This window comes from Halomonas aestuarii (assembly GCF_001886615.1).
Classification (GTDB): domain Bacteria; phylum Pseudomonadota; class Gammaproteobacteria; order Pseudomonadales; family Halomonadaceae; genus Halomonas; species Halomonas aestuarii.
The window spans coordinates 1,748,428-1,802,899 of the sequence record NZ_CP018139.1; the positions used below are offsets into that span (position 1 = coordinate 1,748,428).

Sequence of the window (54,472 nt, forward strand, 5' to 3'; positions counted from 1 at the left end):
TGGAGGGGCCGCCGGCCGGCCGTCGCGAGTTCATGGACTGGGGCGTGTTTCACGTGAAACACGATTTCCTCGATGCCTGGCGACGCTTCCGGCGCGCGCTGAAACATCGGAATGCGCTTCTCAGGCATGGTAGAATATCAGATGCTTCTCTGGATGCCTGGGAACAGGAGCTGGTGCTCTGGGGAGGGCACCTGGACGGCATGCGGCGGGAATGGATCGACAGCTTCCTGCCCGTGTTCGAGGACACCCTGGGGGAATTGATCTCGCTTCCCGGGTTGGCCCTGCGCTACTCGCGAGGCTGGGACCGCAAGCGCGAGCTGGGCGAGGTCCTTCGCCAGGCGCGCGACACCGACCACCAGATGGGCTTTACCCAGCAGGGACCCCAGCGCGCCGAGCTGGGTATCCGTCTCGGCAAGCGGCCGGCGGTGGAGGTGCTCTCCCGCGGCCAGCAGAAGCTGGTAGTGAGCGCCCTGAAGCTGGCGCAGGGGCGCCTTCTCGAACAGCTGACCGGCCGGGCCTGCATCTACCTGATCGATGACCTGCCTGCCGAGCTGGACAGCGAGCATCGGCGTGTGTTCTGCAGGTGGCTGGAACGCATGCAATGCCAGGTATTCATCACCAGCGTCGACCCCGATGCCCTGGCGGGCCTCTGGCAGGCGGACACCCGGGTGGCGATGTTTCACGTGGAACATTCCGAATCAGGCCAGGGGCAGGTGCTGCCAATGGACAGACAGACTTCATGACGGAGTAGTCAATGAGCGAACAGGCTTACGACTCATCGAGCATCAAGGTCCTCAAGGGCCTGGATGCCGTACGCAAGCGGCCGGGGATGTACATCGGCGATACCGATGACGGAACAGGCCTGCACCACATGGTGTTCGAGCTGGTGGACAACTCCATCGATGAAGCCCTGGCCGGACACTGCAGCGAGATCCGGGTGATTATTCACCCCGATGAGTCGATCACCGTCACCGACAATGGCCGGGGCGTGCCCACCGATATTCATGAAGGAGAGGGGGTATCGGCGGCCGAGGTGATCATGACGGTGCTCCACGCCGGCGGCAAGTTCGATGACAACTCCTACAAGGTGTCCGGTGGCCTGCACGGTGTGGGGGTCTCGGTGGTCAACGCGCTGTCCGAGGAGCTCAAGCTGACCATCTGGAGAGCCGGCCAGGTGTTCGAGCAGCTCTACCATCATGGCGTGCCGGATTCCCCGCTCGCGGTGGTCGGCAAGACGGAGCAGAGTGGTACCCGCGTTCACTTCCGGCCTTCCTCCGAGACCTTCCACAACATCGAATTCCACTACGATATTCTCGCCAAGCGATTGAGAGAGCTTTCCTTTCTCAATTCCGGCGTGGCTATCCGCCTGATGGATGAGCGCAGCGGCAAGGAGGAACTGTTCCACTACGAGGGCGGCCTCAAGGCCTTCGTGAACCACCTGAACACCAACAAGACGGTGCTCAACCCGGTGTTCCACTTCAATGCCGAGCGTGAGGATGGCGTCGGCGTGGAAGTGGCGATGCAGTGGAACGATACCTTCGCCGAGAACATCTTCTGCTACACCAACAACATCCCGCAGCGGGATGGTGGCACCCACCTGGCGGGCTTCCGCGCCGCGCTCACCCGCTCGCTGAACCACTACATCGAGGCCGAGGGCCTGCTCAAGAAGGCCAAGGTCAACACCTCCGGCGACGATGCCCGCGAGGGGCTGACCGCGATCATCTCGGTCAAGGTGCCGGACCCCAAGTTCTCGGCCCAGACCAAGGACAAGCTGGTCTCCTCTGAGGTCAAGACGGCGGTGGAGCAGGAGATGGGGCGCCTGTTCTCGGAGTACCTGATCGAGAAGCCCAATGAGGCCAAGGCCATCGTCAACAAGATGCTTGACGCGGCTCGGGCCCGCGAGGCCGCACGCAAGGCGCGTGACATGACTCGCCGGAAGGGGGCCCTCGACATCGCCGGCCTTCCGGGCAAGCTCGCCGACTGTCAGGAGAAGGATCCGAGCCTCTCCGAGCTGTTCCTGGTCGAGGGTGACTCGGCCGGCGGCAGCGCCAAGCAGGGGCGAGACCGTCGTACCCAGGCCATCCTGCCGCTGAAGGGCAAGATCCTCAACGTGGAGAAGGCGCGCTTCGACAAGATGCTGTCGTCCGCCGAGGTCGGCACCCTGATCACGGCCCTGGGCTGCGGCATCGGTCGGGAGGAGTTCAACCCCGACAAGCTGCGCTATCACTCGATCATCATCATGACCGATGCGGACGTGGACGGGTCGCACATTCGCACGCTGCTGTTGACCTTCTTCTTCCGCCAGATGTCCCAGCTCATCGAGCGGGGGAACGTCTTCATCGCCCAGCCGCCGCTCTACAAGATCAAGCGCGGCAAGCAGGAGCTCTACCTGAAGGACGAGCAGGCGATGATCGACTATCTGACGACGACGGCGCTCGACGGGGCTCGGCTGCATGTCAATGCCGATGCCCCCGGCATCGCCGGGGCCCAGCTCGAGGATCTCGTCAACCAGTATCGCGACGTGATGAAGCGCATCGACCGCCTGTCACGGGTCTATCCCGATGTGGTGTTGCGCAAGATCGTTCATGCCGCCCATCTCGATGGCGAGCAGAGCCTGAGCGATCGGGTCACCATGCAGAACTGGATCGACTACCTACAGAAGGAGATGGATGCCCTGGTCTCCTACGAGGGCGGGCCGCGCTACACCTTCCGCCTCGAGCAGGATGGCGAGCGTGGCTTCTTCCTGCCGGCGGTGTCGCTTACCGCCCATGGCGTCACCACCGACTATGTCTGGGGTGTCGAGTTCTTCACCAGTGCCGATTACCGGGCCATGGCAAGTCTGGGGGAAACCCTGGATGGCCTGCTGGAGGAGGGGGGCTACGTGGCCCGTGGCGAGCGAAAGCGGACCGTGGCTAGCTTCTATGATGCCCTGGCATGGCTGATGGCGGAGGCCCAGCGCGGCCTCTCCATCCAGCGCTACAAGGGGCTGGGCGAGATGAACCCGGATCAGCTCTGGGAGACCACCATGGATCCCGAGACGCGCCGCATGCTGAGGGTCACCATCGAGGATGCGGTGGCGGCCGACATGATGTTCAATACGCTGATGGGCGACGAGGTGGAGCCGCGGCGTGACTTCATCGAGCGCAACGCCCTTGTGGCGAACCTGGACATCTGACATCGCCCGGATGTTCCACGTGGAACACCGACAGCAAACGACGAGGCCGGCTACTTGAAAGCCGGCCTCGTCGCGTTTGGGGGATGCGTCCAGCCGCCTCCTGCATCCATCACCGACCAGGGACTTGCTCCGTGGACAGCAGCCAGTCCACGAAGGTGGCCAGGTCATCGAAGACCCTGGCCTGGTCCAGGCCCTCTCCCTTTTCCTCCGTGCGATGCCCCTTGCCGGTCCTGACCAGAACCGGATGGCATCCCATGGGTTGGCCGGCCTGAAGGTCCCGCAGGCTGTCGCCGACCATCCAGCTGCCGGCCAGGGTCTCCAGGCCCAGGGCCTGCCGGATCTGCTCTAGAAGCCCCGTCAGCGGCTTGCGGCAGTCACAGCCGTCATTCGGACCGTGGGGGCAGTAGGCGATATGGGCGATCTCGCCGCCGGCCTGTTGCACCAGGTGGCGGAGTCGGCGATGCATGGCGTCCAGCACCGCCTCACTGTAGTAGCCGCGGGCGATGCCGGACTGGTTGGTGGCGACGGCCACGGTCCATCCCGCGCGGCTCAGCCTGGCGATGGCCTCGATGGCGCCCGGGTAGGGCACCCATTCGTCCAGGGACTTCACGTACGCATCGGAGTCATGGTTGATGACCCCGTCACGGTCGAGAATGACGAGCTTTGAGGGTTGCGGCATCGGTCGGACCCGTTGGTCAGCAGAAGGGGAGGGCTGGCAGGAGTGTTTCACGTGGAACATCGCCTGCCAAGGGGGCGGTGATCCCAGCGTGGACTGTGGGATATGAACGTGGCCTGACATCGAGCGCGACGCCCGGGATGTTCCACGTGAAACATCCCGGACATGAAACGGGCATGAAAAAGGCCGACGATCGCTCGTCGGCCTCGTTCACGTCTCTTCGAGGGCGAAGGTCTCGCTACTACTGCTGTAGCAGGGCGATGTCCGCCACCTCGAGGAAAAGAGCCTGCAGACCAGCCAGCAGCGCCAGCCGGTTGCGACGCACGGCCGGATCCTCGGCCATGACCATCACCTGGTCGAAGAAGTGGTCCACCGGCTCGCGAAGGGTCGCCAGGGCATCCAGGGCCTGGCTGTAGCGCGCCTCGGCGAACAGCGGCATCACCCGGTCACGGCACGCTTCTATTGCCTCGTAGAGCGCCTTCTCGGCGGGCTCCTGCAACCGGTCCGCATCCACCCGGATGTCGACGTCGTGCGCCTGCTTGGCGAGGATGTTGGAGACACGCTTGTTGGCGGCGGCCAGGGCAGCGGCTTCTTCCCGGCGAGCGAACCCCTGTACGGCACGCAGCCGGCGGGCGAAGTCGAGCGGCTCGGTCACCGGCCGGGCGCGCACGGCGAGGTAGACCTCGGTGCCGATCCCCTCGTCACGTGCCCAGGCGCGGAAGCGATCGAGCATGTAGGTCAGGACCTCATCGACCAGCCCCTCGGCATAGGGAAGCTCCTGATGCTGGGCGGCGGCAAGCTCCAGCAGCTCACGGAGGTCGAGGTCCAGCTCCCCCTTGACCAGGATGTTGATCACGCCGATGGCCGCACGGCGCAGGGCGAAGGGATCCTTGGTGCCGCTGGGGCGCTGGCCGATGCCGAAGATGCCGGCCAGGGTGTCGAGGCGGTCGGCGAGGGCCAGCGCCAGGCCGGTCCGGCTCTGCGGGATCGCATCGGTGGCGAAGCGGGGGAGGTACTGTTCCTCGAGGGCCTGGGCCACCTCGCCGGGCTCACCGTCGTTGGCGGCATAGTAGCGCCCCATGATGCCCTGGAGCTCGGGGAACTCGAGCACCATCTCGGTGACCAGGTCGCACTTGGCGAGCTCCGCGGCCCGCCGGGCGTCGTGCACGTCGCCATCGATCCTGCCGGCAATGAAGGCGGCCACGGCGGCGTTGCGGTGCGCCTTGTCGGCCAGGCTGCCCAGCTGCTTCTGGAACACCACGCCGGCCAGCTCCGGGGCACGGTCGCCCAGGGACCGCCTGCGGTCGGTGTCGTAGAAGAAGGCGGCGTCGGCCAGGCGAGGGCGGATCACCCGCTCGTTGCCCTGGATCACCTGCTCGGGATCGGCGCTGTCGATGTTGGAGATGGTGATGAACAGGGGCTTGAGTCGGCCCTCCTCATCCAGCAGGTGGAAGTACTTCTGGTTGGCCTTCATCGACGAGATCAGGCACTCGGGGGGCACCTCGAGGAAGCGCTCGTCGAAGCTGCCTGTCAGGGCCACCGGCCACTCCACCAGGCCGCTGACCTCGACGAGCAGGTCCTCGTCGATCACCGCATTGGCCTCCTGGACCTCGGCCTCGGCCAGCACCTGCTCGCGGATCCGCTCGCGGCGCTTGTCACGGTCGGCCAGCACCCAGGCGCCCTCCAGGGCCGCGAGGTAATCCTCGGCATGGGCCAGCTCGATGGGCTCGGGCGCATGGAAACGATGGCCGCGGGTGGTGCGACCGGCCTCAAGGCCCAGGGCGCCGGCCTCGACCACCTGGTTCCCGTAGAGCATCACCAGCCAGTGGACGGGGCGGGAGAACTCGACGCGCGAGGCCCCCCAGCGCATGTTCTTGGGCACCGGCAGGGCGCCGATGGCCTGCTCGACGATGCCGGGCAGCAGGGTGGTTGTGGCCTCTCCCTGCTGCTGCTCGCGATAGCCCAGCCAGGTGCCCTTGTCGGTCTCCAGGTGGATCAGCTGGTCGACGGCGACACCGCAGGAGCGCGCGAAGCCCTCTGCGGCCCGGGTCGGCTGGCCGTCCTTGAAGGCGGCGGCCAGGGCCGGGCCACGGCGCTCGACCTCGCGGTCGGGCTGCTTGTCGGCCAGTTCCCGGATCTGCACGGCCAGGCGACGGGGGGTGGCGTAGGCGAGCACCTCCCCGGCGTCGATGTCGGCCTCGGTCAGGCCACGGCGGATGCCCTCGGCCAGCGCGTCGGACAGCTCATCGATGGCGCCCGGCGGCAGTTCCTCGACACCCAGTTCGACCAGTAGGGTATTGGCAGCCATCAGACATCTCCCTGTTCGGCAAGCGGCTCGTCGGCCAGTAGTTCACGGCGCAGGGCCTCGGGAGCCAGCGGGAAGCCGGCGGCCTTGCGCGATTGGTAGTAGGCCTGGGCCACGTCACGGGCCATGGTGCGCACGCGCAGGATATAGCGCTGGCGTTCGGTGACCGAGATGGCGTGACGGGCATCCAGCAGGTTGAAGGTGTGGGACGCCTTGAGGACCTGCTCGTAGGCGGGCAGCGGCAGGCTGGCATCCAGCAGCTTGGTACACTCGCGCTCCTGGTGATCGAAGGAGGCGAAGAGGAAGTCGACGTCGGCATGCTCGAAGTTGTAGGCCGACTGTTCGCGCTCGTTCTGCAGGTAGACGTCGCCATAGGTCACCTTCGACCCGTCCGGTGCCACCGTCCATACCAGGTCATAGACGCTGTCTACGTCCTGCAGGTACATGGCGATGCGCTCGAGGCCGTAGGTCAGCTCGCCGGTGACCGGGTAGCACTCCAGGCCGCCGGCCTGCTGGAAGTAGGTGAACTGGGTCACCTCCATGCCGTTGAGCCAGACCTCCCAGCCGAGCCCCCAGGCGCCCAGGGTCGGGGACTCCCAGTTGTCCTCGACGAAACGGATATCATGGACCAGCGGGTCGAGCCCCAGGCGCTTCAGGGATCCCAGGTAGAGCTCCTGAAGCTCGGCGGGGGAGGGCTTCATCACCACCTGGAACTGGTAGTAGTGCTGCAGGCGGTTGGGGTTCTCGCCGTAGCGGCCATCGGTGGGGCGGCGGGAGGGCTGCACGTAGGCAGCGTTCCAGGTCTCGGGCCCGATGGAGCGCAGGAAGGTAGCGGTATGGAAGGTGCCGGCACCGACCTCCATGTCCAGGGGCTGGAGGATCACGCAGCCCTGTTCGGCCCAGTACTGCTGCAGGGCGAGGATCAGGCCCTGGAAGGTTGTCACGTCTGGCGTCGACTGTGTCATTGGAAGCACCGTTGGCCATGAATTCACGAGCCGTCAAGTATACAATCACAGGCACATCGGTTATAGGCGCAGGCCCGGAGACGAGAGGATTCCCATGATCGTAGTAACAGGCGGGGCCGGCTTCATCGGCTCGAATCTGGTCAAGGCGCTCAATGCCCGTGGCCGCGAAGATGTCCTGGTGGTCGATGACCTCAGCGACGGCACCAAGTTCGTCAATCTCGCCGACTGCACGCTGGGCGACTACCTGGACAAGGATGACTTCCTGGCCCGGGTGAAGGCGGCGATGGCCGGTGAGGCGTCGGACCTGCCCCCCATCGAGGCGATCTTCCACGAGGGGGCCTGCTCGGACACCACCGAGTGGGACGGTCGCTTCATGCTGGAGAACAACTTCGAGTACTCCAAGGTGCTGCTGCACTTCTGCCAGCGCGAGGGCATTCCCTTCATCTATGCCTCCTCGGCGGCTACCTACGGCGGCAGCGAGGTGTTCTACGAGGCCCCGGAACACGAGAAGCCCCTCAACGTCTACGGCTACTCCAAGCTGCTGTTCGACCAGTACGTGCGGGCCCGCCACGACCAGTTCGACAGCCAGGTAGTGGGGTTCCGCTACTTCAACGTCTACGGCCCGCGGGAGCAGCACAAGGGCAAGATGGCCAGCGTCGCCTACCACAACCACACCCAGATCCGTGACGGCCACAACCTCCGCCTGTTCGGCGCCTGGGATGGCTACGAGGCCGGCATGCAGAGCCGCGACTTCGTCTACGTGGGGGACGTGGTGGACGTGAACCTGTGGTTCCTCGACCACCCCGAGGCCTCCGGCATCTTCAACCTGGGCACCGGCCGGGCCGAGCCCTTCAAGGCCATCGGCGAGGCGGTCATCGACCACTACGGTCGCGGCGAGATCGAGTACATCGACTTTCCCGACGAGCTCAAGGGGCGCTACCAGAGCTATACGCGCGCCGACATCTCCCGCCTGCGCGAGGCCGGCTACGATCGCGAGTTCCGCACCGTGGCAGAGGGGGTGAGCGCCTACCTGGAGTGGCTGAATGGCTGAAGCCGGACGGCAGGCCGTCGGGGAAGGGGAGCGCATCCTGGTGGTGGGCCCCTCCTGGGTCGGCGACATGGTCATGGCCCAGAGCCTGTTCAAAACGCTCAAGGCACGCCGGCCGGGCTGCCGCATCGGCGTCGTGGCGCCGACCTGGTCCCGGCCGATCCTCGAGCGCATGGAGGAGGTCGACGAGGTGGCGGGGCTCGAGGTGGGTCACGGCCAGTTCGGCCTGGCCAGCCGGCGGCAGCTGGCCCGCTCCCTGCGGGGGCGCTTCGACCGAGCCATCGTGCTGCCGCGTTCCTGGAAATCGGCCCTGGTGCCCTTCCTGGCGCGCATCCCCCGGCGGACCGGCTTCACCGGCGAGCAGCGCTACGGGCTGCTCAACGATCGCCGCGTCCTCGACAAGGCGACGCTGGACCAGACCGTCAAGCGCTTCGTCGCGCTGGGCCTGCCCCGGGAGGAGGCCGACGCCGGCGACTTCGCCCTTCCCCGTCCCGCCCTGCGCCTGGATATCGACAACCTCATCGAGCAGCGGATCGCGCTGGGGCTGTCGTCCCGCCCGGCCATCGGCATGATGCCGGGGGCCGAGTACGGCCCCGCCAAGCAGTGGCCCCTCGTGTATTTCCACGAGCTGGCCAGGGCCCTGGTGGGCGAGGGGTTCGAGGTCCGGGTGCTGGGCGGGCCCAAGGACGTCGACGCCGGCGAGGTGATCGTCGAGGGGTTGCCCCATGCCCACAACCTGTGCGGCAGGACCCGGCTGGCGGACGCCGTCGACCTGCTGGGCGACTGCCGGCAGGTAGTGACCAATGACTCCGGGTTGATGCACGTGGCCGCGGCGGTGGGGACCCGGATACAGGCCCTCTACGGCTCGTCGTCACCGGCCTACACGCCGCCCCTGACGAACCTGGCCGAGATCCACTATCTTGCCCTGGACTGCTCGCCCTGCTTCCAGCGCACCTGCCCGCTCGGCCACACCAACTGCCTGAAACAGCTCGCGCCCGAGCGGGTCCTTCAGGCGGTGCTGGCGACGACGGCCTAGGGCAGCTCATCGAGGGTCTCGACGGGCATCTCCCCGGGAGACTCGAGGATCTGCTCGACGACCGACTCGCCTGCAGCCAGGCCCTCCGGGGGCTGCGGGGGCTCCAGTCCCTTCCACAGGCGCTCCTGGAGGGCCGTCTCCTCCCTCAGGCGGGTGTTCAGGGTCTCCAGCCCGTGCGCTTCGACCAGCGTCGGCTCGCCCGAGAGCAGCGACACGCCGAGCCCGGCCCGGTGCCAGTCGATGACGAACCCCATGGCCTCGAGCATGGTGGGAAGCACATCCATGGTCGAGGCCTCTACCCTGACCCGGCGCGGCTCGATCTCCTCGCCCAGCAGCATGAAGGTGTTCTCCCGCCGTTCGGCGACCAGGCTCTCCCAGGCGGAGACGCGCATGGTGAGGTGGTCGCTGGCGACCACCACCAGGGTGTTGTCCAGGAGCCCCTCGTCCCGGAGTCGCTCCACCAGGCGGCGGACCAGCCAGGCGGAGCACTCGACCGAGTAGAGGATATCGGTGCCGTCGTACTCGCCCTGGCGCTCCCGGCAGGCGCGCGCCGGATAGCCGTGGGGGGCATGGCCGGAGATGCTGAGGTTGACCAGCCCCCAGGGCCCGCCTTGCCGCTCCAGCCGGCGAATCTCCTCGACCGTGAGGTCATAGAGGGTATCGTCGTACAGGCCCCAGCTGTTGACGTAGTCGGGCTCCTCGAGGCGCGGCTCCAGCTCCTCCCGCCCCATCACCCGGTCGAAGCCATGATCGCGGTAGAACACGCCCTTGCCGGCGAAGCTGGTGCTGGCCCCGCCCATGAAGGAGAGGGCGTAGCCCCGTTCGGCGAGCAGGTCCCCCAGGCAGTCAACGCCCGGCACGACCTTACCGAGCGGCTCGAACTGGCTGTCGTGAAGCAGGCCCGCCGGCATCAGCGGCGTGCCGCACTGGCTGGCGATCATGCCGGCCATGGTCCAGCCGGTGTTGTCGAGCTGGCGTACCCCCTCGAAGACCATGGCCTGCTCGCCCAGGGTCGCCAGGGGCGCATAGGCATCGCCGAAGCGCTCCCGGTCGGCGTAGGTGTGCTCGAGGCTCTCGAGATAGAGCAGCAGCAGGTTGGGCGGCGAGGCGGGGGCATCGAGGATGACCGGCGCCACGTACTGACGGTCCAGCCAGGCCCCGTCATCGGTGACGATGGCGGCACCCCGCTGCCCGAGGCCATAGAGCATGGGGTTGCCGGCCAGCAGCACCATGGCCAGCAGGCGCTCCGCGGGTCGCCAGCGATGGTCGACCCGCACCAGCCAGGTGAAGGCGACGAGCAGCAGGAGCATGGCCAGGGTATGGAGAAGGGCGGAGATGATCCGCTCGCCGCCCCCGTGTTCCGAGATGCCGGCCTGAAGATGGAAGAACACCGCCCCGAGGTCGACCTCCCCGAAGCTGGCGACCAGGTAGACATACAGGCCCCACAGGACCAGGGGAACGAGCGACCATGGCCAGACCCGTGCCACCGGCCGGGGGCGAGCGGGCGCCCCCCAGCGCTGCCAGCGTGCGAGGACCAGCCAGCCGACGGTGACAAGGGGCAGGGCCCAGGTGGGCAGTCGGGTCACCATGGCCAGGGCATAGCCCAGCCACAGCCCGATGACGAGCAGGGCCCACCAGCGGGGATGACGAAGTCGCACTGCCGCGTCAGGCATGGTCCGAGGAGGCGTTGGCCCGTTCGTTCTCGTGGAGTTCGTTCAACTTCGCATACTTCATGTAGGCATGGAATGCCGTCGTGATGGCCACCGTCATGCCATCCGTGCCCTGTAACAGGCCGCCCTTGAGGATCAGCTTCCTGATCATGGCGCTGGCGGCATGCAGGGTGGGGCGCCAGGGCGAGGGGCCCTTACCCCGCTCCTTCATGGCCCAGGCATCACGGCTCGAGAGCTGGTCGATGCGGGTGATCCAGTGGGACAGGTCCCGGTAGGTGAAGTGCCGGATGTGGCTGCCCGTGTCCACGGTGGCGGGGGCCTGCACGGAGGAGTGGGCCTTCTTCGGCAGGTAGCCGGACGTGGTCCGGTTGTAGAGCCGCGTGACCGGGTCGGGGTAGAAGCCGGCCGCCTTGATCCAGTGGTGCCCGGCAAAGTTCCGGCGGTTGAAGCGATACGCCTTGTCGGGGTCGTCCAGGGCGAGGGAGCGGATCGCGGCGACCGCGTCCTCGTCGAGCCGCTCGTCGGCGTCCAGGGCCAGGATCCAGTCGTGGCGTGCCCGGGGGACGGCGAAGGCCTTCTGGGGCCCGTCACCGAGATAGGGCTGGTGGATGACGGTGGCGCCCAGGGATTCGGCGATGGCCACGGTATCGTCCCGGCTGCCCGAGTCCACGACGATGACCTCGTCGCAGACCGGCCGCAGCGAGGCGATGCAGTCGGCGATGTTCTCCGCCTCGTCGAGGGTGATGATGATTCCGGTGATGGGCGTCATGGCGTCGTCTCGCGGGTCGGGAGGGGCGGCAGGCGCTCGGCGATCAGGCTCGCCGCGGCGTCCAGATCGATGCTCGACATGTCGCGCTCGCCCGCGCCCTCCGGGGGGCAGAAGGCGAGGCGATGGGCCGGCGCATTGCAGGTCTGCCAGCGCAGAGGGGTGGCGGAGCGGCGTGAGGGATAGAAGCCCGCCGTCGGCCGGTCCAGGGCGCCGGCGATGTGCAGCGGGCCGGTGGAGCCGGCGATGAACAGGTCGGCGGCCGAGAGGCTCAGGGCGAAGTCGTCGATGCCGCCACGGGCCGGCATCCGGTAGGCGGTGAGCGACGCCTCGGCCAGCCGGTCGCGGAGCCGGTCGGCCGCCGCTTCCTCCCCCGGCCCCGCGGTCAGCACCCAGCTCGGCCGGGTACCGGCGGCCAGGTGTGACTCGACGGCGCCCACCAGGCGCGCGTACTGGTCGAGGGAGAGGTTGACCGCCGAGCCGCCGCTGCCCGGGTGCAGGAAGACCCAGGGCGTCGAGGCCTCCAGGCCGAGCTCGTCGATCAGGCGCGCCCGCTGGGCGTCACGGGTGCCTGCCGGCAGCGGCCAGTAGGGCGGCTCGGGGGGAGCCGGCGGCGTGAGGGCGAGCTCGTCCAGCAGGGCCTCGGCCAGCTCCAGGTTGTAGCGGTATTCGGGTTTCTCGGAGCGCGACCTGCGCTGGGTCACCCGGCGGTTGTAGAATACCTGGGCCCACTTGGTGGCCGGCGCCAGGCGCAGCGGTATGCCGGCCCGCCATCCCAGCCAGCCGATGCGCGGGGTGGAGAAGAGGGTCAGCAGCGCGTCGAAGCGGCCCGCGCGCAGGTTGGTCAGCAAGGCGTGCCGTCCCTCGCGGCCGGCCGCCTCGCCCGGGTCGAGCAGCACCTCGTCGATCCACGGGCATTGCCTGGCCAGCGGCGCGGTATAGGCCGGCACCAGCACGCTCACATGGGGGGCCGGGTCGGCCGCCTTGAGGCAGGCCAGCGCCGGCCAGGCCAGCATGAAGTCGCCGAGCTTGTCATTGCGCACCACCAGCAGGCGAGGGCGGTCGCTGTCCCTGGCAGGGGAAAGTGTCATCATCCGGGCTCCCGGGCCCCGCAACCGCAATGAAGGAGACCTTCGTGTCCCGAAAGGTCATGCATATCTGCCTCTCGAACGGCTGGGGCGGACTGGAAATGTATCCGTCACGCATTATACCCGAGCTGAGGCGACAGGGGTGGGAGGCCCATGGCCTGGCCCTGGCCGGTTCCCGGGTGGCCGAGAGCCTCGAGGCGGCCGGCATCACGCCGTTGACCGTCGCCTCGCGAGGCCGGGCGCTGCTGGGGCTGGGTCGGTTGCTGGCCTACCTGAAGGCGAACGAGATCCGCGTGCTGCATTGCCACAAGTCCAGCGACCTGCGGCTGGGCGCCCTGCTGGTGACCCTGCGGCCGTCGCTGAGGCTCTTCTTCACCGACCACATGGGCGTCACCCGACCCAAGAAGGATCCCTATCACCGCTGGGCCTATGGCCGCGTCACCCGGGTGTTCTCCATCAGCGAGGCGACCCGCGCGCGCAACGTGGCGGCCTTCCCCCTGCCGGCGGAACGCATCCAGCGCCTCTACCTGGGCATCGACCCGGCGCCCTACGCCCCGCGCTTCTCCCACGACGAACGGGCCGCGATGCGCGAGGCCCTCGGCCTTTCCGAGGGCGCCGTGGCGATCGGCCTGGCGGGGCGACTGACCCCGGGCAAGGGGCAGCGAGGCTGGGTCGAGGCGCTGGCCTGGCTGGCCGAGCATCGGCCGGAACTGGCCTGGCACGGGGTGCTGGTCGGGGGGCTGAGCGCCGCCGAGGGCAGCAACGAGGCCTTCGTGGAGGAACTGCGCGCCCGGATCCACGCGCTGGGCCTGGAGGGCCGGATCGGCTTCGCCGGCTTCCGTCGCGACCTGCCGCGACTGTTCGAGGCGCTGGACATCGTCTGCGTGCCCTCACGCAACGAGGCCTTCGGGCTCACGGTGATCGAGGCCATGGCCGCCGGCAAGGCGGTGGTGGGCAGCGACAGCGGGGCCATTCCCGAACTGGTCGACGCCGAGACGGGACGCCTCGCCACGCCGGACGACCCGGCGGCCTGGGGCGAGGCCCTGGCCGAGCTGGCGGGCGACGAGGCGCTGAGGCGGCGGCTGGGGGAGGCGGCACGCCGGCGCGTGCAGGCGCACTTCACCCTGGAGCGCCATGTGGAAGGCCTGGTGGCAGTCTACGCCGACGCCCTGTCGTAACCGCGGCGGATGGCCGCCATGGCGCCGGCGGCGTCGAACTTCTCGAGCGAGCGCTGCAGGCGCGCGAGATTGGCCTCCTGCCACCGGCCGGGCCGCCTCAGTCGGCAGCGGTCCAGGTCGATCAGCCAGACCTCGCCCTTCGGGTCGACCAGCAGGTTGCGGGCGTTGAGGTCGACATGGTCGAGGCCGGCGTCATGGAAGCGGCGCACGGTGGCGCCGACCCGGTCGAGCAGGGCGTCATCGGCCTGCTGTCGCACGAGGAGATCGGCCAGGGCACGGGCGCCGGGAATCCGCACGGTGATCAGGGCCGCCTCGTAGGTGAGGCCATGGCGCGTCACCCCGGCCGCCACCGGGCGGGGCACCGGCAGGCCGCGGTCGTGCAGGTGGGCGGTCAGGCGACACTCGCGGAAGGCCCGGGTCCGTTCCAGGCCGGTCCAGAGGTAGCGGGCGTCGCTCGCCCGGGCGATCAGTCCCCCGCGGCGATAGGGGCGCAGGACCCACTCGGCGCCCTCACCGGCATCCAGGAAGAGGCTGGCGCCGCGGCCCGGGGCCTCGCCGGTGACCCGGCCGGCCTCACGCCAGCGGTCGGGCTCGAAGCAGTCAGGCGTGATGGGCGCAGCGGTTTGTGGCGGCCGGCCGGCGTCACATAAACTGTCCGCATCATATAGAATGCAAGTCTTTCCCGCTCGATACGTTGCCAACCGCATGAAGCATCCTCTGCCCGACCGGCCCCAGCACATCTGCGTACTGCGCCTCTCCGCCCTGGGTGATGTCTGTAACCTGGTGCCTACGGTGCGTGCCCTGCAGCGCCAGTGGCCCGAGGCGCGGATCACCTGGATCGTCGGCAAGGGCGAGCACAGTCTACTGGCGGGCCTCTCCGGGGTCGAGTTCGTCGTCTACGACAAGTCGACCGGGCTTGCCGGCATGCGGGCCCTGTGGCGCGAGCTTTCGGATACCCGATTCGACCTGCTGCTGCACATGCAGCAGGCCCTGCGCGCCAGCGTCCTCTCCCTCGGGCTCAAGGCCGACCTGCGAGTGGGCTACGACAAGGCCCGCGCCAAGGATGCCCAGCACTGGTTCACCCAGCGGCAGCTGGCGCCCCATCCGCACGCCCACGTGCTCGACTCCTACCTCGACTTCGCGCGCCTGCTGGGCGTCGAGGATCTCTCCCTGACCTGGGATCTGCCGGTGCCCGAGGCCGCCGTCGAGGAGGCGCGCGGCATCACCGGGGAGGCGCCCTACCTGCTGATCAGCCCCTGCGCCAACCCCCGGCTGCGCAACTTCCGCAACTGGTCCGCGGAGGGCTATGCGGCGGTGATCGAGCATGCCTGGCGCCAGCACGGCCTGACGACGGTGCTGACCGGCGGCGGCAGCACCCAGGAGCGCGAGCTCGGCGAGCGCATCCGGGCCCTCTGTCCCCCCGAGGTGGTCACCGACGTCATCGGCGACACCTCGCTCAAGGGGCTGCTGGCCCTGATCCGGGACGCCCGCGCGGTGATCGCCCCGGATTCGGGGCCGGTGCACATGGCCAATGCCCTGGGGGCCCCGGTGGTGGGGCTCTACGCCACGACCAATCCCGACCGGGCGGGCCCCTACCTGTGGCGGGCGTTCGTGGTCGACCGCTACCCGGACGCCGTGCGCACCTATCTGCACAAGTCACCCGCGGACCTTCCCTGGGGCCAGCGGGTCCGCCATCCCGATGCCATGTCGCTGATTCGTGCCGAGGACGTGATCGACCGCCTCGAGGCACTGCTGGCCCAATCCGAGTCCCCCATCGAGACGGAGTCCCCCGATGAAGCTTGACCTGACCGCCCTGGAGCACTCCCGCCTGCTGGTGGTGGGCGACGTGATGCTCGACCGCTACTGGCACGGGGGCACCTCGCGTATCTCGCCGGAGGCCCCAGTGCCGGTGGTCAGGGTCGACGAGTCCGAGGACCGCCCCGGTGGCGCCGCCAACGTGGCCCTCAACATCTCCTCCCTCGGGGCCCATGCCGCCCTGGCCGGCCTGGTGGGGGACGACGACAACGCTGACCGGCTGGTGTCCCGGCTCGAGGATGCCGGAGTGAACACTCGCTTCGCGCGTAGCCCCGGAATTCCCACCATCACCAAGCTGCGGGTGATGAGCCGCAACCAGCAGCTGATCCGTCTAGACTTCGAGGAGGGCCTCGGCGACGTCGATACCTCGGGGCTGCTGGCCCAGGTCGAGGCGGCCCTGCCCGACTGCGACCTGGTGATCCTGTCCGACTACGGCAAGGGGACCCTGAACCGGGTCGAGGAGCTGATCCAGCTGATCCGGGGTGCCGGCAAGCGGGTGCTGGTGGACCCCAAGGGCAGCGACTTCCGGCGGTACCGCGGGGCCAGCGTGATCACCCCCAACCTGGGCGAGTTCGAGGCGGTCATGGGCCACTGCCGGGACGACGCCGAGCTCGCCGCCCGCGGCGAGGCGATGCGCGCCGAGCTCGAGCTCGAGGCCCTGCTGATCACTCGCAGCGAGAAGGGCATGACGCTGATCCGCGAGGGTCATGATCCCCTGCACCTGCCCACCCGGGCCCGCGAGGTCTATGACGTCACCGGTGCCGGCGACACCGTGATCGGCGTGCTGGGCCTGGCCCTCGCCGCCGGGCACGGTTTCCCCGAGGCGATGACCCTGGCCAACCTGGCCGCCGGCCTGGTGGTGGCCAAGCCAGGCACCGCGACACTGTCCATCGCCGAGCTCTATACCGCCCTGCACGGCGACAAGCTGGCCGAGTTCGGGGTCATCGAGGAGGCCCCGCTGATCGAGGCGGTGCGCGCCGCCCAGGCCCGCGGTGAGCGGGTGGTGATGACCAACGGCTGCTTCGACATCCTGCATGCCGGCCATGTCGCCTACCTGGAGCAGGCCCGCCGTCTCGGCGACCGCCTGGTGGTGGCCGTCAACGACGACGCCTCCATCGGCCGCCTCAAGGGCCCCAAGCGCCCCATCAACCCCCTGGTGCGGCGCATGCAGGTGCTGGCTGGCCTGGGCGCCGTCGACTGGGTGGTGCCCTTCGGCGAGAACACCCCCCAGCGCCTGATCGAGGCCGTGCTGCCCGACGTGCTGGTCAAGGGCGGTGACTACCGGCCCGAGGATATCGCCGGCGGCGAGGCCGTGCGCCAGGCGGGGGGCGAGGTGAAGGTGCTGGGCTTCGAGGACGGCGTCTCCACGACTGCGATGATCTCCACCATCCTCGACCGCGAGACCTGATGGCGGTCTCGCCCCCCTGGGCCCGCCGAGCCTATTCGGCGGCCCTCTATCTCCTTGCCCCGCTGGTCTGGTCGAGGGTCTGGCGCGAGCAGCTCCCCGGACGCGATCGCCGTGAGCGGCTGGGCCTCATCCCTCGCTCCCGCGAGGAGGAGCGGGTCATCTGGCTGCACTGCGCCTCGGTGGGCGAGGTGCAGGCCGCCCGGCCGCTGATCGCGGCGCTCGTTGAACGCTGGCCTGGCCATCGCCTGGTCGTCACCACCATGACCGCCACCGGGGCCCAGCGGGTGCTGGCGTTGTCAAAGACCCCAGGTGAAGAAAGGACTGCAGGCGAAGTGAGCCATCACTTCGTGCCGCTGGATTTCCCCGGCGCCGCGCGCCGCTTCGTCACCCGCCTGCGCCCGGCCCTGGCGATCTTCTTCGAGACCGAGCTGTGGCCCAACCTGCTGGCCGCCTGCGACCGGGCCGAGGTGCCGGTGGGGGTGGTCAACGGCCGGCTCTCGCCCCGGGCCTTCCGGGGGTACCGCCGCCTGGGTCCCCTGATGAAGGATGCCCTGGGGCATGTGACCTGGCTGGCGGCCAAGTCCCCGGACGATGCCCGGCGGTTCCATGACCTGGGCATGCCCGCCGAACGGAGCGAGGTGGTGGGGAGCCTGAAGTTCGACCTCGCCGTCAACGACGAGGCCCGGGCGGTGAGTGAGCGCATGCGTGACCGGCTGGGGCGACGGCCCGTCTGGGTGGCCGGCTCCACCCACCCGGGCGAGGATGAGCGGCTGCTGGACGCCCATGCGCGCCTGAGACGGAGCCTGCCCGAGGCCCTGCTGGTGCTGGTGCCGCGCCATCCCCGGCGCTTCGAGGCCGTGGCGGAGCTGTGCCGCCAGGCGGGCCTCGCCGTGGCTCGCCGTTCCCGCGACGAGTGGCCTCGGGACGCGACCGCCGTCTACCTCGGGGACACCATGGGCGAGCTGCTGGCGCTCTATGGCGCGGCGGACCTGGCCTTCGTGGGTGGCAGCCTGGTGCCCATCGGCGGCCATAACCTGCTGGAGCCAGCGGCGATGGGCGTGCCGGTGCTCACCGGCCCGGAGCTGGCCAACTTCAGCGACGTGGCCGAGGTGATGCGCGAGGCAGGCGCCCTGACGGAGGTGGCCGATGCCGAGGCGCTGGCCGACACCCTGGTGCGACTCTTCGATGACGCGCCGGCGCGTCGGCGTCTGGCCGAGGCCGGACGCGCCGTGGTGACCGCCAACCGGGGGGCCCTCGAGCGGACCCTGGCGGGCCTGGAGAGGCTCCTGAAGCCGGAGTGAAAGCTTACTTCGCGGCGAGTGTCAGGCCGGCAGCAGCCGTTCCACGCCCCGGTCGGTGCCGAGCAGCAGCAGGTCCGCGCCCCGGGCGGCGAAGAGCCCGTTGGTGACCACGCCGACGATCGCATTGAGGCGCGCCTCCATGGCGACCGGGTCCTCGATCATGAACTCGAAGCAGTCCAGGATCTGGTTGCCGTTGTCGGTGACCACGCCCTGGCGATAGACCGGATCGGCCCCCAGCTTGACCAGTTCCCGGGCCACGTAGGAACGCGCCATGGGAATCACCTCGACCGGCAGCGGGAAGTCGCCCAGCGTGGCGACCTTCTTCGAGCCGTCGGCGATGCAGATGAAGCGTTCGGCGCAGGCCGCCACGATCTTCTCGCGGGTCAGGGCCGCGCCACCGCCCTTGATCATGTGCAGGTGCGCATTCACCTCGTCCGCGCCATCGACATAGACGGGCACCGTCCCCACCTCGTTGAGCTCGTAGAGATCGATGCCGTGGCCACGCAGGCGCTCGGCGCTGGCCTCGGAGCTGGCCACGGCACCGCGGAAGTCGCCGCGCAGCTCGGCCAGCCGGTCGATGAAACGGTCCGCGGTGGAGCCGGTGCCGACGCCGATGACGATATCGTTCCCGAGGTGCGGGCGGATCTCGTCGATGGCGGCGGCGGCCACGGCGTCCTTGAGTTCGTCCTGGGTCATGTCGTGCTCGCTGTCTGGTGGGTGGCGAATGCGGCGCCATTATAGGCCATGGCGCCGATGGATGCTGGACGCCACGGCCGCCGGAATGCTACCAATAAGGGTTCCTCGCGGCGCCGTTCACGGTGCCCCTCGCGTCACTTCTGGGATATCAGGATGCTCGAAGCTACCGTCAAGAAGATTCTCCAGGCCCGGGTCTACGAGGCCGCCCGGGAAACCCCCATCTCGCCGGCCCCCTTCCTTTCCCGTCGTTTCAACAACCAGATCCTGATCAAGCGCGAGGACCTGCAGCCGGTCTACTCCTTCAAGATACGTGGCGCCTACAACAAGATGGCCCAGCTCGACGATGAGCAGAAGGCCAAGGGCGTGATCGCCGCCTCCGCGGGCAACCATGCCCAGGGCCTGGCCATGGCGGCGAAGCTGATGGGTGTCAAGGCGGTGATCGTCATGCCGCGCATCACCCCGGAGATCAAGGTCCAGGCGGTGCGGGCCCGGGGCGCGAAGGTGGTGCTCAAGGGCGATGCCTTCGCCGAGGCGGCGGCGCATGCCCAGGAGCTGATCGCCGAGCACGGCTACACCTATATCCCGCCCTTCGACGACATCGACGTCATCGCGGGGCAAGGCACCATCGCCGTGGAGATCCTGCGCCAGCATGGGGGCGAGATCGACGCCATCTTCGTGCCGGTCGGCGGCGGCGGCCTCATCGCCGGCATGGCCGCCTACATCAAGTACCTGCGGCCCGAGATCAAGGTGATCGGCGTGGAATCCGAGGACAGCGCCTGCCTCAAGGCGGCGCTGGCGGCCGACGAGCGCGTGGTGCTGGACCAGGTCGGGGTGTTCGCCGAGGGCGTGGCCGTGGCGCAGATTGGCGAAATCCCCTTCTCGATCCTTCGCGACCTGATCGATGACGTCATCACCGTCAACACCGACGAGATGTGCGCCGCGGTGAAGGACATCTTCGAGGATACTCGGGCGGTCGCCGAGACCTCGGGGGCGCTGTCGCTGGCCGGCCTGAAGAAGTACATCCAGCAGACCGGTGCCGAGAACCAGACGCTGGTCTGCATCAACTCCGGGGCGAACACCAACTTCGATCGCCTGCAGCACATCGCCGAACGTACCGAGCTGGGCGAGCAGCGCGAGGCGATCCTCGCCGTGACGATCCCCGAGCGACCCGGCAGCTTCAAGAAGTTCTGTCGCACCATCGGCAAGCGCATGGTCACCGAGTTCAACTATCGCTACGCGGACCCCGAGAATGCCCACATCTTCGTCGGGGTCCAGGTGAAGCCCGGCGGCGAGGATCGCCAGGCGGTGATCGACCGACTGCGCGACGCCGGCTACCCGGTGGAGGACCTCACCGACAACGAGCTCGCCAAGCTGCACATCCGCCACCTGGGCGGTGGCCGGCCGCGGGAGCACTTCGACGAGGAGGTCTACCGCTTCGAGTTCCCGGAGCGCCCCGGCGCGCTGATGAACTTCCTCACCCACCTGCCCCATGACTGGAACATCTCGCTCTTCCACTATCGTAACCACGGGGCCGCCTATGGCCGGGTGCTGGTCGGCATGCAGGTGCCCAACGACGACCGCACCCACGTCGAGGAGTACTTCGACGCCATCGGCTATCGCTTCTGGAAGGAGAGCGACAATCCGGCGTATCGGCTCTTCATGGCCTGACGCCCGGCGAGCCCGGCGCATGCGAGTGAGCGCTGACTATCCGTGTAGCCGGGGTCGCCAGAGTGTTGAGAAATGTAACGCTCGAAGTATGCTGGTTGTCATACGCAGGCACGAGCCCTATAGTCATGGCATTGTCACGGACGCCGTGGCGACACCATAACAACGTCCTCGACGGACCCTCGAGGTCCTGTCATCAAGGGAGTCCACCACAATGAAGCGCAAGCCTGATCTGGTCATGGCCCTGGTGCTGGTCTTCTGCATCGGGGTCGTGGCGACCGGCTATGCCCAGGCGCTGGCGGGGGCTGAGGCCTCCCGATGACGGCGGGGGATCACCCTGCCGGTCGATGCCTGACGACGACGGCCGATGCTTCTGCATCGGCCGTCGTCGTATGCGGGCACCTAGGTGCTCAGGGACGAATCAGTCGAGCATCGCTGGCGATGACATCCAGGGGCACGTCCCAGGGGGCCGCCGGCAGCGCTGCGACCCGCTGACAGTCATGGGCCAGGCCGATCAGCCGGGGTCTCGGCCCGGGCCGTCGGGTGAAGGCCAGGGTGCGGTCGTAGAACCCGCCGCCCATGCCCATGCGCTGGCCGTGATCATCGAAGCCCACCAGGGGCAGCAGGATCAGGTCCAGGGCCCAGGCCGGCGTTCGCCGCGCACGGTGTGCCCCATGACGGGTCTCGGGTTCGGGGATGCCGAAACGGTTGGTCACCATGGGTGTGCCGGTGTGGTAGTGCACGAACCACAGCTGGTTGCGGGAGAGCGGCTTCAGGACCGGCAGGTGCACGCGGCTGCCGCGGTGCTCGAGCCACTGCATCAGGGGGGTGGGGTCGATCTCGCCGTCGTTGGGCAGGTAGAGGGCCACGCGACGGGCGCGCTGGAGCTCGGGAAGACGGCGAAGCCGTCGGCAGAGTCGCTCGGACGCCTGCTGGCGCTGTCGGGGCGTGAGCTCGCGTCGGCAGCGACGCAGTTCGCGTCTCAGCCGGCGACGGTCATCGTCGGTCGGGGGTGGTGCGGCGGTATCCTGCATGAGCGTCATGTCGGATGAGGGTTCCCCAGAGTGCCGCTGTCGTTCTGGCCCTTGAACCCAGTGGTTCAAGGTGGGTGGCCGCAGCCGAACCGTCAGGCTTTCCGACGCACGGACATGCACACGGGTTCGGCTAGCATTTGGCCCCCTGGGTACTGCGCATAGGCTCGAGGGACGATAACGACTGGCAAACACCCCAGGGAACCCCTACATCCTATCAGAGGCGCCGGCGGGGCCAAAGGGATGATTACCCGCCGGCGCCGCGCGTGGGGACGTCGTCCAGCGCCTTCTCGAGGCGGGCCGTGAGCGCGTTGAGGTTCGCCTCGCCGGCGCGCTGGTCATCGAGGGCCTCGAGCAGCTCATGGGCGATGTTGAGCGCGGCCATGATGGCGATCTTCTCGCGGTCGATCACCCGGCCCCGGGAGTGGATGCCCTGCATGGCGCGGTCCAGGTAGCGGGCGGCGCGCTCGAGCTTGTCCTGCTCCTCCGGGGGGCAGGCAATGGAGTAGCTGCGCTCCAGGAGGGTGATCTCGGTGGTCGGCCGTGTAGGCTCGGTCATGGCAGGCTCCGGCAAGGGCCAGTGGCAGGGGGGTGCACACCAGATGCGCGTCACGAGGGGCCGATGCGTTAACATCAAGGCCTCTAGATGAATGCCAGTCACTATAAGAGAGCCGTTTGCGGGCGGTCAACGCGCCCGGCGGCCCCACCAACGGATCTTGCCATGTCACTGATCAACGAGCGCCAGGACTTCTCGACCATCGCCGACACCTTCCTGCTCCACGGCAGCATGCAGTCGCCGGCCTTCCTCGACGGTCGTCTTTGCGCCTCCCTCGCCCTGCACGACATCACCGCCGAGGCCTGGCTGGAGGAGGTCTGCCTGAGCCTCGGGGTCGAACAGCCCCGCGACGAGTCCAGTGCCGAACGGCTGCTGGGCTGGCGGCGGCAGACCCTCGACGCCCTCTCGGCGGCTGAGCTCAACTTCGAGCCGCTGCTGCCCGACGAGCTGTTCTCCCTCGCCGAGCGGGCCCAGGGCCTGCAGGAGTGGACCCTGGGCTTCCTCGAGGTGGTGGCCGATGCCGGGGACGAGCCGCGTCGAGCCTGGTCGGCGGCCCTGCGCGAGGCCCTGGAGGACCTCGAGGGCCTGACCTCCATCGAGACCGACCTCGAGGACAGCCCCGAGAACGAGAACGACCTCTTCGCGCTCACCGAGCATGCCCGCATGGCCGCCATGCTGCTCTACACCGAGCAGCACCCCGGCAAGCCCCAGGTCGAGCAGGTCGACGAGCCGACGCACCACTGACCCGGTCCTCCCATCCCCCTACCCAGGAGCCGTGATGCACCCCGTGATCCTGCCCCGCCCCGCCCCGATCACCAATGACGAGTACCGCGCCCGCCGTCGGGCCCTGATGGCGCGACTGCCCGACGGCTGCGCCGTGCTGCTGCCGGGGGCTTCGCTGGTCACCCGCTCCCGGGACAGCGAGTTCCCCTTCCGACAGGACAGCGACTTCCACTACCTGACCGGCTATCCCGAACCGGATGCGCTGCTGCTGCTGCTGCCCGGCCGCGAGGACGGCGAGAGCGTGCTGTTCTGCCAGGATCGCGACCCGGAGCTGGAGGCCTGGACGGGCCTGCGCCTGGGCGCCGAGGGCGCCGTGCGCGAACACGGCATCGACCAGGCCTTCGAGAATGCCGAGCGCGACGCGCGGCTGGCCGAGCTGCTGGATGGCCGCGAGGTGCTCTACCTCCCCCTGGACGATGCCGGCGCCCTGGCGCTCGCCGAGGAGGTGCGCGGCGAGCTGGCCTCGCGTGCGCGCCGCGGCGCGGTGGCCCCGACGGGTTTCGCCGATGTCGCCGGGCTGATCCACGAGAAGCGCCTGGTCAAGAGCGAGGCGGAGCTTACGCTGATGCGCCATGCCGGGGCGATCTCCGCCCGGGCCCATGTGCGCGCCATGCGGGCCTCCCGCCCCGGCCTGGTGGAGCGTCAGCTCCAGGCCGAGCTCGAGCACGAGTTCCGCTGGCAGGGCGGCAGCGGCCCGGCCTATGCCAGCATCGTCGGTGGCGGCATCAATGCCTGTGTGCTGCACTACATCGAGAATCACGCCCCCCTTCGGGACGGGGAGCTGGTGCTGATCGATGCCGGCGCCGAGTTCGACCTCTATGCCGGCGACATCACGCGCACCTTCCCGGTGAACGGTCGCTTCACCGAGGCCCAGCGGGCCCTCTACGAGGTGGTGCTGGCCGCCCAGGAGCGGGCCGTCGAGTCGGTCCGCCCCGGCGTCACCCTGGCGGCGATCCACGAAGGCGTGGTGCATGACCTCACCGCCGGTCTCGTTGCCCTGGGGCTCCTGGAGGGCGACGTCCAGGCACGCATCGACGACGGCAGCTACAAGCGCTTCTACCTGCACTCGACCTCCCACTGGCTGGGCCTCGACGTGCACGACGTGGGGGGGTACCGCCGCGAGGGCGAGCCTCGCACCCTGGTGCCCGGCATGGTGCTCACCGTGGAGCCCGGGCTCTACGTGCCCGCCGACGACGATCTCCCCGAGGCCTTCCGGGGCATCGGCATCCGCATCGAGGACGACGTGGCCGTCACTCCCGAGGGACACGAGGTGCTGACCTCGGCCGTGCCCAAGCGGGTGGCCGATATCGAGGCCCTGATGGTCACCGGGTGACCAGGGCGAGGAAGGCGCCCGATGCCTTTATGTAATGTACGTTACGAAACTTCAGGACGGTGACCATGACCTCGACGCGGCAAGAGCGGGTGGATATCGCCATCATCGGCGGCGGCCTGGTGGGGGCCAGCCTGGGCTGCGCCCTGGCCTCCCAGGTCGAGCGGACGGGCCTCAAGGTCGCGGTGATCGAGGCGGCGCCGCTGGACCGGCAGCTGGCCGAGCCCTGGCAGCCCAGCTTCGATGCCCGGGCCAGCGCCATCGCCAGCGGGTCGGCGCGACACTTCGAGACCCTCGGCGTCTGGGACGCGATGGCCGAGATGGCGTCGCCGATCCGCACCATCCATGTCAGCGAGCGGGGTCGCCTGGGCGTGACCCGGATGCGCGCCGCGGAGCTCGGCGTCGAGGCGCTGGGCCACGTGATCCCGAATGCCTGGATGGGTCGGGTCCTGCACGGCCGCCTGGGCGAGCTGCCGCTCGCCTGGCACTGCCCGGCGACGGTGGAGGCGATCGAGCCCCGGGCCGAGGGGTACCGACTGGGGCTGTCCGACGGCAGCGCGCTCGAGGCCGGCCTGACGGTGCTGGCCGACGGCGGTCGTTCGGGGCTCAAGGAGCGCCTGGGGATCGAGAGCCGCGAGCGGCCCTACGACCAGGTGGCGCTGATCGCCAGCGTGGAGGTCAGCCGCCCCCACGGTGGGGTGGCCTATGAGCGCTTCACCCCCGAGGGCCCCATCGCCCTGTTGCCCCTCCCGGGCCAGGCCATGGAGCTGGTGTGGACCCATGAGCGCGGCCAGGAGGGTCGGCGCCTGTCGCTTTCCGATGGTGACTTCCTGGCCGAGCTTCAGCATGCCTTCGGCGACCGCGTCGGGCACTTTCGCCGGGTCGGCCGCCGACATGCCTACCCGCTCTCGCTGATCACGGCCCGGGAGACCGTGCGACCGGGCCTGGCCGTCCTCGGCAATGCGGCCCACTCGCTGCATCCCGTGGCCGGACAGGGGTTCAATCTGGCACTGCGCGGGGTCATGGACCTGGTGGCGGCCATCGAGGCCGGCAGTGAGCTGGGCGAGGCACCGGGGAGCCCCGCCGTGCTGCAGGACTTCGAGGGACGCCGCGACGGTGACCGTGATGACGTCATCCGCTTCAGCGACGGCCTGATCCGGCTTTTCGGCCTCGACCATCCGGTGCTCTCCCATGCCCGGGCGGCGGGTCTCGTCGGCCTGAACCTGGTGGGTCCGCTGCGCCGCACCCTGGCGCGTCGGGCCATGGGACTGGAAAGATAGTGGCAGGAACGATAGGGACGGGAATCCGGGAGCCTGACGGACAGGGCGGGAGTCACAAGGGGCGACGCGTGGGCATCCACAGGGTGAACGGACAGCATGGCCATCGGGGCCATCACGAGGAGCAGACGCTATGAGCGAAGAACAGGGACGCGTGCCGACGCCGTTCGAGGTGATCGTCGTCGGTGGCGGCATGGTGGGCAGCGCCCTGGCCTGCCTGCTGGGTCGGGCAGGGCTATCGGTGGCCCTGCTGGATGCCCGCAAGGCCCCGCTCGACGCCGACGCCGTGGGGCAGGGGCGGCCCTCGATGCGCGTCAGCGCCCTGACCCCGGTCTCCCGGCAGCTGCTGGAGGGGCTGGGCGCCTGGCAGGGGATGGCCGCCCGCCGGGTCAGCCCCTACCGCTTCATGCAGGTATGGGACGGCGAGGGCAGCGGGGAGGTGAACTTCTCGGCGGACCAGGCCGGGGTGCCGCTGCTGGGACATATCGTCGAGAACGACGTGACCCTGGCCGCCCTGGAGGCGAGCCTGGCCGACCTGCCGACGGTCACGGTCCGGCTCGGCGCCCGGGTGGCCGGCCTCGACGATGGGCGAACGGTCGTGCTGGAGAATGGCGACCGTCTCCAGGCCCCCCTGGTAGTGGCCGCCGACGGTGCCAGGTCGGCGCTGCGCGAGAAGGCCGGCATCGCGGTCAGCGAGCGCGACACGGGCCAGGTGGCGGTGGTCACCACGGTGCGGACGCGCCTCGGGCATGGCGGCGTGGCGCGCCAGGTCTTCCTGGCGACGGGGCCGCTGGCCTTCCTGCCGCTGAACATCGAGGGCGACGACGGCCATTGCTCCATCGTGTGGTCCACGACGCCGGCCGAGGCCGAGCGCCTGACGGCCCTGACCGCGGACGATCTCGGCCGGGCGCTGGGCGCGGCCATCGAGCATCGCCTGGGGGAGGTGACGGTGGTCGACCGGGCCCTGGCGGTGCCGCTGATCCAGCGTCACGCCGAGCACTACGTGCGGCCGGGCTTCGCCCTGGTGGGGGATGCGGCGCACAGCATCCACCCGCTGGCGGGCCAGGGGGTGAACCTGGGACTGATGGATGCCGCGGTGCTGGCCGAGGAGGTGGTCGAGGGGCGCCGCCGGGGGCTGTCGCCCGGCGACGAGCACGTGCTGGCGCGCTACGCCCGTCGTCGCCGCGGCGACAACGCGGCCATGCTGGCGCTGATGGACGGCTTCCGGTTGCTGTTCGGGGCACGCCATCCGGCCCTGACGCTGGCGCGCAACCTGGGACTCTCCGGGGTGGACCGGCTCGGGCCGGTCAAGCGGCTGCTGATGCAGCAGGCGACCGGCCATCGCGGCCGCCTGCCGGCCTCCTGTCGGCCGGTCAGCCGCCGCGACGCTGGCTGAGCACGTTGAGGGCCTTGAGCAGGTTGAGGGCCTCGCCCAGCTGGTAGTCCTCGCGCAGCCGCTGGCTCACCTCGCTGGTGGCGCGCTGGGCGTCCGGGGCGCGCAGGTGGCCGGCCAGGTCCGATTCCCGCACGTCCAGGTTGCTGCTCTCGGCCACCTCGAGGCGGCCGCGGATCACCTCCACGTCCGGGGCAATGCCCTGGGCCTGGATCGAGCGGCCATCGGGCGTGAAGTAGAGCGCCGTGGTCAGCTTGAGCCCCTCTCCGTTGCCCAGCGGCATGATCTGCTGCACCGAGCCCTTGCCGAAGCTCTGGGTGCCCATCACCACTCCGCGGCGCTGGTCCTGAAGGGCGCCGGCGACGATCTCCGCCGCCGAGGCGCTGCCGCCGTTGATCAGCACCACCAGGGGAACGTCGGGGGCCGCGGTCTCGCGACCGGCGGAGAAGCGCATCTCGCTGTCCGGCAGGCGGCCCTCGGTGTAGACGATCAGCCCGCTGTCGAGGAAGGCGTCGGCCACGTCCACCGAGGCCTGCAGCACCCCGCCTGGGTTGTTGCGCAGGTCGAGGACCAGGCCGTCGAGGGGTCCGTCGTCCTCCAGTTGTCGGATGGCGTCGACCACCTGCTGGCCGGTGCGGTTCTGGAACTGACTGACCCGCAGGTAGCCATAGCCGGGTTCCAGCAGTTCGCTCTTCACGCTCCGGGTGCGGATGACCTCACGGGTCAGGGTGACCTCCCTCGGGGCATTCTCGCCCTGGCGAAGGATGGTCAGGCGGATCTGGGTACCGGGTTCGCCCCGCATCAGGTTGACCGCCTCCTGCAGCGAGAGTCGGTCGGTGGGGGTGTCGTCGATGCGCAGGATCCGGTCGCGGGACTGCAGGCCGGCCCGGAAGGCCGGGGTGTCGTCGATGGGCGTGATCACCGTCAGCTGGCCGTCTTCCATGCCCACCTCGATGCCCACGCCGCCGAACTCGCCCTGGGTGGATTCGCGCAGGCTCTCGAACTCCTCGCTGTCCAGGTAGGTGGAGTGGGGATCGAGTTCGCTGAGCATCCCGCGCATGGCATTGCGCAGCAGTTCCTTGTCCTCGACCTCCTCCACGTAGGCGCGCTTGATGCGCTCGAACACCTCGGCGAAGGCCTGGATCTCGGCCACCGGCAGGGCATCGTCCTGGCTCGACGCGTCCTGGGCGGCGACGGGAAGGGGGGCGATGGCCAGCAGGGCGGTCGGCAGCAGCACCGACACCAGGCGGTGCATCACGGTGGGCCGTGCGGCGGGACGTAGGGGCATGCAGACTCTCGCGGTTCCGGTGAGGGCAGCCCAGCATAGCTCGCGGCCCGGCATCTATGGAATAGCCGGCCTCACGGCCGGCCGGCGATCCAGCTCCGCGGGTCGATGGGCTCGCCGTTCCGGCGCACCTCGAAGTAGAGGCCCGGCTGGCCCTGGCCGCCGCTGGCTCCCACCGCGCCCAGCGTCTCGCCGCGGGAGATCTCGGCTCCGACGCCGGTGGTGAAGCGCTGCAGGTGGGCATGTAGGGTCATCACCTGGTCGCCGTGGTCGACGATCAGCAGGTTGCCGAAGCCGCGCATCCAGTCGGCGAAGACCACCCGGCCCGGATGCACGGCCGTGACGGGGGTGCCCTCGGCGGCGCGGATCAGCAGGCCGTTGAGGTGGACGCCCTCGCCGTTGTGGAAGGAAGAGACGATGCGCCCCTGGACCGGCCAGGGCAGGTCCCCCCGGGTCTGCTCGATGGCGGTGGAGGGGGGCGGGCGCTCGAGGCGTGCCAGCCGTTCCTGCACCTCGCGCAGGGTCCGTTCGGCATGGGCGCGGTCCTGGGCGAGGGTCGCCAGCCGCGCCTCCTCGCTGGCGAAGCGCTCGTCCAGCTCGGCCACCAGCGAGGCGCGGCGTTGGATCTGGTCGGCCAGGTCGGCGCTGCGCTCGGCCAGCTCCTCCGCCACGGCCGCCAGTCGCTCGCCGCGCTGCTCCAGGGCCCGGCGCGTGTCCGCGAGCTCCGCATCCAGGCGCTTCAGGGCGTCGAGCCGCTCGTGGCGCGCGCGCGCCAGGCGGTTGAGGTAGTGCTGCAGGCGGTCGAGCCGGGACGGGTCGTCCTGGTTGAGCAGCAGCTTGAGCTGGGGGGTGAGGCCCAGGCGGTACAAGGCGTCGAGCTGGACCTTCAGCGCCTCGACCTGCTCGCGTCGCTCGTCGGCGAGCGCCTCGCGCCGCGCCTCGAGGTCCGCGATCTCGTCATTCAGGTCGCGGCGCTCGGCCTGGAGGGCGTCGAGGCGGCGGTGGGTCTCGGCCAGGGCGGTCTCCACCTCGCGCAGGGCGTCGCTGGCCTCGTCACGGGCCTCCCGGGTGGTGGAGAGTCGCCCGGAGGCGGCGCGGATCTCCTCGCCGAGGGCGTCGAGGCGCGCCTGGGCCTCCTGCTCGGACGGCGCGGCGGGAAGCGTCGAAATCATGCCCAGGGTCAGGCCCAGGATCAGGCACACGGCCAGGACGAGGCCCGGCACCCGGCCCGGCAGGCTGCTTGACGGGGTCGCGCCAGCGGTCGCCATTCCCTGGCTCCTCGGCCCGGCTCAGTCGAACTCGATCAGCACGCGGCCGGTCATCTCCTCGGGGATCGGCTGGTCCATCATCGTCAGCAGGGTCGGCGCGATGTCGCAGAGCCGGCCGTCGTCGAGCAGCCGAGCCGGGCGGGGGCCGACGTAGACCAGCGGCACCTCGAAGGTGGTGTGCGCGGTCTGGGGCGCCCCGGTCTCGGGGTGGATCATCTGCTCGGCGTTGCCGTGGTCGGCGGTCACCAGGCAGGCCCCCCCGGCGCGCTGGATCGCCTCCACCACCCGGCCGACGCAGGCGTCCACGGCCTCGATGGCCTTGACGGCGGCGTCGAAGTTGCCGGTGTGGCCGACCATGTCGCCGTTGGCATAGTTGCAGACGATCAGGTCGTAGTGGTGGGAATCGATGGCCTCCACCAGGCGGTCGGTGACCTCCACGGCGCTCATCTCGGGCTTCTCGTCGTAGGTCTTGACCTCCTGGGGGGAGGGCACCAGCACCCGGGTCTCGCCCCGGTACTCCGCCTCGCGGCCGCCGGAGAAGAAGAAGGTGACGTGGGCGTACTTCTCGGTCTCGGCGATGCGCAGCTGGGTGAGGTCGCGCTTCTCCATCACCTCGCCCAGGGTGTTGACGAGCTCCGCCGGGGGGAAGGCGGCCGGGGCCGGAATGTCCGCGGCGTACTGGGTCAGCATCACCAGGCCCTCGGCGGCGAGCGCCGGCCGGACGCGACGCTCGAAGCCCGCGAAGCCGTCCTCGACGAAGGCGCGGGTCAGCTCCCGGGCCCGGTCGGCGCGGAAGTTCATGAAGATGCCGGCATCGCCGTCGGCCATGGCCACCGGTGCGCCGTCGGGACGGATGCTGGTGGCGGTGACGAACTCGTCGGTCTCGCCGCGCGCGTAGGCCTGCTCGAGGCCCTGCTCGGCGCTTTGTGCCGTGAACTCGCCCTCGGCCTCGGTGATCAGGCGGTAGGCCTTCTCGACGCGGTCCCAGCGGTTGTCGCGGTCCATGGCGAAGTAGCGACCGATGATCGAGGCCACGAAGCCGTTCTCGGGGCCCACCAGCTCGGCGAGGCGGGCATTGGTGCGCTCAAGCGAGGCCATGGCGCTCTTCGGTGCCGTGTCGCGGCCGTCGAGGAAGGCGTGGACGAGGATCCGCCGGGCCCCGCGGCGGGCGGCCATCTCGGCCATGGCCAGGATGTGCTCCTCATGGCTGTGGACGCCGCCCGGCGAGAGCAGGCCGAGCAGGTGCACGGCCTGGCCCGCGGCCACGGCGGCATCGATCGGCGCGGTCAGGGCGTCGATGGTGTCCAGCTCGCCGTCCTCGACGGCCTTGGTGATGCGCGTGAAGTCCTGGTAGACGATGCGCCCGGCGCCGAGGTTCATGTGGCCGACCTCGGAGTTGCCCATCTGGCCATCCGGCAGGCCCACGAAGCGCCCGTCGGTATGGATCAGGGTGTGGGGCTGCTCCTGCCACAGGCGGTCCATCACCGGCGTGCGGGCGGCGAGGACGGCGTTGTCGTCGGGCGATTCGTTGTGGCCGTAGCCATCGAGGATGATAAGGGCTACCGGACGCGGGGTACGGGGTTCGGTCATGGGGAGGGCCTCGTTGTCGTGGTCGCTCCCGGCAGCCGCACGGGCCGTCACCAGGGTCGCGACTTGCATCTGCTTGCGGCATCATATCGCACGGCACCGCCGGACGTCATTTTGGCCGGCGTCCGGGCCGCGGCGCGACGCGGCTTCGTGTATACTGTCCGCCGCCGCGACTGGCCGGCCCCGTTCACCGAGCACCCGAAAAAGAGTTAGCCGAACCCATGATCGATCAGCTGTTCGAATTCGTGCAGAATCATCCCCTGCTGGTGGGGGCCTTCCTGGTGGTGTTGACCGCCTGGGTCGCCTACGAGGTCCGCAACAGCAGCACCGGAGGCGTGACCTCCGGCGAGGCCACTCAGCTGGTCAATCGCGAGGACGCCGTGGTGGTGGACCTGCGCGAGGCCAATGACTTCAAGGCGGGCCACATCGCCGGCGCGCGCAACATTCCCCAGAGCAAGCTCGACGAGCGCATGCGCGAACTCGAGAAGTTCAAGGGCAAGCCGATTATCGTGGCCTGCAAGCACGGCCAGAGTGCCGGCGTCGCCCAGGCCAAGCTCACCAAGGCGGGCTTCGAGCGCGTGCTCAAGCTCCGGGGCGGCATGGCCCAGTGGCAGGCGGATGGCCTGCCGGTCGTCAAGAAATAGGCAGCACGCACCAGCGACGCATCGCCGTCACGTATTCACCGGATAAAGGACCTTTCCCATGGCGGAAGAGAACAACCAGAACGCCGGCGCCAACGGCCAGGCGTCCGGCCAGCAGGACAAGCCGCAGCTGCAGTTCGCCCTGCAGCGCATCTACGTCAAGGACCTCTCCTTCGAGGCCCCCAACTCGCCGGCGATCTTCCAGCAGCCGTTCAAGCCCAAGGTGGGCCTGGACCTGAACACCACCCACCAGCAGGTCGGTGAAGGGCTCTACGAGGTGGTGATCAAGGTTACCGCCCAGGTCACCCACAGCGAGGAGGGCACCACCTCCTTCCTGGCCGAGGTCGAGCAGGCCGGCTTGTTCCGCATCGGCGGCATCGAGGGGCAGCAGCTCGACCATACCCTGGGCGCCTTCTGTCCCAACGTGCTGTTCCCCTATGCCCGCGAGTGCATCGACAACCTGGTCAACCGGGGCGGCTTCCCGCCGCTGATGTTGGCGCCGGTCAACTTCGAGGCGATCTACGCCCAGAAGAAGAAGCGCGAGGCCGAGCAGGCCCAGGCGTCGGGCGAGCAGGCCACCCAGTAAGCCGGGGGCCGTAACCATGAGCGATTGCCGCCCATGAAGGCGCCGCGCATCCACGTCGCCGCCGACTTCCACGTCGGCGGCGACGTCGTTCTGCCCGAGGGGCCGGCCCGCCATGTGGCGCGGGTGCTGCGGCTGGGCGAGGGGGCCGAGCTGCGCCTCTTCGACGGCGCCGGCCAGGAGGCCAGGGCGGTGATCGTCGAGGCCTCCCGCAAGCGGGTGGTGGCGCGCCTCGAGGCTTTAGAGCGCGGACGCGGCGAGTCGCCGCTGTCGGTGCACCTCGGCCAGGCGATCTCCAAGGGGGATCGCATGGACTACGCCATCCAGAAGGCGGTCGAGCTCGGAGTGGCCGCCATCACCCCCCTCTACACCGATCACGGCGACGTGCGCCTCAAGGGCGAGCGCGAGGCGAAGAAGCTGGCGCACTGGCAGGCCGTGGCCGCCAGCGCCTGCGAGCAGTGTGGCCGCGCGACCCTGCCGCCCGTCCACCCCCCGACCGGCCTGGCCGACTGGCTCGCCGGTCGCGACGAGGCGCTGCGCCTGGTGCTGCATCCCGGCACCGACGGCGCCCTGGCCGAGGCCGAGGCCCCCGCCACCGCCGCCCTGCTGATCGGCCCGGAGGGCGGGCTCGCCGAGGCTGAGGTCGAGGCCGCCCGTGGCGCCGGCTTCGCGCCTCTCGCCCTCGGGCCGCGCGTGCTGCGCACCGAGACCGCGCCGGTGGTGGCCCTGTCGCTGCTGCAGTACCGTTTCGGGGACCTCTGACCCCCGCGCGCCGTCACGGCCATCCTCCACCCACCACTGGATTCCCGCCATGTCCGATTCCCGCGACCGACGCCCGCCGCGCTCCCCCTCGTCGCGCCCTGCCGCGGCACGCCCCCCTCGCGCCCCTCGAGCCGCCGTCGGTGAGGTGGCCTACCTCGAGGTGGTGACCGTGAACGAGACGGGCGCCTTCCTCGACTGGGGGCATCCCCGCGACCTGCTGCTGCCCTACGGCGAGCAGCGCTTCCGCCCCAGCGTCGGCCGGCGGGTGCTGGTGATGATCTACGAGGACCAGCAGGGCCGGCCGGTGGCCTCTCAGCGCCTCGACCGCTTCCTGGCGGACGAGGCCGAGGGCCTGGCGGCGGGTGACGAGGTGGCACTGGTGATCGCCGAGGCGACCGACCTGGGGTACAAGGTGGCGGTGGACCAGCGGTTCTGGGGACTGCTCTACCGCGACGACGTGAACCGGCCGCTGCGCCGTGGCCAGCGGCTCACCGGCTACGTGAAGCGGCGCCGTGACGACGGTCGCCTGGACCTGTCACTGCTGCCGCCGGGCCCGGCGCGGATCGACGTGGTCGGGGAGCAGGTGCTCAAGGCCCTGCGTGAGAGCGGTGGCTACCTGCCGCTGGGCGACGCCTCCCCGGCGGGGGAGATCAAGGCGCGCCTGGGCGTGAGCAAGAACGCCTTCAAGCAGGCCATCGGGCGGCTCTACAAGCAGCGGCGGATCCTCCTGGAGCCCGGCGGGATTCGCCTGGCGCCGAGCGGCGAGGGAGAGGAGGACCCCTGAGCGCCTTGGTGTTGTCCCGGGCCCTGCGGCATACTGCGGGCATCCACTCCCTGAACCCTGGAAGCCCTGCCCGATGAGCGATCGCCCCTTGAAGGTCGGCGTGGTGATGGATCCCATCGCCGACCTCACCTACAAGAAGGACACCAGCCTGGCCATGCTGTGGGCCGCCCAGGATCGTGGCTGGTCGCTGCACTACCTGGAGCAGCAAGACCTCTTCCTGCGCGAGGGGCGCGCCTTCGGTCGGATGCGCCGCCTCGACGTGCATCGCGACCCCGGGCACTGGTTCGACCTGGGCGAGCCCGAGGCGGAGCCCCTGGCGACGCTCGACGTCATCCTGATGCGCAAGGATCCCCCGGTCGACGGCCACTTCCTCAATGCCGTCTACCTGCTGGGCTTCGCCGAGCGCGAGGGCGTGCTGGTGGTCAACCCCACCCAGGCGCTGCTGGAGTGCAACGAGAAGCTCTTCGCCCAGCAGTTCCCCCACTGCTGCACCCCCACCGTGGTCTCCTGCGACGAGCGCGTGCTGCGGGATTTCCATGCCGAGCACGGCGACGTGATCTTCAAGCCGCTGGACGGCATGGGCGGCAGCGGGATCTTCCACGTGCGCCCCGAGGGCCGCAACCTCGGGTCCATCATCGAGATGCTGAGCGATCGCGGGCAGCGCCAGATCATGGCCCAGCGCTACATCCCCGAGATCTCCGAGGGCGACACCCGGATCCTGCTGGTGGACGGCGAGCCGGTGCCCTACGGCCTCGCCCGGGTGCCCATGGCCGGTGAGACCCGCGGCAACCTGGCCGCCGGCGGCACGGGGGTCAGCCGCGAGCTCACCGCCCGCGACCACTGGCTGATCGAGCAGGTACAGCCGGTGATCCGCGAGAAGGGGCTGATGTTCGTCGGCCTCGACGTGATCGGTGACTACATCACCGAGATCAACGTGACCAGCCCCACCTGCGTGCGCGAGATCGATGACCAGCGCGGCACCGACATCGCCGGCCTGCTGATGGATGCCATCGAGCGTCGGCTCGGCGAGCAGGGCTGACCCGGGAGGCCGGTGGCCATGTCCAGCACCCTGAGCGATCCGATCCAGTACGCCCCGGTCAGCGGGGCCCACCGGCACTGGCTCGCCTGGACGCTGGCGCTGCTGCTGCATCTGGTGGTGATCGGGGTGGTGGCGAGCCGCCAGTTCGCCCCGGCTCCCGTCGAGCAGACCAGCGTCGATGTGGTGCTGGTGAGCCGCCCGGCCGAGGCGCCCGTGGACGCCGAGGCCATCGCCGAGGCCGACCAGCGCGCCGCCGGCACCCCCCAGGAGCAGGCGCCGGCCGAGGCCCGGGCCGCCCCGATGGAGGAACTGCCCGAGCTGCAGGCCGCCGAGCCCGAGGTGGATCCGGCCACGCCGGCCGAGCCGCAGAGTGCCGCTCGCCCCGACCCCGACCTCCCCACCGAGGCGCCCGAGCCCCCGGCCGCCGAGCTCCCCCGCGAGGCCGAGGCGACGCCCGAGCCGCGCGAGAGCGCCCCCCAGCCGGCCGAGACCTCGGCGCCGCCCACCGCCACGGCCCCCTCGGCCTCGGGGCGCGACCTGCTCGCCCAGGCCACCTCCAGCATCCGCGACCAGGGGCTCTCGCCCGACTTCGCCGGCGACCAGCCGGGCGAGGGGCGTCCTGCCGCGCAGCAGGCCGCCGAGGCCCGCTACATCGACGACTGGACCCGTCGCGTCGAGGACTACGGCAATCGCGTGCACCCGGCCCCCCGTGAGCTGGAGGGGCAGCTGCGCATCCGCGTGGTCGTCGGCCGCGACGGTCAGGTTCGCCAGGCAGAGGTGATACAATCCTCGGGACATGCCGAACTCGACCAGGCGGCTCTGGACACGGTGCACGGTGCCGCCCCCTACCGGCCCTTCGACCGGGGCATGGGCAACCTGGACAGCCTGTCCATCACGCGGGTCTGGCGGTTCGGCCAAGGCAATCATTACGGCGTGCAATAGGTCCGCCGGGGAGTCCCATGCAATCCGTGCAACACTTCGGCTTGAAAAACCACTTCCTGCTGGCGATGCCGCATCTGGAAGACCCCAATTTCGCCGGCAGCATCAGCTACCTCTGTGACCATGACGAGAACGGCACCATGGGCGTGATCGTCAACCGGCCCCTGGAACTGACCCTGGACGCCCTGTTCGAGCAGCTGGAGCTGGGAGGCGACGAGAGCCCCCATCGCCAGGCGCCGGTCTACTATGGCGGCCCGACCCACAAGGATCGCGGCTTCATCCTGCACCGCGGGTCCAGCGAGCCCTGGGACTCCAGCATCCAGGTCGCCGAGGACATCGCCCTGACCACCTCCATGGACATCCTCCAGGCGCTGGCGGACGGCACGGGCCCCGAGCAGTTCCTGGTCTGCCTGGGCTGCGCCGGCTGGGAGGCCGGCCAGCTGGAGGACGAGCTCAAGGAGAACGCCTGGCTCACCGTGGAGGGCCGCGCCGAGATCCTCTTCTCGGTGCCGCCGGAGCAGCGCCTCGGCGCCGCCGCGGGCATCCTGGGCGTCGACCTGAACCTGATGACCCGCGAGGCGGGGCACTCCTGATGCCGGGGCGTGGCTGATCGAGGAGCGTGTTGATGGAGGGGACGCACTGATGGCCGATGCCGGCTCACGGCTGATCCTGGCCTTCGACTTCGGCACCCGGCGCATCGGCGTGGCGGTCGGCAACGAGCTGATCGGCAGTGCCCGGGAGCTCGCGCCGCTGCCGGCCCGGGACGGCATCCCCGACTGGGCGCAGGTGGCCCGGCTGGTGGACGAATGGCGCCCGGATCTGTTCGTGGTGGGGCTGCCGCTCAATATGGACGACAGCGAGTCGGTCATGAGCACCCGGGCGCGCAAGTTCGGCAAGCGGCTCTATGGCCGCTTCGGCATTCCCTGCGAGATGGTCGACGAGCGCGGCTCCACCCGCGAGGCCAAGGCGATCGCCCGGGAGGGCGGCCACCGCGGCAACTACCGCCAGGAGAGCGTCGACGGCATCGCCGCGGTGCTGATCCTGGAGGGCTGGTTCGCCCGGGACGAGGGGCTGCCGCCGCGCTGAGCTCCTTCCCCACCGTCCTGAATCGCGACGCCCGGGCCATGGCCCGGGCGGCAGTCGTTGTGAGCAGGGGAAAGGGCGGCGAGCGTCCGCCTAGAAGCGGGTATCGTCCACGCCCACGGTGGGGGGCACGTACCAGGGCACGTCGCGCAGGTCCTGCTCGACCCGGTCCTCGACCTTCAGCAGGGTGGCGAAGATCGCCATGCGCACCGGGATGCCGTTGTCGGTCTGGCGGAAGATCGCCAGGCGCGGGTCGCCGTTCAGGTCCACGTCGAGGTCGTTGGCCTCGGGTCGGCTGTCCCGGGGCAGCGGGTGCATGACGATGGTGGAGGCGTTGCAGCGGCTGTCCAGGAAGGCCCGGTCCACGGTGAAGTCCCGCGAGAGGTTGAAGCCCTCGCTCATCTCGGCGGTGAAGCGCTCCTTCTGGATGCGGGTGGTGTAGACCACGTCCACGTCGGAGAAGTCCCCGGCCAGGCTCTCGCGGACCTCCACGGTCAGCCCCTGGCGGCTGACGCGCTCGATCAGGTGGTGCGGCATCTCGAGGCCGGGCGGGGCCACCAGGGTGATGCGCATCGGTGCATAGCGCGCCAGCAGCTTGATCAGCGAGTGCACGGTGCGGCCGTACTTCAGGTCGCCGGTCATCAGCACGTGGGCGTCCCTGAGCGTCTTGCCCTGCTGGGTGAACTCCTTGTCGATGGTGTAGAAGTCCAGCAGCGCCTGGCTGGGGTGCTCGCCCGGGCCGTCGCCGGCGTTGATCACCGGCACGTGGGTGGCGGCGGCGAACTCCGCCACCGAGCCCTGGTCCGGGTGGCGCATCACGATGGCGTCGCAGTACCCGCTCATCACCCGGCTGGTGTCGTAGAGCGACTCGCCCTTGGCCATGGACGAGAAGGTGAAGCCGGTGGTGTCGCACACGCTGCCGCCGAGCCGGGAGAAGGCGGCATGGAAGCTGACCCGGGTGCGGGTGCTGGCCTCGAAGAAGAGGTTGCCGAGCACGGCGCCCTCCAGCACCCGGGTGATCTTGCGCCGCTGGGCGATGGGTTCCATGCGGGTGGCGACGCGCATCAGGTGATCGATGTCGTCACGGGACAGGGAGTCGATGGAGAGCAGGTGGGACATCACGGCGGCCTCGGCTGTGGGAACGGGCGCTAGTGTAACGCCCCGGGGAAAGGGCTTCAGCCATCTCGCGACACGGGGCCCCGATCGCCTACCCGGCCTCCGGCACCCGCCCGCCCAGGCGGGCGGTGATCTCGGCGGCGGTCTCGCGCACCAGCTGGCCGAGCTCGAGCAGCCGTTCCTCGGGAATCCGCGCCACCGGCCCGGAGACGGAGATGGCGGCCAGCGGGATGCCGTGCTGGTCGTGGATGCAGGCGGCCACGCAGTGCAGGCCGATGGCGTGCTCCTCGCGGTCGCAGGCGAAGCCCTGGCGGCGGATCTCGGCCAGCCCCTCGCGCAACGAATCGGGCGTGTGCAGGGTGTTCTCGGTGACCCGCGCCAGGCCCCGCTCGTCGAGGATGCGCTCGAGCTCGTCCTCGGGCAGCCAGGCCATCAGGGCCTTGCCCACGCCGGAGGCGTGCAGCGGTGCCCGGGAGCCGAGCCGGGTGATCATGCGCATCATCTGCGGCGACTCGCTCTGGGCCAGGAACACCGCCGTGCCGTCGTCGCGCACGCCGAGATTGGCCGTCTCGCCGGTCTGGGCGGTGAGGTGGCGCAGGAAGGGGCGACTGGTGCCGACGAAGTCGCGGGCCTCGAGGAAGCTGTTGCCGATGCGGAAGGTCTTGACGTCGATCTTCCACACGCCGAGCTCGCTGTCCTGGGTGACGAACCCCTGGCTCTGCAGGGCCTGCAGCAGCCGGTGGGTGGTGGAGGGGGCGAGGTCCGCCTGCTCGGCCACCTCGGACAGGGCCAGGCCGCCGGGACTGGCCGCCAGGCGCTCGAGCAGGTTGAGCCCGCGCACCAGCGACTGGCTATGGCCGCTGGTGCTCTTGCCCGACCCGGCGGGCCGTCCCGCTGTCCTGCGCTTGCCTTCGTTCACCCGGATTGCCTCCTGACGCCTGTTCTCAGGGGCACAGGATACCGTGTCGGCCGGGCGCTGTCGCGGTTTCGGAAATGGCTTCCATCCGGCGACGCCGCCGTGAACTCAGCGGTGCCGCCACTCGGGCGAACGCTTCTCGATGAAGGCATCGATCCCCTCGCAGGCATCCTCGGCCATCATGTTGCAGGCCATGACCTCCGCGGCGTAGGCGTACGCCTCGTCCAGTGGCAGGGCGAGCTGACGGTGGAACATCGTCTTGCCGGTGCGCACCGCTACCGCGCTCTTGGCGCAGATGCTGGCCGTGAGCGCATCCAGCGCCTCGTCGAGAGCCTCGTCGTCGGCGACACGGTTGACCAGCCCCCAGTCGCGGGCCTGGTCGGCGTCGATGAACTCCCCGGTGAAGAGCATCTCCATGGCCCGCTTGCGGCCGACGTTGCGGGAGAGGGCCACCGCCGGGGTGGAGCAGAACAGCCCGGCATTGATCCCCGAGACGGCGAAGCGGGCCGAGCGGGCCGCCACCGCCAGGTCACAGGTCGCCACCAGCTGGCAGCCCGCTGCGGTGGCCAGCCCCTGGACCCGGGCGATCACCGGCACGGGCAGGGCGACGATAGCCTGCATCACCGCCGAGCAGCGTGCGAAGAGCCGCCGGTAGTAGGCCTCATCGGGGGTGGCCCGCATCTGCTTGAGGTCGTGGCCGGCGCAGAAGGCGCGGCCCTCGGCGGCGATCACCACGCAGCGCACCTGCTCGTCACCGGCCAGTCCGTCGAGGGCCGCGCCCAGGGCCTCGAGCATCTCCTCGGAGAGGGCATTGAACTGCCTCGGGCGGTTCAGCGTCAGGGTGGTGACGCCGTCGAGGTCGTGGCGCCGTACCAGGGGGGTGTCATCCGGCATGTCGGGGGCTCCGGGATAGGGGACAGCCCCCAGCCTAGCGCCAGGCGCACCGCTTTCGTCAGGCCTTCGACCAAAGACGGTCCCCCGATGAGCCACGGCCGATCAGTCCGGCGACCCGGCCATGCGGCGGGTCAGGCGGTCGCCGAACAGGTAGGCGCCGAGGGCCACCAGGATCAGCGCCGCGCCGGCCAGCATCGAGGCCGAGGGCTGCTCCTGGTTGAGGGTCATGCCCAGGCCCAGGGCCAGCACGGGCGTGATCAGGGTGACCAGCGCCACGGTGGCGGCATGCAGCCGCGAGAGGATCAGGTAGTAGCAGAGAAAGCCCACCAGCGAGCCGAACACGGCCAGGTAGAGCACCGCCCAGCGCCCCCGCTCGCTGAGCGGGATGGACAGGGGCTCGCCGCTGGCCAGCCAGAGGGCCAGGAAGCACGGCAGGCTCATGGCCAGGGCCCCGACGGTCTGCTCCAGGGGACCGAGGCCCGCCGCCACGCGCTGCACGGCGATGCCGCTGCCGCTGAAGAGCGTCACCGCCACCAGCATCATCACAAGCGCCCCTTGCTGGCCACCGCCCAGGGTCAGGCTGTCGGCGAACACCACGCCGAGCCCCGCCAGGCCCAGGCCACAGCCAACCCAGTGCCAGCGGCGCAGCCGGATGGCCCCGGGCAGCGCCTGGAGGATCAGTCCCGAGATCAGCGGGGCCATGCCGAACATCACCGACAGCATCCCCGAGGGCAGGTGCCGGGAGGCGTGGTAGCTCAGCGCCATGGCGCCGAAGACGCCGGGCACGGCCGCGGCATAGCTCAGCCAGGCCCGGCGATCCAGGCGTGGGCGATGGCGGCTCACCAGCAGGATGAGCAGGCCGACGATCAGCGCGATCAGCATGCGCAGCATCACGCTGCCCACCGGGGCCCCCGCCTCGGCGCTCCACTTGATGGCCAGGGGGGTGGTGGCCCATACCAGCACCACGATCAGATAGGCCGGTCCGGTGGGCATGGGCGTATTCCTGAACAGGTGAATGACGGCAGGAGATCCTCCTGCGGCGTTCCATTATCGCGAAAAAAGCCGCCGCGTCGATGACGCGGCGGCAGGCGTTACGCTGGGTCTTCCCGGCGGCTGGGTCGGATCAGCCCTCGAAGCTGGACTCGGAGTAGAGCACCCGGACCCGCTTGGTGTGGGCCACCTGGCTGAGGGCCTTCAGGGCCCGGGCCCCGTAGTCCTTGTCGACGTCGATGACCACGTAGCCGATGCGCTCGTTGGTCTGCAGGTACTGGCCGAGGATGTTGATGCCGTTCTCGGAGAGCACCCGGTTGATCTCGGAGAGCACGCCGGGCACGTTCTCGTGGATGTGCAGCAGGCGATGCTTGCCCGGGTGGGCCGGCAGGGCGACCTCGGGGAAGTTGACCGAGCTGACGGTGGTGCCGTTGTCGGAGTAGGTCACCAGCTTCTCGGAGACCTCGATGCCGATGTTCTCCTGGGCCTCGAGGGTGGAGCCGCCGATATGCGGCGTCAGGATGACGTTGGCCAGGCCGCGCAGCGGGCTCTGGAACTCCTCGTCGTTGCCCTTGGGCTCCACCGGGAAGACATCGACGGCCGCGCCGGCGAGGCGGCCCGCCTTCAGGGCCTCGGCCAGGGCCTCGATCACCACCACGCTGCCGCGGGAGGCGTTGATCAGGATGCTGTCCGGCTTCATCAGGGCAATCTCCGCCTCGCCGATCATCCAGCGGGTGGAGGCGAGGTCCGGCACGTGCAGGCTGACCACGTCGGCGCGGGCCAGCAGCTCCTCGAGGCTGCCCACCTGGCGGGCGTTGCCCATGGCCAGCTTGGTCACCACGTCGTAGTAGATGACGTCGAAGCCCAGCGATTCGGAGAGTACCGAGAGCTGCGAGCCGATGCTGCCGTAGCCGATGATCCCCAGGGTCTTGCCGCGCGCCTCATGGGAATTCTTGGCCGACTTCAGCCAGCCGCCCTGGTGGGCACGGTGGCTCTTCTCGGGAATGCCGCGCAGCAGCATGATGGCCTCGGCCAGCACCAGCTCCGCCACCGAGCGGGTGTTGGAGAAGGGGGCATTGAACACCGGGATGCCGCGCACCAGGGCGGCGTCGAGATCGACCTGGTTGGTGCCGATGCAGAAGCAGCCCACCGCCACCAGCTTCTCGGCGGCCTCGAAGACGCGCTCGTTGAGCTGGGTCCGCGAGCGGATGCCGATGAAGTGGACATCGCGGATCTTCTCGATCAGCGATGCCTCGTCCAGCGAGGTCGGCAGGTGTTCGATGTTGGTGTAACCGGCATTGAGAAGATTGTCCACCGCGCTCTGGTGGACGCCCTCGAGCAGCAGGATCTTGATCTTGCTCTTGTCCAGGGACGTTTTGGCCATGGTCGATTCAACCCCTTCGTCGGCGCGCGCCGCATGCATGTGTCATGAAGATGCTGATGAGCCTGGGCCCGCCGGTGACGCGTTGCCCGGGGCAAGACAGGCTCGGAACAGGGCACATATTCTACCACAGCCGGCATGAGCCAGGATGAAAATGCTCTGTGCCACGGATGAGTGGCGTGCATGTCGTGCCGGTGGCCGGGGCAGACGCCCCGGGGGGGAGAGCGTGTATACTGTCCGCCCCAGGAACATCCACCGGCGAGAGAGGCGATGGCGGAACATCACAGTCAAGGCGGGGACGGGGGCGGTGACGAGCCGGCACCGGCCGACTTCGCTGCCACCGTCGAGCGGCTGGAGCAACTCGTCGAGCGGCTGGAGTCCGGCGAGCTGTCGCTGGAGGGGTCGCTCGCGGCCTTCGAGCAGGGCGTGCGCCTGACCCGCGATGCCCAGCGCCGGCTCGACGAGGCCGAGCTTCGTGTGCGGACCCTCACCGAGGGCGAGTCGGGCGGCGTCGACCTGCAGCCCTTCGCTGCGCCGCCCGCGGAGGACGATAGTGAGCGCTGACGAGCTGGCGGCCAGGCTGGCCGCGGACCGTGCCCGGGTCGATGCCCGCCTCGCGTCGCTCTTCGAGGAGCGTGCCGCGCCCTCGCCGCGCCTGGAGTCGGCCATGCGCCACGCCCTGCTGGTGGGCGGCAAGCGGCTGCGGCCGGTGCTGGTCTATGCGGCCGGCCGCTCCCTGGGCGCCGCGGATGACGACCTGGACGCCTCGGCCATGGCGCTGGAGCTGGTCCATGCCTACTCGCTGGTTCACGATGACCTCCCGGCCATGGACGATGACGACCTGCGTCGCGGGCAGCCCACGGTGCACCGGGCCTATGACGAGGCCACCGCCATCCTCGCCGGCGATGCGCTCCAGGCCCTGGCCTTCGAGGTGCTGGCGCGAAGCGCCCATCCGCGGACGGGCGTGCTGGTCGCCAGCCTGGCCGGGGCGGCCGGGCGCGACGGCATGGTGGCCGGCCAGGCGCTGGACCTGGCCGCCGTGGGCGGGCATCCGGAAGTGGCCGCGCTGGCGGCCATGCACGGCCACAAGACCGGGGCCCTGATCCGCGTGGCGGTGCGCCTCGGCGGCCTGGTCGCGGTCGACGAGGCGGACCCGCGGCTGGCCGCCCTGGACGCCTATGCCGATGCCATCGGCCTGGCCTTCCAGATCCACGACGACGTCCTCGACGTGACTGGCGACACCGCCACCCTCGGCAAGACCTCCGGGGCCGATGCCGCCCGGGCCAAGCCGACCTACCCGAGCCTGCTGGGGCTTGAGGGGGCCCGCAGGCGGGCCCTCGACCTGGTCGAACAGGGCGTGGCGGCCCTGGCACCGCTGGGCGAGGGCGCCCAACCCCTGGCCGACCTGGCCCGCTACATGATCGAGCGTGACCACTGACACCACAGGGCCCACATGAAGCTGTTCGATGACATTCCCGTCGAGCGTCCGGCCACGCCGCTGCTCGATACCCTGGATACGCCGGCCGCCCTGCGCGCCATGAACGCCGGCCAGCTGGCCCGGGTGGCCGACGAGCTGCGCGCCTACCTGCTCTACAGCGTGGGCGTCTCCGGCGGCCACTTCGGCGCCGGCCTCGGCGTGGTGGAGCTCACCGTGGCCCTGCACCAGGCCCTGGAGACGCCCCATGACCGCCTGGTGTGGGACGTGGGCCACCAGGCCTATCCCCACAAGATCCTCACCGGCCGCCGTGACGCCATGACCCGCATTCGCCAGTACGGCGGCCTGGCCGCCTTCCCCCGGCGGGCGGAGTCCGAGTACGACACCTTCGGCGTCGGCCACTCCAGCACCTCGATCTCGGCGGCGCTGGGCATGGCCCTGGCCGCGCGGACCCGCGGCGAGTCCCGCCGGGTCTGCGCGGTGATCGGCGACGGTGCCCTGACCGCGGGCATGGCCTTCGAGGCCCTGGCCCATACCGGGCACGTCGACGCCAACCTGCTGGTCGTGCTCAACGACAACGAGATGTCGATCTCCGAGAACGTCGGCGGCATGGCCAGCTACCTGGCGCGCATCCTCACCAGCAAGCCCTACACCAGCATGCGCGAGGGCGGCAAGAAGGTGCTCTCCCACCTGCCCGGCGCCCTGGAGCTGGCGCGGCGCACCGAGGAGCACATGAAGGGCATGATCAGCCCCGCCACGCTCTTCGAGGAACTGGGCTTCAACTACATCGGGCCCATCGACGGCCACGACCTGCCGCTGCTGGTGCATACCCTGCGCAACATGCGCGACCTGGAGGGGCCGCAGTTCCTCCACGTCAAGACCCGCAAGGGCAAGGGCTTCCTGCCCGCCGAGGCCGATCCCATCGGCTACCACGCCATTACCAAGCTGGAGAAGAACGGCGAGACGCCCCCGCCGTTCAAGCCGGCGAGCCAGCAGCCGAGCCACAAGCAGAAGTATTGCCGGGTCTTCGGTGACTGGCTCTGCGACATGGCAGCGGTGGACGAGCGGCTGATCGGCATCACCCCGGCGATGCGCGAGGGCTCGGACCTGGTGCGCTTCTCGAAGGAGTACCCCGACCGCTACTTCGACGTGGCCATCGCCGAGCAGCATGCGGTGACCCTCGCCGCGGGCCTGGCCTGCGAGGCCATGAAGCCGGTGGTGGCGATCTACTCCACCTTCCTGCAGCGCGGCTACGACCAGTTGATCCACGACGTGGCGGTGCAGGATCTCGATGTCACCTTCGCCATCGACCGCGCCGGCCTGGTGGGCGAGGACGGCCCTACCCACCACGGCAGCCTGGACCTCTCCTACCTGCGCTGCATCCCGGGGCTGGTGGTGCTGGCGCCCGCCGACGAGGCCGAGTGCCGGGCGATGCTCAGCGCCGCCTACCAGCACCCCGGGCCGGCGGCGGTGCGCTATCCCCGGGGGACCGGCCCGGGCGTGCCGACCCCTCGCCACCTGGATCCCATCGAGATCGGCAGCGCCGAGATGCGACGCCAGGGGGGCGGCATCGCCCTGCTGGCCTTCGGCAGCCTCAACGGGGCCGCCGGCGAGGTCGCCGAGCGCCTCGACGCCACCCATTTCAACATGCGCTCGATCAAGCCGCTGGACCGCGAGGCGGTGCTGGCGGCGGCGCGCTATCACGACCTGCTGGTGACCCTGGAGGAGAACGTGGTCGCCGGCGGGGCCGGCAGCGCCGTCAACGAGCTGCTGATGGCCGAGGGCGTGCGGGTGGAGGTGCTCAACCTGGGGCTGCCCGATGCCTTCGTCGAGCACGGCAAGCCCGCCGAGCTGCTCGCCGAGTGCGGCCTGGACGCCGACGGCATCGAGGCGTCGATACGCGCCCGGCTGTCCTGATCCCTCCCACCTTCCTGTACGAGGCTGTGATGCTCTTCCTGATACTGATCGGTGCGACAATAGGCTTCCTGGTCGGCGGCCCCCTGGGGCTGCTGATCGGCGGCGGTCTCGGCTACTGGCTCGTGCGGCGACTGCGCAGGAGCCTGCTGGGCCAGCTGGTCGGGGCCCGGACACAGTTCCTCGACTCGACCTTCGCGGTCATGGGCTGCATGTGCAAGGCCGATGGCCAGGTCACCGAGGACGAGCTGGAGGCCTCCCGGAAGCTGTGGGACCGGCTGCGGCTCGACGAGGCCCAGCGTGCCCAGGCCCGCACCGCCTTCAACCGCGGCAAGGCGGCGGACTTCGACCTGGAGGCGGAACTGGCCAGGGTGCGCCAGGTCGTCGGCCGCCAGCGTGCCCTGCTGCAGGTCTTCCTGCAGGTCCAGCTCGCCGCGATCGCCGCCGATGGCCAGCTGCACCCCGCCGAGCATGAGATGCTGCTGCGCGTGGCCCGGGGCCTGGGCTGCTCCGAGGCCGAGATCGCCCAGATCGAGGCCATGCTGCGCGGCGGTCCCGAGGCGGCCGGCGAACAGGGCCTCTCCCTGGAGGATGCCTACCAGGTGCTGGGGGTCGACGCCGAGGCCAGCGATGCCGAGGTCAAGAAGGCCTATCGTCGCCTGATGAGCCAGAACCACCCCGACAAGCTGGCCGCCAAGGGGTTGCCCGAGAGCATGCGGGAGGTGGCCAAGGAGCGAACCGGCGAGATCGGCAACGCCTACGAGCGGATCCGCAAGGCGCGCGCGCTCGCCTGACCCCTTGCGCGCGGGGGGGGCGACGCGCCTCGGAGCGTCCGCCCACGAAAAAGCCCCCGGAGATCCGGGGGCTTTTGTGTTGCTGGACGGGCCTCAGCCTCAGCTGGTGGCTTCGCGGGCCAGGCGGTAGTCGTCATCGCTGGAGGCGAAGTCGGTCTTCACCCGGTGGTCCTGGAGCCTCAGGCGGGCCTTGGCCATGGCGTCGCTGCCGCCGTCCAGGCGCTGCCTGTCATCGGCCTTCGGAGCGGAGGCGGCCGTCTCGATGGTCGAGAGCGGCTCCTGGTTCAGTTGCAGGGCCTTGTCGGTGGCCGGGTCGGCCTGGGCGGCCAGGGGCAGGGCGGCAAGCAGCAGGGTGGCGGTCATCATCTTGGTCTTCATGGGACGTTCCTCGTCGTGTCGTTGCGTGATGACGAGCATATTAATAGCAAGCTAAACATTAGAATATTTATTGTATCCCATGGCCTTGATTGAGTCAGCCTATTGAGGAGGGGGCCGGCGGGGGCGCTCGTCATGGGGCCCGGGGTGCGCTAGCGTGTTGGGATCGATGCCAGGCACAGGAGCCGCCCGATGATCACCCTCTACAGCTTTCCCGCCTCCCGCTCGCTGCGGGTCGCCTGGACCCTGGAGGAGCTGGGGCTGGAGTACGAGTGCCGCCACGTCGACCTGGGGGGCGGGGAAGGGCAGACCGAGGACTTCCTGGCGCGTCATCCCGACGGCAAGGTGCCGGTGCTGATGGACGGCGAGCTGACGCTGTTCGAGTCGGCGGCGATCTGTCGCTACCTGGCGGAGCGCTACGGCACGCCGGGCGAGCTGCTGCCGGCGGACGTCGAGGCGCGGGCCCGGGTCGACCAGTGGCTCTTCTTCATCATCGGGGAGCTGGAGCAGGCGCTCTGGACCCAGGCCAAGCACAAGTTCGCGCTGCCGGGCGAGCAGCGCGTGCCGGCGGTGCTGCCGACCGCCGCCTGGGAGTTCCAGCGGGCGATCCGGGCCCTGGAACGGCGCTTCGACGGCGAGGGCTGGCTGGTGGGGGATCACTTCACCCTGGCGGACCTGCTGCTGGCCCACACCCTGGGCTGGGCCGTGCAGTTCAAGAAGCGCCTGCCGCCCGCCCTGGACGCCTACCGGCAGCGCGCCATGGCGCGTCCGGCGCGGGCCCGGGCCGAGGCGCGGGAGCGCGCCGCGGCCGCGTCAGATTGAGCCGGGGTCACGAGGACCCGAAGGGCAGCACGTCGGTGAAGACCGCGAAGTAGTGGCAGGTGCTGCCGCCCATGACGAACAGGTGCCAGATCGCGTGGTTGAAGGGGATGGCGCTGATGGCATAGAAGGCCACGCCCAGGGTGTAGGTGACGCCGCCGGCCACCAGCAGGGCGAGGCCCGTGGTGGAGAGGCTGGCCGCCAGGGCGTCGCCGGCCAGTACGACCAGCCAGCCCATCACCAGGTAGAGGGCGACCCGCAGGACTTCGAAGCGGTGGGGCCAGGCCAGCTTGCAGGCGATGCCCGCCAGGGCCAGGGACCAGACGGTGGCCAGCAGCGTCCAGCCCGTCGGGCCCCGCAGGTTGACCAGCAGGAAGGGCGTGTAGGTGCCGGCAATCAGCAGGTAGATCGCGCAGTGGTCCAGGGACTGGAAGAGGCGCTTCAGGCGCGGGTGGCGCACGCCGTGGTAGACGGTGGAGGCCGTGTAGAGCAGCACCAGGCTGGTGCCGTAGAGGCTGATGCCCACGATCTTCCAGGGGTCCACCTGGGCGGCCAGACCGGCCAGCACGAGCAGGATCGCGAAGCCCGCGAGGCTGAGCGCCGCGCCGATGCCGTGGCTGATGCTGTGAAGCGCCTCCTCGAAGACACTGAAGGGCGTCTCGCCATGGGGGGGGGTCGTCATCGGGGTGCCTCCTTCCGAGGAGCCGCCCCGACGCCGAGTGGCGCGACCCGCTGGCTCAGGGCTTGCGTTCGATATCCACGTCGCTGGCCTGGGTGAAGTCGCCCAGCGCCATCATGTGGCCCAGCTTTCCGGCCTTGGTGGAGAGGTACTGCTCGTTATGGGGGTTTAGACCGGTGGTCAGCGGAACACGTTCCCTCACCACCACGCCGGCCTGGGTCAGGGCGTCGACCTTGCGGGGGTTGTTGGTCATCAGCCGCAGGGCCGTGATGCCCAGGTGGTCGAGCATCGGCACGCAGAGGTCGTAGCGGCGCAGGTCGGCGGCGAAGCCCAGCTGCTCGTTCGCCTCCACGGTGTCGGCGCCGGCATCCTGCAGCTGGTAGGCGCGGATCTTGTTGAGCAGGCCGATGCCGCGACCCTCCTGGCGCAGGTAGAGCAGGACGCCCCGTCCCTCTTCGGCAATGCGCTTGAGGGCTTCCTGCAGCTGGAAGCCGCAGTCGCAGCGCATGGAGAAGAGGGCATCGCCGGTCAGGCACTCCGAGTGGACCCGACCCAGCACCGGCTCGCCATCGGCCACGTCACCCAGGGTGAGGGCGATATGGTCCTTGCCGGTGGCTTCGTCCTCGAAGCCGTGCATGGTGAAGGTGGCCCAGGGGGTGGGCAGCCGGGAGGCGGCGATGAATCGAATCGTCACGATGTACCTCGGTGGAAGATCACGGCGTTGCCGACGTGCGGGACTTCATTCTATCAGGAAGGCCGGGCGGGCTCACCGTGTGCGTCACGGGGCTCATCCCCGGCTCGCTCGATGGGGTACAATGGCGCCCACATTTTCCGTGGACGAGCGCCCGCATGGAACTCAAGAACGACCGCCTTCTGCGCGCCCTGGCGCGTCAACCCGTCGACCGCACCCCGGTCTGGATGATGCGTCAGGCCGGCCGCTACCTGCCGGAGTATCGTGAGGTGCGCGGCCATGCCGGCAGCTTCATGGACCTGTGTCGCAACCAGGACCTGGCCTGCGAGGTCACCCTCCAGCCCCTGGAGCGCTTCCCGCTGGACGCGGCCATCCTCTTCTCGGACATCCTCACCATCCCGGACGCCATGGGGCTGGGGCTCTACTTCGAGACGGGCGAGGGGCCGAAGTTCCGCAAGCCGGTGCGCACCGCGGCGGACGTGGATGCCCTGGCGGTGCCGGACGCCGAGCGCGACCTGGACTACGTGATGCGCGCCGTCTCGACCATCCGCCGCGAACTGAACGGCCGGGTGCCGCTGATCGGCTTCTCCGGCAGCCCCTGGACCCTGGCCACCTACATGGTGGAGGGCGCCTCCAGCAAGGACTTCCGCCACGTCAAGACGATGCTCTACGACGCGCCGGATGCCATGCACCGGCTGCTCGACATGCTGGCCCACGCGGTCACCGACTACCTCAACGCCCAGATCCGCGCCGGCGCCCAGGCGGTGCAGATCTTCGACACCTGGGGCGGCGCCCTCTCCACCCCGGCCTACCTGGAGTTCTCCCTGCGCTACATGGAGCAGATCGTGGCCGGCCTGATCCGCGAGCACGAGGGGCGCCGGGTCCCGGTGATCCTCTTCACCAAGAACGGCGGCCAGTGGCTCGAGGACATCGCGGCGGCGGGCTCCGATGCCGTGGGCCTGGACTGGACCACCGAGCTCTCCTCCGCCCGGGCCCGGGTCGGCCATCGCGTCGCCCTGCAGGGCAACCTCGATCCCAACGTGCTCTTCGCCCGTCCCGCGGCGATCCGCGCCGAGGTGGCTCGCACCCTCGACAGCTTCGGCCCCGGCCCCGGCCATGTCTTCAACCTGGGCCACGGGATCAACCAGTTCACCGATCCGGACCACGTCACGGCCTTCATGGAGGCCCTGCATGACCTGAGCCCGGCCTACCATCGCAACATCCCCCATGACTGACACGCCCTGGTGGCAGCGCTGGCATGACCGGCGCCGCCTCTGGGCGGTGCTGGCCCTGCTGGCTTTCCTGGTGATTGCCTGGGGAAGCCTGACGCCGAGCAGCGAGCTTCCCGAGACGCTGCCCTGGGACAAGGCCAGCCACTTCATCGGCTACGCGGGCCTGGCGGGCCTGGTCGGGCTCGCCGGGGTCCGCCTGCCGCTGGCCTTCCTCGTCAGCGCCCTGATCGGGGTGGCCATCGAGTTCGCCCAGATCCCGGTGCCCGGACGCTTCGGCGGCGACTGGCGCGACATGCTGGCCAACGGCCTGGGCGCGGCGTTCGCGGTGGTGGTGCTGCAGGCCTTTCGCCGCGTCTGTCTTCGTCGCCTCGCCTAGGCCCTGTCGGGACGCGACCCTGCTAGAACAGCGGTTCGCGGGCCGCGGGGGGTGCCGACGAATCGCCCTGTTCGTTCCATGCCGATGCCGGTGGCGCCCCCCAGGCCGCCTCCGGCCGGGTGTCCCAGGTCGGGGCGGGCTGAGGCCCCCATGCCGCTTCCTGCGGCGCTTGCCAGGCGGGGTCCGATGGAGCGGCCCACGCCGATTCGACCTGGGCGCCTGACGCCGGATCCTGGGTGGGTTCGAGCGGACGTGCCGGCCGGCAGCGCTCGGCGGGGCGAACCACCCGCGGGCTGCCCAGCACGCTCTCCTCGGCATCCACATGCCGCCCCCCGCGGGTCCAGGCCGCCTCGTCGTCATGGACCGCCGGGCGCCGCTCCCAGGAGCGGGTGACCACGGCGCCGGGGGCGAAGCCGGGACGCTGTGCCTTCAGGTGGTGGGGCAGCAGGCAGACTTCGGTCAGCAGCCGCAGGGCCAGGGCGGCCAGCAGCCAGAGCCCGCCGCCCAGGGCCAGGGGCGGCCAGGCATTGCTCGCCTCGACGGACGGCATGAGCCAGGGCAGGCGGGGCACCAGCCACAGGGCGGCCCCGGCCAGCAGGCCGAGCTGCAGCAGCAGGTGGCAGGTCAGGATGGTGGCGCGGGCCAGCGGCCGGCGGGGAAACAGGAACTGTCGCATCGGGGTCCTCCCGGGGAATGCACATCGTCACGATGGGTCGCACCGACCTCCGTGTCGGCCGGGGCGTGATGCTACCCCAGATCCCGCCGGCCTGCAGTCCTGGCGTGCCGCCTGCGTTGCAGGTTGACCAACCCCGGGGGGCTTGCCAATGTTGGATGAGAGGCGAAAGCGGGTGCCCATGGGGCGGGCTTTCGTCCATTCACCGGCATCGAGGAGCGGCTATGACTACCTACATCGTGGTGGCTGATGCGGCGCGGGCTCGCCTGTTTACCCGTGATGGACTCAAGATCAGCGAGACGGACAGCCTCGTCCATGCCGAGGGTCGCCTGCACGAGGGGGACCTGGTGACGGATCGGGGGGGCGACGTCCACGAGTCGACCTCGGCCCGCAGTGCCGGTGGGGAGAGTGTGGCGACCCAGCACCACGAGGAGGTCTTTGCCCGCGAGGTGGCCGACCGGCTCTATCGCGCCCGCGTGGACAACAGCATGCAGAAGCTGATCCTGGTCGCCCCGCCGCGTTTCCTGGGCCAGCTGCGCGACAAGGTCGACGGCCCCACCGCCAAGCTGGTGATCCATACGCTGGCCAAGGATCTCACCAAGGCCTCCGTCGCCGACATCCAGGAGGCGGTCAGCGACCTCCGCTAGCGCCCTTCCCGGCGTCATGCGGCCCGGCCCATGCGGCCGGGCCGTTCCGTGTCAGGGAGCCTGGGTCAGGGCCCTCGCATCAGGGCATCCGCATCAGGGCACCTGGGGCAGGTCGATCTGGTCGCTGCGGCGCACGCCCTCGGTCATCTGCCGGCACAGCTTGAGGAACTCGCGCATGCCGGTGGCCAGGTACTTGTGACGGTGCCAGATGAAGCTGAACTGGCGGCTCAGGTCCAGCTCCGGGGTGGCGATGGGCACCAGGCTGCCGCGTCGGAAGGCATCGCGCAGGGCGAGCTTCGAGACGCAGCCGATGCCGAGCCCCGACTCCACCGCCCGCTTGATGCCCTCGGTGTGCTCCAGCTCCAGCAGGATGTTGAAGCGCCCCCGACGATGCCGGGCGGCCTGCTCCAGGGTCAGCCGGGTGCCGGAGCCCTGCTCGCGCATGATCCAGGCCTCGCGCAGCAGGCGATCCAGCTCCACCGGGCCGGAGCTGGCGAGCGGGTGTCGCGGCGAGCAGAACACCGCCAGCTCGTCCTCCACCCAGGGCTGGGTGATCACGTCCTCCTCCTCGCACTGCCCCTCGATCAGCCCCAGGTCGAGCTCGTGCTGGCGAACGCTCTCGATGATGGTGCGGGTGTTGCGCACCGACAGGCGCACGCGGCTGCCCGGGTGGCGCTGCATGAAGTCGCTGATCAGCAGGGTCGCCAGGTAGTTGCCGATGGTCAGGGTGGCGCCCACGTCCAGGGTGCCGATGCCCTGCTGTCCCCGCAGCAGCTCCTCCACCTCCTCGGCACGATCGAGCAGGGCGACCGCCTTGGGGAGCAGCTGGAAGCCCAGGGCATTGAGCTTGAGGCGCTTGCCGATGCGATCCAGCAGCCGACAGTCGAACTGGCGTTCCAGCTCGGCCAGGGCGGTGCTGGTCGCCGACTGCGAGAGCGCGAGGGCGCGGGCCGCCCGGGAGACGCTCTCGTGCTGGGCGACGGCGACGAAGACTTCCAGCTGGCGCAGGGTGTAACGCATGACGATCCTCGCGGGTCTTGATATCCAGATTATAGATAAGTGTTATCCATACAATCCATTTAACAGATAATGCCCCGGCTCTTAGAATTGCGGTATCGATTTGATGGTCCAATCTATTCATTTTTGGAATATTAAAGGAGTCGGCATGAGCAAGTTCGCGCTAGAGGACGTTCTCAGTGTGCATCACTGGAACGACTCCCTGTTCAGTTTCCGGACCACCCGGGAGCGCAGCCTGCGCTTCAAGAACGGCCAGTTCGTGATGATCGGCCTCGAGGTGAACGGCAAGCCGCTGATGCGCGCCTACTCCATCGCCAGCCCCAACTACGAGGACCACCTGGAGTTCTTCAGCATCAAGGTGCCCGATGGTCCGCTGACCTCGCGGCTGCAGCACCTGAAGGTGGGCGACCAGATCATGGTCAGCCGCAAGCCCACCGGTACCCTGGTCACCGACGACCTGCTGCCGGGACGCAACCTCTACCTGCTCTCCACCGGCACCGGGCTGGCGCCGTTCATGAGCCTGATCCAGGACCCCGAGGTCTACGAGCGCTTCGAGAAGGTGGTGCTGGTGCACGGCGTGCGCAACGTCAGCGAGCTGGCCTACGCCGACTTCATCCAGAAGGACCTGCCCGCCCACGAGTACCTGGGCGAGGAGATCAGCGAGAAGCTGGTCTACTACCCCACCGTGACCCGGGAGACCTTCCACACCATGGGGCGGCTGACCGACCACATCCGCAGCGGCAAGCTCGCCGAGGACACGGGACTGCCGGCCATCGATCCCAAGCAGGACCGTGCCATGATCTGCGGCAGCCCGGCGATGCTCGACGACACCAGCCACCTGCTCGACGAGCTGGGCTTCACCATCTCGCCGCGCATGGGCGAGCCCGGCGACTACGTCATCGAGCGGGCCTTCGTCGAGAAATAGGGCGCGACCCGCGCCCGAGGCATCCCTCACGGCCGACGATGGCGGATGAAAAGAACCCCCGCAGGTCATGCCTGCGGGGGTTCTACTGTGCGGGCGCCTGGCGTTCAGGGCCTCAACGGCATCCTTGCCGGTCTTGCCGGTGCGGCGTTCCGCTCACCTGCTCCAGGGCGGTGACGAAGGTCTTGCCGAAGGTACCGACACCAGGCGGGTGATCAGACCGCGTCCTTGCCGGTCTCGCCGGTACGGATGCGGCGGTGCGGCGTTCCGCTCACCTGCTCCAGGGCGGTGACGAAGGTCTTGCCGAAGGTACCGGCACCAGGCGGGTGATCAGACCGCGTCCTTGCCGGTCTCGCCGGTACGGATGCGGATCACCTGCTCCAGGGCGGTGACGAAGATCTTGCCGTCGCCGATCTTGCCGGTGTTGGCCACCTGGGTGATGGCATCGATCACCTTCTCCGCCATGTC

General features: G+C 69.7%; 54 protein-coding genes and 1 other RNA gene (2 of these 55 running past the window's edge). 30 read left to right on the forward strand and 25 right to left on the reverse strand.

Annotated elements, in window-relative coordinates:
* Positions 1-743: the 3' portion of a DNA replication/repair protein RecF gene (gene recF, locus BOX17_RS08020; protein ID WP_071943406.1), read on the forward strand. The gene continues 373 nt to the left of window position 1, outside the view; the window shows 743 of its 1,116 coding nt (coding positions 374-1,116); the start codon falls outside the window, past its left edge; its stop codon occupies positions 741-743.
* 11 nt (positions 744-754) lie between these two features.
* Positions 755-3,175, forward strand: a complete 2,421-nt coding sequence (gene gyrB / locus BOX17_RS08025) for a DNA topoisomerase (ATP-hydrolyzing) subunit B (RefSeq protein WP_071943408.1) — start codon at positions 755-757, stop codon at positions 3,173-3,175.
* 109 nt (positions 3,176-3,284) lie between these two features.
* Here the strand turns inward: gyrB and gmhB are convergent, their stop codons facing one another.
* The 3 genes from gmhB to glyQ all read right to left on the reverse strand — a co-directional run bounded on the left by gmhB (position 3,285) and on the right by glyQ (position 7,121).
* Positions 3,285-3,854 (reverse strand): D-glycero-beta-D-manno-heptose 1,7-bisphosphate 7-phosphatase, encoded by a 570-nt coding sequence (gene gmhB, locus BOX17_RS08030; RefSeq protein WP_071943410.1) that lies wholly within the window; start codon positions 3,852-3,854, stop codon positions 3,285-3,287.
* 238 nt (positions 3,855-4,092) lie between these two features.
* On the reverse strand, positions 4,093-6,159 hold the full coding sequence (glyS, locus tag BOX17_RS08035; protein ID WP_071943412.1) for a glycine--tRNA ligase subunit beta: 2,067 nt from the start codon (positions 6,157-6,159) through the stop codon (positions 4,093-4,095).
* On the reverse strand, positions 6,159-7,121 hold the full coding sequence (glyQ, locus tag BOX17_RS08040) for a glycine--tRNA ligase subunit alpha (RefSeq protein ID WP_071943414.1): 963 nt from the start codon (positions 7,119-7,121) through the stop codon (positions 6,159-6,161). Before glyQ ends, glyS begins: the two co-directional genes overlap by 1 nt.
* A 94-nt stretch (positions 7,122-7,215) precedes the next feature.
* Between glyQ and rfaD the strand changes: the two genes are divergently transcribed.
* Both rfaD and waaF read left to right on the forward strand, forming a co-directional pair.
* Positions 7,216-8,172 (forward strand): ADP-glyceromanno-heptose 6-epimerase, encoded by a 957-nt coding sequence (rfaD, locus tag BOX17_RS08045; protein ID WP_071943416.1) that lies wholly within the window; start codon positions 7,216-7,218, stop codon positions 8,170-8,172.
* Complete coding sequence (waaF, locus tag BOX17_RS08050; protein ID WP_071943418.1) at positions 8,165-9,205, forward strand: lipopolysaccharide heptosyltransferase II; 1,041 nt, start codon at positions 8,165-8,167, stop codon at positions 9,203-9,205. Before rfaD ends, waaF begins: the two co-directional genes overlap by 8 nt.
* Here waaF and BOX17_RS08055 read toward each other — a convergent pair.
* From BOX17_RS08055 to BOX17_RS08065, 3 genes are read right to left on the reverse strand one after another with little or no spacing between them, the layout of a single operon-like run.
* Positions 9,202-10,878: a sulfatase-like hydrolase/transferase gene (locus BOX17_RS08055; protein WP_071943420.1), complete on the reverse strand. Its 1,677-nt coding sequence runs from the start codon at positions 10,876-10,878 to the stop codon at positions 9,202-9,204. The genes waaF and BOX17_RS08055 overlap by 4 nt on opposite strands.
* Complete coding sequence (locus tag BOX17_RS08060; protein ID WP_071943422.1) at positions 10,871-11,644, reverse strand: glycosyltransferase family 2 protein; 774 nt, start codon at positions 11,642-11,644, stop codon at positions 10,871-10,873. The genes BOX17_RS08055 and BOX17_RS08060 overlap by 8 nt, the downstream gene beginning before the upstream one ends.
* The gene (locus tag BOX17_RS08065; protein ID WP_244272273.1) at positions 11,641-12,735 is read right to left on the reverse strand and encodes a glycosyltransferase family 9 protein; all 1,095 of its coding nucleotides are present in this window, start codon (positions 12,733-12,735) and stop codon (positions 11,641-11,643) included. Before BOX17_RS08065 ends, BOX17_RS08060 begins: the two co-directional genes overlap by 4 nt.
* Positions 12,736-12,776: 41 nt before the next feature.
* Between BOX17_RS08065 and BOX17_RS08070 the strand changes: the two genes are divergently transcribed.
* The gene (locus tag BOX17_RS08070; protein ID WP_244272275.1) at positions 12,777-13,907 is read left to right on the forward strand and encodes a glycosyltransferase family 4 protein; all 1,131 of its coding nucleotides are present in this window, start codon (positions 12,777-12,779) and stop codon (positions 13,905-13,907) included.
* Here BOX17_RS08070 and BOX17_RS08075 read toward each other — a convergent pair.
* Positions 13,886-14,614 (reverse strand): 3-deoxy-D-manno-octulosonic acid kinase, encoded by a 729-nt coding sequence (locus BOX17_RS08075; protein WP_071943426.1) that lies wholly within the window; start codon positions 14,612-14,614, stop codon positions 13,886-13,888. The two genes, BOX17_RS08070 and BOX17_RS08075, sit on opposite strands and share 22 nt — an antisense overlap.
* On the opposite strand from BOX17_RS08075, the gene BOX17_RS08080 reads away from it, so the two are divergent.
* From BOX17_RS08080 to waaA, 3 genes are read left to right on the forward strand one after another with little or no spacing between them, the layout of a single operon-like run.
* Positions 14,613-15,710, forward strand: coding sequence for a glycosyltransferase family 9 protein (locus tag BOX17_RS08080; RefSeq protein ID WP_071943428.1), 1,098 nt, complete (start codon positions 14,613-14,615; stop codon positions 15,708-15,710). The genes BOX17_RS08075 and BOX17_RS08080 overlap by 2 nt on opposite strands.
* Positions 15,700-17,130, forward strand: a complete 1,431-nt coding sequence (gene hldE / locus BOX17_RS08085) for a bifunctional D-glycero-beta-D-manno-heptose-7-phosphate kinase/D-glycero-beta-D-manno-heptose 1-phosphate adenylyltransferase HldE (RefSeq protein WP_071943430.1) — start codon at positions 15,700-15,702, stop codon at positions 17,128-17,130. The genes BOX17_RS08080 and hldE overlap by 11 nt, the downstream gene beginning before the upstream one ends.
* The gene (gene waaA / locus BOX17_RS08090; protein ID WP_071943432.1) at positions 17,130-18,431 is read left to right on the forward strand and encodes a lipid IV(A) 3-deoxy-D-manno-octulosonic acid transferase; all 1,302 of its coding nucleotides are present in this window, start codon (positions 17,130-17,132) and stop codon (positions 18,429-18,431) included. Before hldE ends, waaA begins: the two co-directional genes overlap by 1 nt.
* A gap of 21 nt (positions 18,432-18,452) precedes the next feature.
* On the opposite strand, the gene rpiA is transcribed toward waaA, so the two are convergent.
* A complete protein-coding gene (gene rpiA / locus BOX17_RS08095; RefSeq protein ID WP_071943434.1) occupies positions 18,453-19,127 on the reverse strand; it encodes a ribose-5-phosphate isomerase RpiA in 675 nt (224 codons plus the stop codon).
* 153 nt (positions 19,128-19,280) lie between these two features.
* On the opposite strand from rpiA, the gene ilvA reads away from it, so the two are divergent.
* Positions 19,281-20,795, forward strand: a complete 1,515-nt coding sequence (gene ilvA, locus BOX17_RS08100; protein ID WP_071943436.1) for a threonine ammonia-lyase, biosynthetic — start codon at positions 19,281-19,283, stop codon at positions 20,793-20,795.
* A 407-nt stretch (positions 20,796-21,202) separates the two neighbouring features.
* Here the strand turns inward: ilvA and BOX17_RS08105 are convergent, their stop codons facing one another.
* From BOX17_RS08105 to BOX17_RS08115, 3 genes are all read right to left on the reverse strand, one after another.
* A complete protein-coding gene (locus BOX17_RS08105) occupies positions 21,203-21,835 on the reverse strand; it encodes a 5-formyltetrahydrofolate cyclo-ligase (protein WP_071943438.1) in 633 nt (210 codons plus the stop codon).
* A 9-nt stretch (positions 21,836-21,844) separates the two neighbouring features.
* Positions 21,845-22,029, reverse strand: a non-coding RNA gene (gene ssrS / locus BOX17_RS08110) — 6S RNA.
* A 41-nt stretch (positions 22,030-22,070) separates the two neighbouring features.
* Positions 22,071-22,382 (reverse strand): cell division protein ZapA, encoded by a 312-nt coding sequence (locus tag BOX17_RS08115; RefSeq protein WP_071943440.1) that lies wholly within the window; start codon positions 22,380-22,382, stop codon positions 22,071-22,073.
* 162 nt (positions 22,383-22,544) lie between these two features.
* Here BOX17_RS08115 and BOX17_RS08120 point away from each other — a divergent pair, with 162 nt between their 5' ends.
* The 4 genes from BOX17_RS08120 (at position 22,545) to BOX17_RS08135 (ending at position 27,165) form a co-directional block, all read left to right on the forward strand.
* Positions 22,545-23,123: a UPF0149 family protein gene (locus tag BOX17_RS08120; protein WP_071943442.1), complete on the forward strand. Its 579-nt coding sequence runs from the start codon at positions 22,545-22,547 to the stop codon at positions 23,121-23,123.
* 34 nt (positions 23,124-23,157) lie between these two features.
* A complete protein-coding gene (pepP, locus tag BOX17_RS08125; RefSeq protein ID WP_071943444.1) occupies positions 23,158-24,495 on the forward strand; it encodes a Xaa-Pro aminopeptidase in 1,338 nt (445 codons plus the stop codon).
* Positions 24,496-24,560: 65 nt separating this feature from the next.
* Complete coding sequence (gene ubiH, locus BOX17_RS08130; RefSeq protein ID WP_071943446.1) at positions 24,561-25,772, forward strand: 2-octaprenyl-6-methoxyphenyl hydroxylase; 1,212 nt, start codon at positions 24,561-24,563, stop codon at positions 25,770-25,772.
* Positions 25,773-25,902: 130 nt separating this feature from the next.
* Positions 25,903-27,165, forward strand: coding sequence for a UbiH/UbiF/VisC/COQ6 family ubiquinone biosynthesis hydroxylase (locus BOX17_RS08135; protein WP_071943448.1), 1,263 nt, complete (start codon positions 25,903-25,905; stop codon positions 27,163-27,165).
* Here BOX17_RS08135 and BOX17_RS08140 read toward each other — a convergent pair.
* The 3 genes from BOX17_RS08140 to gpmI form a co-directional block, all read right to left on the reverse strand.
* Complete coding sequence (locus tag BOX17_RS08140; RefSeq protein WP_071943450.1) at positions 27,143-28,450, reverse strand: S41 family peptidase; 1,308 nt, start codon at positions 28,448-28,450, stop codon at positions 27,143-27,145. The two genes, BOX17_RS08135 and BOX17_RS08140, sit on opposite strands and share 23 nt — an antisense overlap.
* A gap of 71 nt (positions 28,451-28,521) precedes the next feature.
* A complete protein-coding gene (locus tag BOX17_RS08145; protein WP_083582114.1) occupies positions 28,522-29,715 on the reverse strand; it encodes a murein hydrolase activator EnvC family protein in 1,194 nt (397 codons plus the stop codon).
* A 21-nt stretch (positions 29,716-29,736) separates the two neighbouring features.
* Complete coding sequence (gpmI, locus tag BOX17_RS08150; RefSeq protein WP_071946759.1) at positions 29,737-31,305, reverse strand: 2,3-bisphosphoglycerate-independent phosphoglycerate mutase; 1,569 nt, start codon at positions 31,303-31,305, stop codon at positions 29,737-29,739.
* Positions 31,306-31,523: 218 nt separating this feature from the next.
* Here gpmI and BOX17_RS08155 point away from each other — a divergent pair, with 218 nt between their 5' ends.
* From BOX17_RS08155 to ruvX, 8 genes are all read left to right on the forward strand, one after another.
* Entirely contained in the window at positions 31,524-31,946 is a 423-nt protein-coding gene (locus BOX17_RS08155) for a rhodanese-like domain-containing protein (RefSeq protein WP_071943452.1), read from the forward strand.
* A gap of 58 nt (positions 31,947-32,004) precedes the next feature.
* Positions 32,005-32,529: a protein-export chaperone SecB gene (secB, locus tag BOX17_RS08160; protein WP_071943454.1), complete on the forward strand. Its 525-nt coding sequence runs from the start codon at positions 32,005-32,007 to the stop codon at positions 32,527-32,529.
* A 33-nt stretch (positions 32,530-32,562) separates the two neighbouring features.
* Positions 32,563-33,288: a 16S rRNA (uracil(1498)-N(3))-methyltransferase gene (locus tag BOX17_RS08165; RefSeq protein ID WP_071943456.1), complete on the forward strand. Its 726-nt coding sequence runs from the start codon at positions 32,563-32,565 to the stop codon at positions 33,286-33,288.
* Positions 33,289-33,337: 49 nt separating this feature from the next.
* The gene (locus tag BOX17_RS08170; protein WP_071943458.1) at positions 33,338-34,072 is read left to right on the forward strand and encodes a CvfB family protein; all 735 of its coding nucleotides are present in this window, start codon (positions 33,338-33,340) and stop codon (positions 34,070-34,072) included.
* 73 nt (positions 34,073-34,145) lie between these two features.
* Positions 34,146-35,111, forward strand: a complete 966-nt coding sequence (gshB, locus tag BOX17_RS08175; protein WP_071943460.1) for a glutathione synthase — start codon at positions 34,146-34,148, stop codon at positions 35,109-35,111.
* 18 nt (positions 35,112-35,129) lie between these two features.
* Positions 35,130-36,053 (forward strand): TonB family protein, encoded by a 924-nt coding sequence (locus BOX17_RS08180; RefSeq protein ID WP_071943462.1) that lies wholly within the window; start codon positions 35,130-35,132, stop codon positions 36,051-36,053.
* A gap of 17 nt (positions 36,054-36,070) precedes the next feature.
* On the forward strand, positions 36,071-36,643 hold the full coding sequence (locus tag BOX17_RS08185) for a YqgE/AlgH family protein (protein WP_071943464.1): 573 nt from the start codon (positions 36,071-36,073) through the stop codon (positions 36,641-36,643).
* Between the two features lie 49 nt (positions 36,644-36,692).
* Positions 36,693-37,136, forward strand: a complete 444-nt coding sequence (gene ruvX / locus BOX17_RS08190; RefSeq protein WP_071943466.1) for a Holliday junction resolvase RuvX — start codon at positions 36,693-36,695, stop codon at positions 37,134-37,136.
* A 90-nt stretch (positions 37,137-37,226) separates the two neighbouring features.
* Here ruvX and pyrB read toward each other — a convergent pair whose 3' ends face one another.
* From pyrB to serA, 5 genes are all read right to left on the reverse strand, one after another.
* Positions 37,227-38,255: an aspartate carbamoyltransferase gene (gene pyrB / locus BOX17_RS08195; protein ID WP_086830719.1), complete on the reverse strand. Its 1,029-nt coding sequence runs from the start codon at positions 38,253-38,255 to the stop codon at positions 37,227-37,229.
* Positions 38,256-38,340: 85 nt separating this feature from the next.
* Positions 38,341-39,168 carry an HTH-type transcriptional regulator BhcR gene (bhcR, locus tag BOX17_RS08200; RefSeq protein WP_071943470.1) on the reverse strand — a complete coding sequence of 276 codons (828 nt, stop codon included), beginning with the start codon at positions 39,166-39,168 and terminating at the stop codon, positions 38,341-38,343.
* 105 nt (positions 39,169-39,273) lie between these two features.
* On the reverse strand, positions 39,274-40,059 hold the full coding sequence (locus BOX17_RS08205; RefSeq protein WP_071943472.1) for an enoyl-CoA hydratase: 786 nt from the start codon (positions 40,057-40,059) through the stop codon (positions 39,274-39,276).
* A gap of 102 nt (positions 40,060-40,161) precedes the next feature.
* Positions 40,162-41,052 (reverse strand): DMT family transporter, encoded by an 891-nt coding sequence (locus BOX17_RS08210; RefSeq protein ID WP_071943474.1) that lies wholly within the window; start codon positions 41,050-41,052, stop codon positions 40,162-40,164.
* A gap of 130 nt (positions 41,053-41,182) precedes the next feature.
* On the reverse strand, positions 41,183-42,433 hold the full coding sequence (gene serA / locus BOX17_RS08215; protein WP_071946763.1) for a phosphoglycerate dehydrogenase: 1,251 nt from the start codon (positions 42,431-42,433) through the stop codon (positions 41,183-41,185).
* Between the two features lie 267 nt (positions 42,434-42,700).
* Between serA and BOX17_RS08220 the strand changes: the two genes are divergently transcribed.
* From BOX17_RS08220 to djlA, 4 genes are read left to right on the forward strand one after another with little or no spacing between them, the layout of a single operon-like run.
* Positions 42,701-42,994, forward strand: coding sequence for an exodeoxyribonuclease VII small subunit (locus tag BOX17_RS08220; RefSeq protein ID WP_071943477.1), 294 nt, complete (start codon positions 42,701-42,703; stop codon positions 42,992-42,994).
* Positions 42,981-43,868, forward strand: coding sequence for a farnesyl diphosphate synthase (locus BOX17_RS08225; RefSeq protein ID WP_071946765.1), 888 nt, complete (start codon positions 42,981-42,983; stop codon positions 43,866-43,868). Before BOX17_RS08220 ends, BOX17_RS08225 begins: the two co-directional genes overlap by 14 nt.
* A gap of 15 nt (positions 43,869-43,883) precedes the next feature.
* On the forward strand, positions 43,884-45,782 hold the full coding sequence (gene dxs / locus BOX17_RS08230) for a 1-deoxy-D-xylulose-5-phosphate synthase (RefSeq protein ID WP_071943479.1): 1,899 nt from the start codon (positions 43,884-43,886) through the stop codon (positions 45,780-45,782).
* 29 nt (positions 45,783-45,811) lie between these two features.
* Positions 45,812-46,573, forward strand: coding sequence for a co-chaperone DjlA (djlA, locus tag BOX17_RS08235; protein WP_071943481.1), 762 nt, complete (start codon positions 45,812-45,814; stop codon positions 46,571-46,573).
* A gap of 99 nt (positions 46,574-46,672) precedes the next feature.
* On the opposite strand, the gene BOX17_RS08240 is transcribed toward djlA, so the two are convergent.
* Entirely contained in the window at positions 46,673-46,951 is a 279-nt protein-coding gene (locus tag BOX17_RS08240; protein ID WP_071943483.1) for a hypothetical protein, read from the reverse strand.
* A 189-nt stretch (positions 46,952-47,140) separates the two neighbouring features.
* Here BOX17_RS08240 and BOX17_RS08245 point away from each other — a divergent pair, with 189 nt between their 5' ends.
* Entirely contained in the window at positions 47,141-47,770 is a 630-nt protein-coding gene (locus BOX17_RS08245; protein ID WP_071943485.1) for a glutathione S-transferase family protein, read from the forward strand.
* Positions 47,771-47,777: 7 nt separating this feature from the next.
* On the opposite strand, the gene trhA is transcribed toward BOX17_RS08245, so the two are convergent.
* A complete protein-coding gene (gene trhA / locus BOX17_RS08250) occupies positions 47,778-48,449 on the reverse strand; it encodes a PAQR family membrane homeostasis protein TrhA (RefSeq protein ID WP_071943487.1) in 672 nt (223 codons plus the stop codon).
* Positions 48,450-48,504: 55 nt separating this feature from the next.
* On the reverse strand, positions 48,505-49,140 hold the full coding sequence (ribA, locus tag BOX17_RS08255; RefSeq protein WP_071943489.1) for a GTP cyclohydrolase II: 636 nt from the start codon (positions 49,138-49,140) through the stop codon (positions 48,505-48,507).
* Between the two features lie 155 nt (positions 49,141-49,295).
* Here ribA and hemE point away from each other — a divergent pair, with 155 nt between their 5' ends.
* Together hemE and BOX17_RS08265 are read left to right on the forward strand one after the other, a co-directional pair.
* Positions 49,296-50,372, forward strand: coding sequence for a uroporphyrinogen decarboxylase (gene hemE / locus BOX17_RS08260; RefSeq protein WP_071943491.1), 1,077 nt, complete (start codon positions 49,296-49,298; stop codon positions 50,370-50,372).
* Complete coding sequence (locus BOX17_RS08265; protein WP_071943493.1) at positions 50,365-50,745, forward strand: VanZ family protein; 381 nt, start codon at positions 50,365-50,367, stop codon at positions 50,743-50,745. Before hemE ends, BOX17_RS08265 begins: the two co-directional genes overlap by 8 nt.
* Before the next feature lie 22 nt (positions 50,746-50,767).
* On the opposite strand, the gene BOX17_RS16550 is transcribed toward BOX17_RS08265, so the two are convergent.
* Positions 50,768-51,421 carry a hypothetical protein gene (locus BOX17_RS16550; protein WP_071943495.1) on the reverse strand — a complete coding sequence of 218 codons (654 nt, stop codon included), beginning with the start codon at positions 51,419-51,421 and terminating at the stop codon, positions 50,768-50,770.
* Between the two features lie 221 nt (positions 51,422-51,642).
* Here BOX17_RS16550 and BOX17_RS08275 point away from each other — a divergent pair, with 221 nt between their 5' ends.
* Positions 51,643-52,065, forward strand: a complete 423-nt coding sequence (locus tag BOX17_RS08275) for a host attachment protein (RefSeq protein ID WP_071943497.1) — start codon at positions 51,643-51,645, stop codon at positions 52,063-52,065.
* A gap of 93 nt (positions 52,066-52,158) precedes the next feature.
* Here the strand turns inward: BOX17_RS08275 and BOX17_RS08280 are convergent, their stop codons facing one another.
* Positions 52,159-53,085 (reverse strand): LysR family transcriptional regulator, encoded by a 927-nt coding sequence (locus BOX17_RS08280; protein WP_071943499.1) that lies wholly within the window; start codon positions 53,083-53,085, stop codon positions 52,159-52,161.
* A 145-nt stretch (positions 53,086-53,230) separates the two neighbouring features.
* On the opposite strand from BOX17_RS08280, the gene BOX17_RS08285 reads away from it, so the two are divergent.
* Positions 53,231-54,007 (forward strand): ferredoxin--NADP reductase, encoded by a 777-nt coding sequence (locus tag BOX17_RS08285; RefSeq protein ID WP_071943501.1) that lies wholly within the window; start codon positions 53,231-53,233, stop codon positions 54,005-54,007.
* 327 nt (positions 54,008-54,334) lie between these two features.
* On the opposite strand, the gene glnK is transcribed toward BOX17_RS08285, so the two are convergent.
* Positions 54,335-54,472 carry the 3' portion of a P-II family nitrogen regulator gene (gene glnK, locus BOX17_RS08290; protein ID WP_071943503.1) on the reverse strand. The gene runs 201 nt beyond the window's last position, so only the last 138 of its 339 coding nucleotides appear in the window; its start codon lies beyond the right edge, outside the window — the gene reads right to left on this strand; its stop codon occupies positions 54,335-54,337.

Excerpts from the sequence above, each read along its gene's own strand:
- gyrB (WP_071943408.1), top strand. The coding sequence starts at position 755 with ATGAGCGAACAGGCTTACGACTCATCGAGCATCAAGGTCCTCAAGGGC.
- gmhB (WP_071943410.1), bottom strand. The coding sequence starts at position 3,854 with ATGCCGCAACCCTCAAAGCTCGTCATTCTCGACCGTGACGGGGTCATC.
- glyS (WP_071943412.1), bottom strand. The coding sequence starts at position 6,159 with ATGGCTGCCAATACCCTACTGGTCGAACTGGGTGTCGAGGAACTGCCG.
- glyQ (WP_071943414.1), bottom strand. The coding sequence starts at position 7,121 with ATGACACAGTCGACGCCAGACGTGACAACCTTCCAGGGCCTGATCCTC.
- rfaD (WP_071943416.1), top strand. The coding sequence starts at position 7,216 with ATGATCGTAGTAACAGGCGGGGCCGGCTTCATCGGCTCGAATCTGGTC.
- waaF (WP_071943418.1), top strand. The coding sequence starts at position 8,165 with ATGGCTGAAGCCGGACGGCAGGCCGTCGGGGAAGGGGAGCGCATCCTG.
- BOX17_RS08055 (WP_071943420.1), bottom strand. The coding sequence starts at position 10,878 with ATGCCTGACGCGGCAGTGCGACTTCGTCATCCCCGCTGGTGGGCCCTG.
- BOX17_RS08060 (WP_071943422.1), bottom strand. The coding sequence starts at position 11,644 with ATGACGCCCATCACCGGAATCATCATCACCCTCGACGAGGCGGAGAAC.
- BOX17_RS08065 (WP_244272273.1), bottom strand. The coding sequence starts at position 12,735 with ATGATGACACTTTCCCCTGCCAGGGACAGCGACCGCCCTCGCCTGCTG.
- BOX17_RS08080 (WP_071943428.1), top strand. The coding sequence starts at position 14,613 with ATGAAGCATCCTCTGCCCGACCGGCCCCAGCACATCTGCGTACTGCGC.
- BOX17_RS08075 (WP_071943426.1), bottom strand. The coding sequence starts at position 14,614 with ATGCGGTTGGCAACGTATCGAGCGGGAAAGACTTGCATTCTATATGAT.
- hldE (WP_071943430.1), top strand. The coding sequence starts at position 15,700 with ATGAAGCTTGACCTGACCGCCCTGGAGCACTCCCGCCTGCTGGTGGTG.
- waaA (WP_071943432.1), top strand. The coding sequence starts at position 17,130 with ATGGCGGTCTCGCCCCCCTGGGCCCGCCGAGCCTATTCGGCGGCCCTC.
- rpiA (WP_071943434.1), bottom strand. The coding sequence starts at position 19,127 with ATGACCCAGGACGAACTCAAGGACGCCGTGGCCGCCGCCGCCATCGAC.
- ilvA (WP_071943436.1), top strand. The coding sequence starts at position 19,281 with ATGCTCGAAGCTACCGTCAAGAAGATTCTCCAGGCCCGGGTCTACGAG.
- BOX17_RS08105 (WP_071943438.1), bottom strand. The coding sequence starts at position 21,835 with ATGACGCTCATGCAGGATACCGCCGCACCACCCCCGACCGACGATGAC.
- BOX17_RS08115 (WP_071943440.1), bottom strand. The coding sequence starts at position 22,382 with ATGACCGAGCCTACACGGCCGACCACCGAGATCACCCTCCTGGAGCGC.
- BOX17_RS08120 (WP_071943442.1), top strand. The coding sequence starts at position 22,545 with ATGTCACTGATCAACGAGCGCCAGGACTTCTCGACCATCGCCGACACC.
- pepP (WP_071943444.1), top strand. The coding sequence starts at position 23,158 with ATGCACCCCGTGATCCTGCCCCGCCCCGCCCCGATCACCAATGACGAG.
- ubiH (WP_071943446.1), top strand. The coding sequence starts at position 24,561 with ATGACCTCGACGCGGCAAGAGCGGGTGGATATCGCCATCATCGGCGGC.
- BOX17_RS08135 (WP_071943448.1), top strand. The coding sequence starts at position 25,903 with ATGAGCGAAGAACAGGGACGCGTGCCGACGCCGTTCGAGGTGATCGTC.
- BOX17_RS08140 (WP_071943450.1), bottom strand. The coding sequence starts at position 28,450 with ATGCCCCTACGTCCCGCCGCACGGCCCACCGTGATGCACCGCCTGGTG.
- BOX17_RS08145 (WP_083582114.1), bottom strand. The coding sequence starts at position 29,715 with ATGGCGACCGCTGGCGCGACCCCGTCAAGCAGCCTGCCGGGCCGGGTG.
- gpmI (WP_071946759.1), bottom strand. The coding sequence starts at position 31,305 with ATGACCGAACCCCGTACCCCGCGTCCGGTAGCCCTTATCATCCTCGAT.
- BOX17_RS08155 (WP_071943452.1), top strand. The coding sequence starts at position 31,524 with ATGATCGATCAGCTGTTCGAATTCGTGCAGAATCATCCCCTGCTGGTG.
- secB (WP_071943454.1), top strand. The coding sequence starts at position 32,005 with ATGGCGGAAGAGAACAACCAGAACGCCGGCGCCAACGGCCAGGCGTCC.
- BOX17_RS08165 (WP_071943456.1), top strand. The coding sequence starts at position 32,563 with ATGAAGGCGCCGCGCATCCACGTCGCCGCCGACTTCCACGTCGGCGGC.
- BOX17_RS08170 (WP_071943458.1), top strand. The coding sequence starts at position 33,338 with ATGTCCGATTCCCGCGACCGACGCCCGCCGCGCTCCCCCTCGTCGCGC.
- gshB (WP_071943460.1), top strand. The coding sequence starts at position 34,146 with ATGAGCGATCGCCCCTTGAAGGTCGGCGTGGTGATGGATCCCATCGCC.
- BOX17_RS08180 (WP_071943462.1), top strand. The coding sequence starts at position 35,130 with ATGTCCAGCACCCTGAGCGATCCGATCCAGTACGCCCCGGTCAGCGGG.
- BOX17_RS08185 (WP_071943464.1), top strand. The coding sequence starts at position 36,071 with ATGCAATCCGTGCAACACTTCGGCTTGAAAAACCACTTCCTGCTGGCG.
- ruvX (WP_071943466.1), top strand. The coding sequence starts at position 36,693 with ATGGCCGATGCCGGCTCACGGCTGATCCTGGCCTTCGACTTCGGCACC.
- BOX17_RS08205 (WP_071943472.1), bottom strand. The coding sequence starts at position 40,059 with ATGCCGGATGACACCCCCCTGGTACGGCGCCACGACCTCGACGGCGTC.
- BOX17_RS08210 (WP_071943474.1), bottom strand. The coding sequence starts at position 41,052 with ATGCCCACCGGACCGGCCTATCTGATCGTGGTGCTGGTATGGGCCACC.
- serA (WP_071946763.1), bottom strand. The coding sequence starts at position 42,433 with ATGGCCAAAACGTCCCTGGACAAGAGCAAGATCAAGATCCTGCTGCTC.
- BOX17_RS08220 (WP_071943477.1), top strand. The coding sequence starts at position 42,701 with ATGGCGGAACATCACAGTCAAGGCGGGGACGGGGGCGGTGACGAGCCG.
- dxs (WP_071943479.1), top strand. The coding sequence starts at position 43,884 with ATGAAGCTGTTCGATGACATTCCCGTCGAGCGTCCGGCCACGCCGCTG.
- djlA (WP_071943481.1), top strand. The coding sequence starts at position 45,812 with ATGCTCTTCCTGATACTGATCGGTGCGACAATAGGCTTCCTGGTCGGC.
- BOX17_RS08240 (WP_071943483.1), bottom strand. The coding sequence starts at position 46,951 with ATGAAGACCAAGATGATGACCGCCACCCTGCTGCTTGCCGCCCTGCCC.
- BOX17_RS08245 (WP_071943485.1), top strand. The coding sequence starts at position 47,141 with ATGATCACCCTCTACAGCTTTCCCGCCTCCCGCTCGCTGCGGGTCGCC.
- trhA (WP_071943487.1), bottom strand. The coding sequence starts at position 48,449 with ATGACGACCCCCCCCCATGGCGAGACGCCCTTCAGTGTCTTCGAGGAG.
- hemE (WP_071943491.1), top strand. The coding sequence starts at position 49,296 with ATGGAACTCAAGAACGACCGCCTTCTGCGCGCCCTGGCGCGTCAACCC.
- BOX17_RS08265 (WP_071943493.1), top strand. The coding sequence starts at position 50,365 with ATGACTGACACGCCCTGGTGGCAGCGCTGGCATGACCGGCGCCGCCTC.
- BOX17_RS16550 (WP_071943495.1), bottom strand. The coding sequence starts at position 51,421 with ATGCGACAGTTCCTGTTTCCCCGCCGGCCGCTGGCCCGCGCCACCATC.
- BOX17_RS08275 (WP_071943497.1), top strand. The coding sequence starts at position 51,643 with ATGACTACCTACATCGTGGTGGCTGATGCGGCGCGGGCTCGCCTGTTT.
- BOX17_RS08280 (WP_071943499.1), bottom strand. The coding sequence starts at position 53,085 with ATGCGTTACACCCTGCGCCAGCTGGAAGTCTTCGTCGCCGTCGCCCAG.
- BOX17_RS08285 (WP_071943501.1), top strand. The coding sequence starts at position 53,231 with ATGAGCAAGTTCGCGCTAGAGGACGTTCTCAGTGTGCATCACTGGAAC.